The 56,427-nt window shown below is 70.4% G+C and carries 55 protein-coding genes (1 of these 55 only partly in view); 32 read left to right on the top strand and 23 right to left on the bottom strand.

The genetic code is table 11. From position 1 onward, the window contains the following. The 6 genes from ACWGJB_RS30570 to ACWGJB_RS30545 all read right to left on the bottom strand — a co-directional run. Positions 1 to 425 carry the 5' portion of a sulfurtransferase gene (locus ACWGJB_RS30570; RefSeq protein WP_453383283.1) on the bottom strand. The gene continues 415 nt to the left of window position 1, outside the view, so only the first 425 of its 840 coding nucleotides appear in the window; its start codon is at positions 423 to 425; its stop codon lies off the left edge, out of view. 121 nt (positions 426 to 546) lie between these two features. Beyond that, positions 547 to 627 carry an Ms5788A family Cys-rich leader peptide gene (locus tag ACWGJB_RS30565; RefSeq protein ID WP_350751515.1) on the bottom strand — a complete coding sequence of 27 codons (81 nt, stop codon included), beginning with the start codon at positions 625 to 627 and terminating at the stop codon, positions 547 to 549. A gap of 213 nt (positions 628 to 840) precedes the next feature. Next, complete coding sequence (locus ACWGJB_RS30560; protein ID WP_453383282.1) at positions 841 to 1,578, bottom strand: LmeA family phospholipid-binding protein; 738 nt, start codon at positions 1,576 to 1,578, stop codon at positions 841 to 843. 178 nt (positions 1,579 to 1,756) lie between these two features. Next, positions 1,757 to 2,950, bottom strand: a complete 1,194-nt coding sequence (locus ACWGJB_RS30555; protein ID WP_453383281.1) for a hypothetical protein — start codon at positions 2,948 to 2,950, stop codon at positions 1,757 to 1,759. Between the two features lie 9 nt (positions 2,951 to 2,959). Further along, a complete protein-coding gene (locus ACWGJB_RS30550; protein ID WP_450762109.1) occupies positions 2,960 to 3,214 on the bottom strand; it encodes a MoaD/ThiS family protein in 255 nt (84 codons plus the stop codon). A gap of 84 nt (positions 3,215 to 3,298) precedes the next feature. After that, the gene (locus tag ACWGJB_RS30545) at positions 3,299 to 4,135 is read right to left on the bottom strand and encodes an alpha/beta hydrolase (RefSeq protein ID WP_453383280.1); all 837 of its coding nucleotides are present in this window, start codon (positions 4,133 to 4,135) and stop codon (positions 3,299 to 3,301) included. 179 nt (positions 4,136 to 4,314) lie between these two features. Between ACWGJB_RS30545 and ACWGJB_RS30540 the strand changes: the two genes are divergently transcribed. From ACWGJB_RS30540 to ACWGJB_RS30505, 8 genes are all read left to right on the top strand, one after another. Continuing rightward, positions 4,315 to 5,103 (top strand): response regulator transcription factor, encoded by a 789-nt coding sequence (locus tag ACWGJB_RS30540; protein ID WP_362561617.1) that lies wholly within the window; start codon positions 4,315 to 4,317, stop codon positions 5,101 to 5,103. Positions 5,104 to 5,210: 107 nt separating this feature from the next. After that, positions 5,211 to 6,233: a LacI family DNA-binding transcriptional regulator gene (locus ACWGJB_RS30535; protein ID WP_453383279.1), complete on the top strand. Its 1,023-nt coding sequence runs from the start codon at positions 5,211 to 5,213 to the stop codon at positions 6,231 to 6,233. A 225-nt stretch (positions 6,234 to 6,458) separates the two neighbouring features. Beyond that, the gene (locus ACWGJB_RS30530; protein ID WP_453383278.1) at positions 6,459 to 7,622 is read left to right on the top strand and encodes a S1C family serine protease; all 1,164 of its coding nucleotides are present in this window, start codon (positions 6,459 to 6,461) and stop codon (positions 7,620 to 7,622) included. 41 nt (positions 7,623 to 7,663) lie between these two features. Then, on the top strand, positions 7,664 to 7,891 hold the full coding sequence (locus ACWGJB_RS30525) for a hypothetical protein (protein WP_453383277.1): 228 nt from the start codon (positions 7,664 to 7,666) through the stop codon (positions 7,889 to 7,891). 117 nt (positions 7,892 to 8,008) lie between these two features. Then, positions 8,009 to 8,743 (top strand): response regulator transcription factor, encoded by a 735-nt coding sequence (locus tag ACWGJB_RS30520; RefSeq protein ID WP_453383276.1) that lies wholly within the window; start codon positions 8,009 to 8,011, stop codon positions 8,741 to 8,743. Then, entirely contained in the window at positions 8,740 to 10,188 is a 1,449-nt protein-coding gene (locus tag ACWGJB_RS30515) for a sensor histidine kinase (protein ID WP_453383275.1), read from the top strand. The genes ACWGJB_RS30520 and ACWGJB_RS30515 overlap by 4 nt, the downstream gene beginning before the upstream one ends. A gap of 109 nt (positions 10,189 to 10,297) precedes the next feature. Further along, a complete protein-coding gene (locus tag ACWGJB_RS30510) occupies positions 10,298 to 11,035 on the top strand; it encodes a PH domain-containing protein (RefSeq protein ID WP_453383274.1) in 738 nt (245 codons plus the stop codon). Between the two features lie 72 nt (positions 11,036 to 11,107). Then, positions 11,108 to 11,710, top strand: coding sequence for a PH domain-containing protein (locus tag ACWGJB_RS30505; RefSeq protein WP_453383273.1), 603 nt, complete (start codon positions 11,108 to 11,110; stop codon positions 11,708 to 11,710). A 14-nt stretch (positions 11,711 to 11,724) separates the two neighbouring features. Here ACWGJB_RS30505 and ACWGJB_RS30500 read toward each other — a convergent pair whose 3' ends face one another. Both ACWGJB_RS30500 and ACWGJB_RS30495 read right to left on the bottom strand, forming a co-directional pair. After that, positions 11,725 to 13,512, bottom strand: a complete 1,788-nt coding sequence (locus tag ACWGJB_RS30500) for an ABC transporter ATP-binding protein (protein ID WP_453383272.1) — start codon at positions 13,510 to 13,512, stop codon at positions 11,725 to 11,727. A gap of 688 nt (positions 13,513 to 14,200) precedes the next feature. Further along, entirely contained in the window at positions 14,201 to 15,997 is a 1,797-nt protein-coding gene (locus ACWGJB_RS30495; RefSeq protein WP_453383271.1) for a bifunctional metallophosphatase/5'-nucleotidase, read from the bottom strand. Positions 15,998 to 16,165: 168 nt separating this feature from the next. On the opposite strand from ACWGJB_RS30495, the gene mshD reads away from it, so the two are divergent. Next, positions 16,166 to 17,095: a mycothiol synthase gene (gene mshD / locus ACWGJB_RS30490; protein ID WP_453383270.1), complete on the top strand. Its 930-nt coding sequence runs from the start codon at positions 16,166 to 16,168 to the stop codon at positions 17,093 to 17,095. A 6-nt stretch (positions 17,096 to 17,101) separates the two neighbouring features. On the opposite strand, the gene ACWGJB_RS30485 is transcribed toward mshD, so the two are convergent. The 4 genes from ACWGJB_RS30485 to ACWGJB_RS30470 all read right to left on the bottom strand — a co-directional run bounded on the left by ACWGJB_RS30485 (position 17,102) and on the right by ACWGJB_RS30470 (position 20,924). Next, positions 17,102 to 18,637: an ABC transporter permease gene (locus ACWGJB_RS30485; protein WP_453383269.1), complete on the bottom strand. Its 1,536-nt coding sequence runs from the start codon at positions 18,635 to 18,637 to the stop codon at positions 17,102 to 17,104. Continuing rightward, positions 18,634 to 19,497 carry an ABC transporter ATP-binding protein gene (locus ACWGJB_RS30480; protein WP_453383268.1) on the bottom strand — a complete coding sequence of 288 codons (864 nt, stop codon included), beginning with the start codon at positions 19,495 to 19,497 and terminating at the stop codon, positions 18,634 to 18,636. Before ACWGJB_RS30480 ends, ACWGJB_RS30485 begins: the two co-directional genes overlap by 4 nt. Before the next feature lie 78 nt (positions 19,498 to 19,575). After that, complete coding sequence (locus tag ACWGJB_RS30475; RefSeq protein ID WP_453383267.1) at positions 19,576 to 20,385, bottom strand: zf-HC2 domain-containing protein; 810 nt, start codon at positions 20,383 to 20,385, stop codon at positions 19,576 to 19,578. Then, the gene (locus tag ACWGJB_RS30470) at positions 20,382 to 20,924 is read right to left on the bottom strand and encodes an RNA polymerase sigma factor (protein WP_453383266.1); all 543 of its coding nucleotides are present in this window, start codon (positions 20,922 to 20,924) and stop codon (positions 20,382 to 20,384) included. Before ACWGJB_RS30470 ends, ACWGJB_RS30475 begins: the two co-directional genes overlap by 4 nt. Positions 20,925 to 21,058: 134 nt before the next feature. On the opposite strand from ACWGJB_RS30470, the gene ACWGJB_RS30465 reads away from it, so the two are divergent. The 9 genes from ACWGJB_RS30465 (at position 21,059) to ACWGJB_RS30425 (ending at position 28,983) form a co-directional block, all read left to right on the top strand. Continuing rightward, positions 21,059 to 21,487, top strand: a complete 429-nt coding sequence (locus ACWGJB_RS30465) for a GntR family transcriptional regulator (protein ID WP_453383265.1) — start codon at positions 21,059 to 21,061, stop codon at positions 21,485 to 21,487. Continuing rightward, positions 21,484 to 22,362 carry an ABC transporter ATP-binding protein gene (locus ACWGJB_RS30460; RefSeq protein ID WP_453383264.1) on the top strand — a complete coding sequence of 293 codons (879 nt, stop codon included), beginning with the start codon at positions 21,484 to 21,486 and terminating at the stop codon, positions 22,360 to 22,362. Before ACWGJB_RS30465 ends, ACWGJB_RS30460 begins: the two co-directional genes overlap by 4 nt. Continuing rightward, positions 22,359 to 23,264, top strand: coding sequence for an ABC transporter permease (locus ACWGJB_RS30455; RefSeq protein WP_453383263.1), 906 nt, complete (start codon positions 22,359 to 22,361; stop codon positions 23,262 to 23,264). Before ACWGJB_RS30460 ends, ACWGJB_RS30455 begins: the two co-directional genes overlap by 4 nt. Positions 23,265 to 23,350: 86 nt before the next feature. After that, complete coding sequence (locus ACWGJB_RS30450; protein ID WP_453383262.1) at positions 23,351 to 23,494, top strand: hypothetical protein; 144 nt, start codon at positions 23,351 to 23,353, stop codon at positions 23,492 to 23,494. A gap of 197 nt (positions 23,495 to 23,691) precedes the next feature. Next, on the top strand, positions 23,692 to 26,049 hold the full coding sequence (locus ACWGJB_RS30445) for an RNA degradosome polyphosphate kinase (RefSeq protein WP_453383261.1): 2,358 nt from the start codon (positions 23,692 to 23,694) through the stop codon (positions 26,047 to 26,049). After that, positions 26,030 to 27,052, top strand: a complete 1,023-nt coding sequence (locus ACWGJB_RS30440; RefSeq protein WP_453383260.1) for a CHAD domain-containing protein — start codon at positions 26,030 to 26,032, stop codon at positions 27,050 to 27,052. Before ACWGJB_RS30445 ends, ACWGJB_RS30440 begins: the two co-directional genes overlap by 20 nt. Next, positions 27,049 to 27,465 carry an NUDIX hydrolase gene (locus ACWGJB_RS30435; protein WP_453383259.1) on the top strand — a complete coding sequence of 139 codons (417 nt, stop codon included), beginning with the start codon at positions 27,049 to 27,051 and terminating at the stop codon, positions 27,463 to 27,465. The genes ACWGJB_RS30440 and ACWGJB_RS30435 overlap by 4 nt, the downstream gene beginning before the upstream one ends. A gap of 391 nt (positions 27,466 to 27,856) precedes the next feature. Next, positions 27,857 to 28,711: a hypothetical protein gene (locus ACWGJB_RS30430; RefSeq protein ID WP_453383258.1), complete on the top strand. Its 855-nt coding sequence runs from the start codon at positions 27,857 to 27,859 to the stop codon at positions 28,709 to 28,711. Positions 28,712 to 28,815: 104 nt separating this feature from the next. Continuing rightward, entirely contained in the window at positions 28,816 to 28,983 is a 168-nt protein-coding gene (locus ACWGJB_RS30425; protein ID WP_351747093.1) for a hypothetical protein, read from the top strand. Between the two features lie 73 nt (positions 28,984 to 29,056). Here ACWGJB_RS30425 and ACWGJB_RS30420 read toward each other — a convergent pair whose 3' ends face one another. After that, positions 29,057 to 29,395: a metal-sensitive transcriptional regulator gene (locus ACWGJB_RS30420; RefSeq protein ID WP_351747096.1), complete on the bottom strand. Its 339-nt coding sequence runs from the start codon at positions 29,393 to 29,395 to the stop codon at positions 29,057 to 29,059. A gap of 197 nt (positions 29,396 to 29,592) precedes the next feature. On the opposite strand from ACWGJB_RS30420, the gene ACWGJB_RS30415 reads away from it, so the two are divergent. The 3 genes from ACWGJB_RS30415 to ACWGJB_RS30405 all read left to right on the top strand — a co-directional run bounded on the left by ACWGJB_RS30415 (position 29,593) and on the right by ACWGJB_RS30405 (position 32,262). Next, positions 29,593 to 30,213, top strand: a complete 621-nt coding sequence (locus ACWGJB_RS30415) for a DUF47 domain-containing protein (RefSeq protein WP_450762058.1) — start codon at positions 29,593 to 29,595, stop codon at positions 30,211 to 30,213. Between the two features lie 7 nt (positions 30,214 to 30,220). Next, positions 30,221 to 31,219, top strand: coding sequence for an anion permease (locus tag ACWGJB_RS30410; protein ID WP_453383257.1), 999 nt, complete (start codon positions 30,221 to 30,223; stop codon positions 31,217 to 31,219). Between the two features lie 143 nt (positions 31,220 to 31,362). Further along, positions 31,363 to 32,262 carry a hypothetical protein gene (locus tag ACWGJB_RS30405; RefSeq protein WP_453383256.1) on the top strand — a complete coding sequence of 300 codons (900 nt, stop codon included), beginning with the start codon at positions 31,363 to 31,365 and terminating at the stop codon, positions 32,260 to 32,262. 114 nt (positions 32,263 to 32,376) lie between these two features. Here ACWGJB_RS30405 and pstB read toward each other — a convergent pair whose 3' ends face one another. From pstB to pstS, 4 genes are all read right to left on the bottom strand, one after another. Beyond that, the gene (pstB, locus tag ACWGJB_RS30400; RefSeq protein ID WP_351708834.1) at positions 32,377 to 33,153 is read right to left on the bottom strand and encodes a phosphate ABC transporter ATP-binding protein PstB; all 777 of its coding nucleotides are present in this window, start codon (positions 33,151 to 33,153) and stop codon (positions 32,377 to 32,379) included. A gap of 39 nt (positions 33,154 to 33,192) precedes the next feature. Then, entirely contained in the window at positions 33,193 to 34,248 is a 1,056-nt protein-coding gene (gene pstA, locus ACWGJB_RS30395; protein ID WP_453383255.1) for a phosphate ABC transporter permease PstA, read from the bottom strand. Beyond that, positions 34,245 to 35,252 (bottom strand): phosphate ABC transporter permease subunit PstC, encoded by a 1,008-nt coding sequence (pstC, locus tag ACWGJB_RS30390; RefSeq protein WP_453383254.1) that lies wholly within the window; start codon positions 35,250 to 35,252, stop codon positions 34,245 to 34,247. Before pstC ends, pstA begins: the two co-directional genes overlap by 4 nt. A gap of 143 nt (positions 35,253 to 35,395) precedes the next feature. Next, positions 35,396 to 36,526, bottom strand: coding sequence for a phosphate ABC transporter substrate-binding protein PstS (gene pstS / locus ACWGJB_RS30385; RefSeq protein WP_453383253.1), 1,131 nt, complete (start codon positions 36,524 to 36,526; stop codon positions 35,396 to 35,398). A 365-nt stretch (positions 36,527 to 36,891) separates the two neighbouring features. Here pstS and ACWGJB_RS30380 point away from each other — a divergent pair, with 365 nt between their 5' ends. Beyond that, a complete protein-coding gene (locus tag ACWGJB_RS30380; RefSeq protein ID WP_453383252.1) occupies positions 36,892 to 38,454 on the top strand; it encodes an FAD-binding oxidoreductase in 1,563 nt (520 codons plus the stop codon). A 254-nt stretch (positions 38,455 to 38,708) separates the two neighbouring features. Here the strand turns inward: ACWGJB_RS30380 and ACWGJB_RS30375 are convergent, their stop codons facing one another. The 5 genes from ACWGJB_RS30375 to ACWGJB_RS30355 all read right to left on the bottom strand — a co-directional run bounded on the left by ACWGJB_RS30375 (position 38,709) and on the right by ACWGJB_RS30355 (position 43,436). After that, entirely contained in the window at positions 38,709 to 39,401 is a 693-nt protein-coding gene (locus ACWGJB_RS30375; RefSeq protein ID WP_453383251.1) for a phosphatase PAP2 family protein, read from the bottom strand. A gap of 193 nt (positions 39,402 to 39,594) precedes the next feature. After that, on the bottom strand, positions 39,595 to 40,614 hold the full coding sequence (locus ACWGJB_RS30370; RefSeq protein ID WP_453383451.1) for a C40 family peptidase: 1,020 nt from the start codon (positions 40,612 to 40,614) through the stop codon (positions 39,595 to 39,597). A 73-nt stretch (positions 40,615 to 40,687) separates the two neighbouring features. Then, a complete protein-coding gene (locus tag ACWGJB_RS30365) occupies positions 40,688 to 41,458 on the bottom strand; it encodes a trypsin-like serine peptidase (protein WP_453383250.1) in 771 nt (256 codons plus the stop codon). A 186-nt stretch (positions 41,459 to 41,644) separates the two neighbouring features. Beyond that, the gene (locus tag ACWGJB_RS30360; RefSeq protein ID WP_453383249.1) at positions 41,645 to 42,406 is read right to left on the bottom strand and encodes an SDR family oxidoreductase; all 762 of its coding nucleotides are present in this window, start codon (positions 42,404 to 42,406) and stop codon (positions 41,645 to 41,647) included. A gap of 121 nt (positions 42,407 to 42,527) precedes the next feature. After that, complete coding sequence (locus ACWGJB_RS30355) at positions 42,528 to 43,436, bottom strand: oxidoreductase (protein WP_453383248.1); 909 nt, start codon at positions 43,434 to 43,436, stop codon at positions 42,528 to 42,530. Between the two features lie 109 nt (positions 43,437 to 43,545). On the opposite strand from ACWGJB_RS30355, the gene ACWGJB_RS30350 reads away from it, so the two are divergent. From ACWGJB_RS30350 to ACWGJB_RS30310, 9 genes are all read left to right on the top strand, one after another. Continuing rightward, positions 43,546 to 44,148, top strand: a complete 603-nt coding sequence (locus ACWGJB_RS30350; protein WP_453383247.1) for a TetR/AcrR family transcriptional regulator — start codon at positions 43,546 to 43,548, stop codon at positions 44,146 to 44,148. 318 nt (positions 44,149 to 44,466) lie between these two features. Next, positions 44,467 to 45,834, top strand: coding sequence for a S53 family peptidase (locus ACWGJB_RS30345; RefSeq protein WP_453383246.1), 1,368 nt, complete (start codon positions 44,467 to 44,469; stop codon positions 45,832 to 45,834). A gap of 449 nt (positions 45,835 to 46,283) precedes the next feature. After that, entirely contained in the window at positions 46,284 to 47,594 is a 1,311-nt protein-coding gene (locus tag ACWGJB_RS30340; RefSeq protein ID WP_453383245.1) for a S53 family peptidase, read from the top strand. Positions 47,595 to 47,943: 349 nt separating this feature from the next. Continuing rightward, complete coding sequence (locus tag ACWGJB_RS30335; RefSeq protein WP_351328461.1) at positions 47,944 to 48,252, top strand: hypothetical protein; 309 nt, start codon at positions 47,944 to 47,946, stop codon at positions 48,250 to 48,252. A 141-nt stretch (positions 48,253 to 48,393) separates the two neighbouring features. Beyond that, positions 48,394 to 49,233, top strand: a complete 840-nt coding sequence (locus tag ACWGJB_RS30330; protein ID WP_453383244.1) for a hypothetical protein — start codon at positions 48,394 to 48,396, stop codon at positions 49,231 to 49,233. Next, entirely contained in the window at positions 49,223 to 50,572 is a 1,350-nt protein-coding gene (locus ACWGJB_RS30325; protein WP_453383243.1) for a hypothetical protein, read from the top strand. Before ACWGJB_RS30330 ends, ACWGJB_RS30325 begins: the two co-directional genes overlap by 11 nt. Next, positions 50,569 to 52,128 carry an SCO6880 family protein gene (locus ACWGJB_RS30320; RefSeq protein ID WP_351328465.1) on the top strand — a complete coding sequence of 520 codons (1,560 nt, stop codon included), beginning with the start codon at positions 50,569 to 50,571 and terminating at the stop codon, positions 52,126 to 52,128. Before ACWGJB_RS30325 ends, ACWGJB_RS30320 begins: the two co-directional genes overlap by 4 nt. A 14-nt stretch (positions 52,129 to 52,142) precedes the next feature. Then, positions 52,143 to 53,561, top strand: a complete 1,419-nt coding sequence (locus ACWGJB_RS30315; protein WP_453383242.1) for an ATP-binding protein — start codon at positions 52,143 to 52,145, stop codon at positions 53,559 to 53,561. Between the two features lie 13 nt (positions 53,562 to 53,574). After that, positions 53,575 to 55,110 carry a type VI secretion protein gene (locus tag ACWGJB_RS30310; RefSeq protein ID WP_453383241.1) on the top strand — a complete coding sequence of 512 codons (1,536 nt, stop codon included), beginning with the start codon at positions 53,575 to 53,577 and terminating at the stop codon, positions 55,108 to 55,110. Here the strand turns inward: ACWGJB_RS30310 and ACWGJB_RS30305 are convergent. Beyond that, positions 55,107 to 55,664 (bottom strand): GNAT family N-acetyltransferase, encoded by a 558-nt coding sequence (locus ACWGJB_RS30305; RefSeq protein WP_453383450.1) that lies wholly within the window; start codon positions 55,662 to 55,664, stop codon positions 55,107 to 55,109. The genes ACWGJB_RS30310 and ACWGJB_RS30305 overlap by 4 nt on opposite strands. A gap of 103 nt (positions 55,665 to 55,767) precedes the next feature. Here ACWGJB_RS30305 and ACWGJB_RS30300 point away from each other — a divergent pair, with 103 nt between their 5' ends. Then, positions 55,768 to 56,319 carry an isochorismatase family protein gene (locus tag ACWGJB_RS30300; RefSeq protein ID WP_453383240.1) on the top strand — a complete coding sequence of 184 codons (552 nt, stop codon included), beginning with the start codon at positions 55,768 to 55,770 and terminating at the stop codon, positions 56,317 to 56,319. Positions 56,320 to 56,427: the final 108 nt, after the last annotated feature.

The following is a 56,427-nucleotide window of genomic DNA, read 5'->3' as shown; positions in this document are numbered from 1 at the left end:
GTGTTCTGCGGCTTGGCCGTGTAGGTGGTCTCGGTACGGTCCGGGACCTCCTCGACCAGCTCGCGGGCGTCCAGCTCCCACTTCTTGCGGCCGCCGTCGAGGAGCTTGACGTTGTCGTGGCCGTAGAGCTTGAAGTACCAGTAGGCGTAGGACGCGAACCAGTTGTTGTTGCCGCCGTACAGGATCACCAGCGTGTCGTTGGCGATGCCCTTCGCCGACAGGAGCTTCTCGAAGCCCTCCTGGTCGATGAAGTCGCGGCGGACCGGGTCCTGAAGGTCCTTGGTCCAGTCGATGCGGATCGCGCCTCGGATGTGGTTCTTCTCGTAGGCGGACGTGTCCTCGTCCACCTCCACGATCGCGATGTCGGCGTTGTCCAGGTTGTCCTGGACCCAGTCGGCGTCGACCAGGACGTCGCTGCGGCTCATGCTCTTTCTCCTCCGGGGCAGATGCGGCGGGGCGTGCGAGTGCGGGTGGGTGCGCGCAGGCGCGCACGGATGCCCTCGGCATGGGAGGGCAGGGGGGATGCGGAGGCAGCGGCCTCCACCGTCAGAAGGGGCGACAGAGCATGGCGGCGACGCGGCACAGGTCGACTGCCCGCCGCTTCGTGAGATCCGCCTGACGCTTCATGGGCTCGATCGTAGGGACGGATGGCCGGGCATGTCACCGGCATGTCGCATGATGAGACGCGATCGTCCGGATTATGGGACGGGGTGGCGGTCCGGGGCGTGATCGAGCAGCCGCCGCCCCGCCGCGTCCGTCGCCCCATCTACGGTACGGACACCGCCGTCTCGACAGATGGACGCGTTCGGTCTGCCGTGTCGGCCGCCGCCGTGGCGCCTTCTACCCGGCCAGCCGGACGTTCGAACCCTTCACCCCGATCTCCACACCGTCCGCCGCCGCTTCCACCTTGTCCAGCTGGATGCCGCCGGGGAGCTGACTGATCGCCTGCTGGAAGTCGGAGGCCTGCCGGAACCGGTCCTCGACGAGGCTGACCCCGGCGAGCTTGGGCAGGTTGTCGGCGTGCACCTGCACGTTGTTGTTCTTGACGGTGACCGTGCTGAGGACGGTCAGCTTCTGGTGGGCGTCCACACCGGGGACCGTGACGTCGAGGGTGACCTTGATCTTGCCGTTGCCGCCGTCGGCGAGACCGACGACCTTGCCGGTGAAACCGAGGCCGAGGTCGGTGGGCTGCGCGTCCGCGTTCTTCAGCAGCTCGCTGTAGGGGACGAGCGCGGTGCCGGTGGCGGTCCGCGCGGTGGCGGAGCTGTAGTCGCCGGAGAAGGTGACGCCCTTCATGTCGGCCTTCAGGTCCTCGATGCGGATCGACTTGCCGGCGGTGCCGGTGGCGGCGTCGTAGTCCTTGATGCCGACCTCCACGTCGTCCAGCGTGCCGCCGGCGACCTGGGTGAGGAACGGGAAACCCTTGATGGAGACGTCGGGGGTGCTCGCGAGATCCTCCGTCGTCTTCAGCTTGCCGGCGGCCTCGCCCTCGGCGAAGTGCACGGCGACGCGGTCGACGACCACGAACAGCACGCCGAGGATGACGACGACGATCAGGAAGATACGCAGGGCTCGCATGGTGGTGGGGTCCCCCGGGTCGGCGTTCGATAACGGCGAGTTCACGCTAACCCTGCCGGGGACGGCAACCGGGAGATTGTCGAACACCTGTGACAGGTTTCAACACCGACGACAGCCCCGCGCCCTTCAGGGGCGCGGGGAACTGCGCGAGCACCCACAACGCACCCGCAGCCGAGAACTACCGCCCCAGGATCCACACCGCAGGAGCCGCCGCGGCCAGCGGCAGCGCCACGCCCGCCGTGAAGTGGACGAACTTCGACGGGTAGTCGTAGCTCGCCGCACGGTGACCGGCCAGCGCGCACACCGCGGCCCCCGCGCCGATCAGCGCGCCCTTGGTGCCCACCCCGGTCATGCCGCCCACCGCGATGCCCGCCCCGGCCGCCGCCAGCACCGACACCACCACCGACGCCACCGTCGGCAGCGGCAGCGCCCGCGCCACCACCGCCACGGCGACCGCCGCCGCGCCCACCGACGCCGCGTCCGGGTCCGCGCCCAGGAAGCCCGTCGCGATGATCGCCAGCGCGGAGGCGGCGACCGTGGCCATCAGTCCGTACATACGGGTGTCCGGGTCCGCGTGCGAGCGGAGCTGGAGGACCAGGGAGAGCAGGACCCAGATGCCCAGCGGGCCGAGGATCGCCGCCGGAGCCTGGTCGCGGCCCGCCACCAGCACCGCGGCGTCCGCCGCCACTGCGCCGAGGAACGCGAGGGCGATGCCCTGCCGGGCCGGCCACATGCCGTTCAGCCGGAACCAGCCCGCCGCCGTCACCGCCTGGAGGATCACCAGGGGGACCACCAGGGCGTAGGCGGAGACCGGGGCCGCCACCGCCAGCAGCAGACCCAGCAGGCCCGTCAGCAGGGCCGGCTGCATCCCCGGCTCGATGATCGGCGAACGACCCTCCAGGCGGGCCCGCTGCGCGTCGGTGATGCGCGCGTTGCCGGCCAGGGTCGCGGGGCCGTAGCCGGTGCCGGGCTCAGCGGGGCCGGAGCCGGGGGCCGGGGGCGGTGTGTGCGTCGGCTGTTGCGTCGGCTGCGGCTGCTGTGCCTGCTGCGGCTGCTGCATGTAGGCCGGTTGCTGCTGAGCCTGGGCCTGCTGCTGAGCCTGGGCCTGCTGCTGAGCCTGCTGCTGGGCCGGTGTATAGGTCTGCTGGGGCATGTACGCCGTCTCCGCGGCCGGGGCCTGCGGCTGTGCCGCCTGTACCGGCGCGTGCGTCTGCGTCTCCCAGGTCTGCCCCTGCCACTGCTGGGTGGCGTACTGCTGCTCCTCGTACCCCCACTGGGGCTGGGCGGGGGGCTGCTGGGACTGTTGGGGTTGCTGCTGAGGCTGCTGGTACTGCTGATACGGGTCGTAGCCCTCGTGCGGCTGGTTGGTCATCGGTCTCGCTCACCCTCCTGCGAACGGCGGGAGCACCTCGACCGTGCCGCCCTCGGCCAGCCGTACCGTCTCATGCTCGCGCGTCCCCACGGGGTCACCGTCGATGAGGAAGGAACATCGCCGCAGGACGCGCGCGAGTTCCCCGGGGTGTCGCGTCCGTACCGCGGTCAGCGCCTCGGCGAGGGTGTCCGCGTCGTACGGCTCCTCGGCGATGCCGGCCGCGGCCTTCGCGGCGGCCCAGTAGCGCACCGTGACCTTGGGCATCAGCTTCCTCAAGAGACTCAGTAAGAACCAGTGAGAACCAGTAAGAACAATCAGTCGGCTGTGTAGCAGTTTTACAGGCTCAGGCTAGCCCGCCCGGGAGGTCGCCCAGTCGCCGATCCTGGCCAGCAGCCGGTCGTCCGCGGCGTGCTCGGCATGGCCCATGCCGGGCTCCAGCCACAGCTCGGCGGCGCCACCGGCCGCGTCCGCGAGCATCCGGGGGTGGTCGACCGGGAAGTAGCCGTCGCTGTCGCCGTGCACGATCAGCAGCGGGGTGGGGGCGATCCTGGGCACCGCCTCCACCGGGGACAGCGGCACCGGGTCCCAGTCGCGGTGGTGGATACGGGTGCGGAAGCCGTAGCGGCCGACCAGACGGCCCTCCGGTCTGGTGACCAGCCAGTGGACGCGGCGCATGGGGGCGGTGCCCCGGTAGTACCAGCGGGCCGGGGACGACACCGAGACCACGGCGTCCACCCCGGCGTTCAGCGCCGCGTGCCGCAGCACCACCGAGCCGCCCATCGAGAAGCCGACGGTCACCACCCGGGCGTGCCCGAAGTGACGCGCCCAGCGCACCGCCGCCGCCAGGTCGAGGACCTCGCGGTCACCGACCGTGGTGCGGCCGCCGGAGCGGCCGTGGCCCCGGAAGGAGAAGCTGACCACCGGGGCGTAATCCGTCAGGGCGGCCACCACCCGTCGTACGTGTGGCCGGTCCACGTCGCCGGTGAAACCATGGGCCAGGACGAACACCAGGTCACGGGAGCGTGGCTGGGAGCCGTCGTATACGACGGAGGCGGGATCGTATACGGAATCGACGGAAACCCCGTCGTCCGTGCGCAGAAACGTCCGGATAGGGGTGCTTCTGCTTGTCTCACAGTTCGGACGAATGGCGGAACGTGCCACATGACCTGCCGGACCGTTGCTCATGTGGGCTATTCTGCTGTGCAGAGGACTCGGGCAGCGCCGCCACCGGGTCCTTTTGTGCTTTCGGAAGCTCTGTATACGAAGCGGGAAACTCCACGTGACCGCGGGTGTACGGAGGCTCGGGAGCGCAGCGCAGTGTCATTGCACACAGTCCTCGCAGGGACCGAGGAGGAACCAGACGTATGAGTTCTCTGCTGCTCCTGACCAACGCCCTCCAGCCGTCGACGGAGGTGTTGCCGGCCCTCGGGCTGCTCCTGCACAACGTGCGGGTCGCTCCGGCCGAAGGCCCCGCCCTCGTCGACACCCCGGGCGCCGACGTCATCCTCATCGATGGCCGCCGCGACCTCCCCCAGGTGCGCAGCCTCTGCCAGCTGCTGCGCTCCACCGGCCCCGGCTGTCCACTCATCCTGGTCGTCACCGAAGGCGGACTCGCCGCCGTCACCGCCGACTGGGGCATCGACGACGTACTCCTCGACACCGCCGGCCCGGCCGAGGTCGAGGCCCGGCTGCGCCTCGCCATGGGCCGCCAGCAGATCGTCAACGACGACTCCCCCATGGAGATCCGAAACGGCGACCTCTCGGTGGACGAGGCGACGTACAGCGCCAAACTCAAGGGACGGGTCCTCGACCTCACCTTCAAGGAGTTCGAGCTCCTCAAGTACCTGGCCCAGCACCCCGGCCGGGTGTTCACTCGTGCACAGCTGCTCCAGGAGGTCTGGGGCTACGACTACTTCGGCGGCACCCGGACCGTGGACGTACACGTACGGCGGCTGCGCGCCAAGCTCGGTGTGGAACACGAGTCCTTGATCGGGACCGTCCGGAACGTCGGTTATCGATTCGTTACCCCGGAGAAGGGCGAGCGGGGCGAACGGGTCAGCGACGAGGCCAGGGCACGGGCGGAGGGTCCAAAGCCGGAGGATGCGGACGCTTCGGCGGCCCCGGAAGCGGTCGAGGTACCGGCGGAGGCGTAGTGGTGGTCCGGGCGAGGCATGGCCGTCGCCCGGACAGGGCATTGCTTCCGCAAGCGAAGCTTCGAAACGCCCTGCCCAGAGCGGGTCCATCCGCGTAGACTCCGCGCGTGGCCAAGGTGACTCGGGATGATGTGGCGCGGCTGGCGGGGACTTCGACCGCCGTTGTCAGTTATGTCATCAACAACGGACCCCGGCCGGTCGCACCGGCAACGCGCGAGCGTGTCCTCGCCGCGATCAAGGAACTGGGGTACCGGCCCGACCGGGTCGCCCAGGCGATGGCATCCCGGCGTACGGACCTCATAGGACTGATCATCCCGGACGCCCGTCAGCCCTTCTTCGGCGAGATGGCGCACGCGGTGGAGCAGGCCGCGTCCGAGCGCGGAAAAATGGTGCTGGTCGGCAACACCGACTACGTCGGGGAGCGCGAGGTCCACTATCTGCGCGCGTTCCTGGGGATGCGGGTCTCGGGCCTCATCCTCGTCTCCCACGCGCTGAACGATCTGGCCGCCGCCGAGATCGACGCCTGGGACGCCCGGGTGGTGCTGCTGCACGAGCGGCCGGAGGCGATCGACGACGTGGCAGTGGTGACGGACGACCTGGGTGGCGCCCAGCTGGCCGTCCGGCACCTGCTGGAGCACGGCTACGAGTACGTGGCCTGTATGGGCGGTACGGCGGACACCCCGGCCGTCGGCGACCCGGTCTCCGACCACGTCGAGGGCTGGAAGCGGGCCATGGACGAGGCGGGCCTGACCACGGAGGGCCGGCTGTACGAGGCGCCGTACAACCGGTACGACGCGTACCGGGTGGCTCTGGAGGTGCTGGCCGGCCCCGACCGGCCGCCGGCGTTCTTCTGCTCCACCGACGACCAGGCGATCGGCCTGCTACGGGCGGCCCGCGAGCTGCGCATCGACGTGCCGGGCGAGCTGGCGGTGGCCGGCTTCGACGACATCAAGGAAGCGGCGCTGGCGGATCCGCCGCTGACGACGATCGCATCGGACCGCCCGGCGATGGCACGGGCGGCGGTGGATCTGGTCCTGGACGACGGGCTGCGGGTGGCGGGGTCGCGGAGGGAGCGTCTGAAGACGTTCCCTTCGAGGCTGGTGGTGCGTGGGTCCTGCGGGTGCATGTAGTTCTTCGGCTGCGGCTGAGTGGGGGCTGCTCGCACAGTTCCCCGCGCCCCTGAAGGGGCGCTCACCGCAGCGCCCTACCGGACCTACAGGAAACGCTTCATGAACGGTTTCTGAGAACCTCGCCCGACCTGCGAGAAGGTTCCTTATATCGGGCAAACGCGCTTCTCGCGGCGTTCTCAGCGGGCCCTCAGGAAGCTCTCATGGTCACGGGACAAGCTATTTGTCATGACCGAGAGCCTCCGCCGCAGCGGCGAGTACGAGAACCCCCAGGGTCCCCAGGGTGACGCCTACCAGGGCGCGTACCCCCAGCAGCAGCACGCCTCCACCTCCGTGAACCCGGAGTGGCCGCCCCCGCCGGCCCACCAGCCGACGCAGCAGCCGCTGCAGCAGCAGGCCGTCCCGCAGGTCACCGCGGAGCCGCAGACCGCGCAGCTGCCGGAGTACACGGCGGTGCCGCCGCTGCACACGGCGGAGCACCCGGAGCACTCGGCCCACGCGAAGCAGAAGCGCACCCGGGGCCCGATAGCCCTGCTCGCCGCGGTCGCGATCGTCGCGGCGGCCGTCGGCGGCGGCACCGCGTACGCCTTCCAGGAGCTGACCGGCAAGAACGACGTCGTCTCCAGCAGCACCACCACCAGCGTGGTGCCCTCCAGCAAGAAGGGCGACGTCGCCACGATCGCCGCCGCCGTCAGCCCGAGCGTCGTGGAGATAACCGCCACCCTCAGCAACGGCACCTCCACCGGCTCCGGCGTCGTCATCAGCAGCAACGGCGAGATCATCACCAACAACCACGTGATCTCCGGCGCCCAGTCGATCAAGGCCACCACCAGCACCGGCAAGTCCTACACCGCCCAGGTCGTCGGTACCGACAGCGCCAAGGACCTCGCCCTCGTCAAGCTCCAGGGCGCGTCCGGCCTCAAGACCGCCACCCTCGGCAACTCCGACGGCGTCCAGGTCGGCGACACGGTCGTCGCGATCGGCTCCCCCGAGGGCCTCAGCGGCACCGTCACCAGCGGCATCGTCTCCGCGCTCGACCGGGACGTCACCGTCTCCACCGACGAGGGCCAGGACCAGCAGAGCCAGGGCGGCGGCGGCAACGGCCAGTGGCCGTTCTCCTTCGGCGGCCAGCAGTTCAACGGCGACACGGGCTCGTCCACGACGACCTACAAGGCGCTCCAGACCGACGCCTCGCTCAACCCCGGCAACTCCGGCGGCGCGCTGATCGACGCCGGCGGCAACATCATCGGCATCAACTCGGCGATGTACTCGGCCAGTTCGGACTCCTCGTCGTCCTCCTCGGACGCGGGCAGCGTCGGCCTCGGCTTCGCCATCCCGATCAACACCGTCAAGTCCGACCTGGCCAAGCTGCGGGCGGGCTCCACCAGCTGAAGCACGGCACCACGAGCACACCGAGCGCAAGGGAGTACGTCATGATCAAGCAGGTTATGCACCACACGACCAGTGACAGCCCGGCCGGCTTCGACCTCGCCCTCGAGGTGGCATACGAACTCAACGCACCGACCGAGGCGACGGTGGCCCCGGCCCCGCGCGCCCCGGAGATCGTGCCGGCCCCGGAGCTGATGGGGCTGCGCATGACCGCGGCCCGGCCGCACCAGCGCAAGGTGCCGCTGAGCCGTATGACCCTGGTACGCGGCTAGGGGACGTTCCGCCCCACCGGCGTGCATACCCGGCAGCCCGGAAACATGCGAGGCTGAGAGGCGTCCCACCGCGAACCACCGCACCCCGATCCATCACACCCCGAGGAACCGCGAGCGATGAGCCCCGCCGAAGGCGACCGTGACCCCCAGCGCATTCTGATCGTCGACGACGAGCCGGCCGTACGCGAAGCCCTCCAGCGCAGCCTGGCCTTCGAGGGGTACGAGACCGAGGTCGCGGTCGACGGGGCGGACGCGCTGGAGAAGGCCACGGCCTACCAGCCGGACCTGATCGTCCTCGACATCCAGATGCCGCGGATGGACGGCATGACCGCGGCCCGCCGGATCCGCGGGGCGGGCGACACGACCCCGATCCTGATGCTGACGGCCCGCGACACGGTCGGCGACCGCGTCACCGGCCTCGACGCCGGGGCGGACGACTACCTGGTCAAGCCCTTCGAACTCGACGAACTGTTCGCCCGTATCCGTGCCCTCCTGCGCCGCAGCTCCTACGCGGGCTCGTTGGCCGACGGGGGCCAGGAGGACGAGGCGCTCACCTTCGCCGACCTGCGCATGGACCTGGCGACCCGCGAGGTCACCCGGGCCGGCCGGCAGGTGGAGCTGACCCGCACCGAGTTCACGCTCCTGGAGATGTTCATGGCCCACCCACGCCAGGTCCTCACCCGCGAGCAGATCCTCAAGGCCGTCTGGGGCTTCGACTTCGAGCCCTCCTCCAACTCCCTCGACGTCTACGTCATGTACCTCCGCCGCAAGACCGAGGCCGGCGGCGAGCCCCGCCTCGTCCACACCGTGCGCGGCGTCGGGTACGTCCTGCGCCAGGGCGGCGCGGAGTGAACAGGCTCGCCCGCCGCTTCCGCACCCTCCCGATCCGCGCCCGCCTGTCGATGCTGGTCGCGGCGGCGGTGGCGTTCGCGGTGGCGGCGGTCTCGGTGACGTGCTGGTTCATCGTGCAGGGAAAGCTGTACGAGCAGCTGGACAATGACCTGGGCAAGGGACTGCTGCACGGGCCCGGTCAGGGCGTGCAGATCGGCAACGCGCTCGCCGACTGCACGGACACCGTGACCAACGCCGAGGGCTTCCGGACGAGCTACGGCCAAGCGGTCACGCAGGACGGCAAGACCTGTCTGCTCATGGACTCCACAGGAAAGGTCGAGGTCACCCAGGCCGACAAGGACGTCATCAAGTCCGGGGACCTTCGTCAGCTCCACTTCCGCAACGGCACCGACGAGGACGGCCACGCGCTGCGCGTGATGACCCTGGTGCTGGTCACTCAGACCCGCGCCGGGGAGCAGGGCCCCAACGTCGGACTGATCGTCGCCGTGCCCTTGCAGAGCACCCAGGACACCCTCAAAGACCTCGCCCTGATCCTCCTCCTCGTCTCCGGTATCGGAGTTCTCGGCGCCGGAGCCGCCGGCCTGGCAGTCGCCCGTGCCGGTCTGCGTCCCGTCGACGAGCTCACCGAAGCCGTCGAACACGTCGCCCGTACCGAGGACCTGAGTATCCGCATCCCGGTGGAGGAGGCGTCGGACGACGAGATCGCCCGTTTGTCCCGCTCGTTCAACTCGATGACGACGTCACTCGCGAGCTCCCGCGAACTCCAGCAGCAGCTCATCGCCGACGCCGGCCACGAACTCCGCACCCCCCTCACCTCCCTCCGTACCAACATCGAACTCCTCACCCGCAGCGAGGAGACGGGCCGCCCGATCCCCCCGGCGGACCGGAGGGCGCTGCTCGCCTCGGTGAAGGCGCAGATGACGGAGCTGGCGTCGCTGATCGGCGACCTCCAGGAGCTGTCCCGGTCGGAGGGCCAGCGCGGCGAGCGCGTCCAGGTGGTGGCGTTGCAGGACACGGTCGAGGCGGCCCTGGGTCGCGCCCGGCTGCGCGGCCCGGAGCTGAAGATCACGGCGGACGTACGGCCGTGGTTCGTACGCGCCGAGCCCTCCGCCCTGGAGCGGGCGATCGTCAACATCCTGGACAACGCCGTGAAGTTCAGCCCCGAGGGCGGCACGATCGACGTCGCCCTGGACCGCGGCGTCCTCACGGTCCGCGACCACGGTCCCGGCATCCCGGAGAACGAACTCCCCCACGTCTTCGACCGCTTCTGGCGCTCGCCTTCAGCACGGGCGCTGCCGGGCTCCGGCCTCGGCCTGTCCATCGTGGCCCGCACGGTCCAGCAGGCGGGCGGCGAGGTCACCCTGGCCCGCGCGAACGGCGGCGGCACGGTGGCGACGGTACGGCTGCCGGGGGCACCCACGGCTCTGCCGGAGGCAGGCCAATAGGTTCGGCTTCCCGGCCGCCTCTTGATCTGCCTGAAGGCTCCACAACCAGGCCGCTTATCCTCTCCCCAGTCGCGCACCCGTTCGGTGCGTCTGGGGAGGGGTTCGGGACGTGGCCGAGGGTGGAGTGGAGCGGGAGTACCGGAAGAGGCGAAGGCCGCCCGGGTCGTACCTCGTCCTGCTGGTGGTGGTGCTGTTCAACTCCCTCCTCCAGACCGGTCGTCTCCACGACGAGGGCGACGGCGGGGACTGGTGGGGGCCGCCCGTCTTCGGGCTGCTGATCGTCGTGGTGCTCACGCGGGTCGCGCTGCAGCAGTACCGGGCGTACACCAGGGTCACGAGCGCCGGGATCACCGCGCGGGGACCGCTGCGGACCCGTACCTGGGTCTGGTCCGAGGTGTACGACATCCGGGTCGAGCCGCTCCCGCGCGGTTCCGGCGGGAACGGTCCCCGGTGGCTCACCCACCTGTACGACTTCGACGGCCGCCGCTTCCTGCTCCCGCACCTCGACGACTGGCAGCTGGCCGACCCCTACGCCGAGGTCTCGGAGCTGTGCCTGGCCGCCGCCCCGCAGCGCAGCCTCGGCTGGGAGCGGCGCCCGGACGTCGAGGAGCGGATCCTGCGGGGGGCCGTGCGGCGCAAGGCGCGGTTGTGGGGCGGGTACGGAGCCGTCGCCGTGATGGTGGTGATGTTCGTGGTCTCCCTGGCGCTGGTGTTCGCGGACCGGGCGGACCATCCGTTCCTGCTGATGGTGTGCGTGCCGGTGGCCTCGGGCTTCGTGCTGAGCGCCGTACTCCAGTGGTACTGGAGCGCCCGGCCGCCGCGTTCGCTGACCCGGCAGCCCGACTGACGTCACAGCGGGCGGTCTTATCCTCTTCTCGGTCGCGCACCAGTTCGGTGCGGGCCGAGGAGGGGGGCCTCGATGGGGGAGGCGACAGGCGTGGAGCGCGTGTACCGGAGACGGCGCAGGCTGCCGGGGCGGTACTTCCTGGTGGCGGGCGCGACCATCGGGGGAGCGTACCTACGGCTCTACACGGATGACAGCGGGCTGCGCAGATGGGGCTCACTCGGGTTCGGGCTGCTGTTCCTGATGATCCTGGTCATGGTCCCGCTGAACCAGTACCGGGCACACACCCGGGTCACGGCCCAGGGCGTCACCGCGCAGTGGGCCCTGCACGCACGGACCTGGGCGTGGCGGGAGGTGTACGGCATCCGGGTCGAGCGCGTCCCGGGCGGCGGCTCCGGGGTGACGTATCCGGACTGGATCGTCTACCTGTACGACTTCGACGGACGCCGGTTCCCGCTGCCGCAGCTCAACAACTGGCAGCTGGACGACCCGTACGCCGAGATCACCGACATCTGCCTGACCGCCGTCCCGTACCGCGGCTTCGACTGGGAGCTGCGCCCGGCCGTCGAGGAGCAGATCGTACGGCGGATCGCGCGGCGCAAGACGTGGTCGGTGGTGGTGGGTCTGGCGCTGGCGGCGGCGATCGTGGCGGCCGTCTTCGCCCTGGCCTTCGCCTGAACCACCGTGCGCCGCTACCACCTGAGGATCATCGTCTCGTCCGGCACCGGCGCCGGTTGCGCCGCGATCGCCTCCGGGAGGGGGTGGGCGAGGCCGGCGTACGCGCCGTTGCGGGCGACGAGTTCGGCGTGTGTGCCCGCCTCCACCAGACGGCCGTGGTCGACGACCAGGATGCGGTCGGCGTCGGGGGCGAGGGTGAGGTCGTGCGTGATCATGATGGTCGTACGGCCTGCCATCAGCCTGCGCAGCGGGGTCACCACCTGGCGGGCGGCGATCGCGTCCAGACCCGCGGTGGGCTCGTCGAGGACGAGGACCGGGGCGGCGCGCAGCATCGCGCGGGCGATGGCGATCCGCTGGAGCTGGCCGCCGGAGAGGGCGGCCGTGCCGGGCGCGATGTGGGTGTCGTAGCCCTCGGGGAGCGCGGCGACGAAGTCGTGGGCGGCGGCGTCCCGGGCCGCCTGTTCGATCTCGGTGTCCGTCGCCCCGGGCCGGCCGCACCCGATGTTCTCGCGGACCGTGCCGTTGAGGATCAGCGTCTGCTGCGGGAGCAGGGCCACGTTCTCCCGGAGGAACTCAAGGGGTACGTCCGTGAGCGGGACGCCGTCCAGGCAGATCACGCCGGCCGAGGGGTCGTAGAAGCGGGTGAGGAGCTTGGAGAGAGTGGACTTGCCGGCGCCGCTCCTGCCGGTGACCAGGACCAGTTCGCCAGGGCCGGCCGCGAAGTCGACGTCCCGGAGGGAGGCGCGGAGGGACTCCGGGTAGCGGAAGGAGACGTTGTGGAAGCTGACCCAGCCGCGCACCGGCCAGGGGCCGACCGGCCGGGCGGGGTCGGTGACGGCGGGCTCGGCGTCCAGGATCTCGTTGATGCGTTCCGCGCCCGCGGTGGCCGCGGTGAGGGTGAGGCCGAGCTGGCCGAGGTTGCGGATCGGCGGGTAGAGATAGCCGAGGAAGGCGGCGAAGGCGAGCAGCTGGCCGAGGGTCATGCGGTCGGCGGAGATCTCCCAGACGCCCAGGCCGATCACGGCGAGCACGCAGAGGGTCTCGACGACCTCGACGAACTGCGCGTACATCTCGCTGAGCCGCGCGCCGCGCACGCTCGCCCGCATCCAGGCGCGGGCCTCGACGTCGAGGCGCTTCTCCTCGTCCCGGCGCCGGTTGTACGCCTGGGTGAGGACGACGTTGCCGAGGGACTCCTCGACCACGGAGGTGATCGCGCCGTCCGCGACCCGCTCGTCCTGGGAGGCCGACCTGATCCGGCCGGAGAAGCGGCGGGCGGCGACCAGGAACAGGGGCGCGAGGACGAAGGTGGCCAGGGCCAGGTCCCAGCGCAGCCAGAAGGCGGCGGCCGCGTAGAAGACGGCGGAGAAGGCGGCGGCGACGGTGCCGACGACACCCGAGACGACCATCTGCTCGATGGCCTCGACGTCACCGGTGAGGCGCTCCACCAGGTCGCCCTGGCGGTGCCGCTGGAAGAAGTGCGGGGGCAGGTCCTGGACATGCCGGAAGACCTTGGCGCGCAGCCGAAGCACGAATCGCTCGGCGGTCCAGGTGGCCAGTGAGTTGCCGCAGTAGCCGACGAACGCGCCGAGCGCGGCGACGCCCAGCCAGGCGCCGGCCGGGCCCCAGAAGGCGGACAGCGAACCGGCCGCCAGGGCGTTGTCGGTGAGGTCGGCGAAGAGCAGGATCGCCGCGGTCTCGGCGAGCGCGGACACCACCACGCAGGCGATGATCGCGCCGAGCCACCTGCGGTCGCCGCGGGTCAGCGGCCAGAAGCGGCGGAAGGCCACCCGGGCTTCTCTCATGGTCGACAACTCCCTTCTTGTCTCTGTGCGCACAGGAGTGCGCATGGCCGAGGCGGGGCCACCGGTGCGACCACACTCAACCGGTGACCCCGCCTCGCTGCGTGCCTCAGCCCTGGTCGACGGGGCGGCGCTTCGGGGCCGGCTTCTTCGGCGCGGGCTTCTTGGGGGCCGGGGCGGGCTTGTGGTGCTTCTTGACGGGGACGATCTTGTGGAAGCTCATGGTGCTGTTCCTCTCTGTCGTGGCCTCTGCCGGGGCCTCTGTCGTGGTTCTGCAACAGTTCCTCTACCGCCCTGCTGCAATGACTTGTGAATTGATTTGAATTACGTCTGTAAATTCTTTGTCAGCGCTGGTCGCCGACCGGGCGGCGCTTCGGAGCCGGCTTCTTCGGCGCGGGCTTCTTCGGGGCCGGGGCGGGCTTGTGGTGCTTCTTGACCGGGGCGATCTTGTGGAAGCTCATGATGTTCTCCTTCGTCCTGTCGTCTGCGCCGTTCGCTTTCGACATGGAAAACATTACGTGGTCCGCGAGCCGAAGAAAGCCATTTTCAATTAGACCTCGATGAATTACGGCTGAGATGAATTTTCAGGAGCAACGCGGAACCGGACACCGCCTCACACAGGTTTTATAAAACAGAACGGGCCCGGTGCACGCGGGTGCGCGCACCGGGCCCGAGGGCTGGTGTGGGGTGACTACTGCACGATCGTGATCCGGTCGGTGGCCGGAGGCGCGATCGGGGTCGTGGCCGAGGAGTTGGCCGTCAGGTAGTCCGCCAGGGCGGACAGGTCGTCGGTGCCGACGACGTCGCCGGTGCCCTGGCCGAGCGTGGTGAAGCCGTCGCCGCCGCCCGCGAGGAAGGAGTTGGTGGCGACGCGGTAGGTGGCCGCCGGGTCGATGGCGGTGCCGTTCAGCTTCACGGAGTCGGTGACGACACGGTCCGCGCCCGTCTTCGTCAGGTCCAGGGTGTAGGTGAGGCCCTTGGAGGGCTGGAGGATCTTCGGGGCGGCGGCGTTGCCCCCGCTCACCTGCTCCTTGAGCGCCTGGATGACCTGGGCCCCGGTGAAGTCCTGGAGGTTGACGGTGTTGGCGAACGGCTGGACCGTGAAGCCCTCGGCGTAGGTCACCACGCCGTCGCCCTCGCTCCCCTTGGCCGCGTACGTCAGCCCGGCCCGCACCCCGCCCGGGTTCATCAGCGCCAGGTCGGTCTCCGGGTCCAGCTTCTTGCCGTACGCCAGTTGCGCGTCGGCGATCAGGTCGCCCATCGGGGACTCGGTGCCGGTGCTGTTGACGTCGGCGGAGACGTAGCCGATGGCGCGGTTTCCGATCGGGGCGGCGAGGGTGTTCCACCTGCCGATCAGCGCGGTCATGTCGGGCGCCTTGGCGACGTCCCGGGTGACCACGTGGTTGGCCGACTGTACGGCCGTACGCACGATGTCGCCGGTGCGGCGGTCGTAGGTGAGGGTGGTGTCCGTGTACAGGCGGCCGAAGGAGGCCGCCGAGGTGACCATGCGGGGCCGGCCGGACGGGTCGTCGATCGTGCAGACGTACGCGGTGTGGGTGTGGCCGGTGACGAGCGCGTCCACGGCCGGGGTGACGTTCTTCGCGATGTCGACGATCGGCCCGGAGATGCCGCTGCCGGCGCCCGAGGAGTCGCAGTCGTAGTTGTAGTTGGCGGAGGCCGGGAAGCCGCCCTCGTGCACCAGCGCCACGATCGACTGGACGCCCTGGCGCTGGAGCACCTTGGCGTACTTGTTGATCGTCTCGACCTCGTCCTTGAAGGTCAGCCCCTTGACGCCGTCGGCGGAGACGATGCCCGGGGTGCCCTCCAGGGTGACGCCGATGAAGCCGATCTTGACGTCCTTCTTCTTCCAGACCCAGTACGGCATCAGGATCGGCTTGCCGGTCTTCTCGTCGAGGACGTTGGCGGCCAGGTAGGGGAAGTCGGCGCCCTTGAACCTCTTGTCGGTGTAGCAGCCGTCGGTGGGGTGGCAGCCGCCGTTCTGCAGGCGCGCGAGTTCCCTGGCACCCTCGTCGAACTCGTGGTTGCCGACCGTCGTCACGTCCAGGTCGAGCTTGTTGAGCGCCTCGATGGTGGGCTCGTCGTGGAAGAGCCCGGAGATCAGCGGGGAGGCGCCGACCATGTCACCGCCGGCGGCCGTGACGGAGTACGGGTTGCCCTTGCGGGCCTGGCGCAGGTGCGTGGCGAGGTACTCCACACCGCCGGCGTCGATCGTCTTCGTCGTCCCGTCGGCCTGCGCCTCGGTCACCCGGCCCGACGAGCCCGCCGGCGGTTCGAGGTTGCCGTGCAGGTCGTTGAAGGAGAGGAGCTGGACGTCCTGGTAGCGGCTGGGGCCGTGGTGCCCGTGCCCCTTGCCGGAGTGGGCGTCGGCGGGCAGCGCGCTCGCCAGGGCTGCGACGGTGGCGAGCCCGGCGGCCGACGCGAGCAGCGCGTACGTACGCCGTCTGGACGGTCTGGACTTCGCTTGCATGGAACCCCCCTGTGGGTCTGCTGAGAAGTGGCCCGGTCCGGCGCAGCCTAGGGTCAACGCGCGTAGCGCAACAGGGGATTCATGGTTACATCTTGGTTGCCGGTTGCCCCGCCCTTTACCTTCCCCGGTGTCCCCACTTTGCCGGTCCGGCCCCGTACCCTCGTACGCATGACCAGCGACGACACCGCACGGCCGCCTATGTACTCCCGCTCCATCGACACCTACTCCGCGCTCGCCCCGGACCAGGCCGGGGCCGTGCTGGGGCTGCTGGCGGAGGCGGCCCGTTCCGACGGCCAGCAGCCGGTGTCCGAGCAGGGCCGGATCCAGATCCGCGGCGGCGCCCGCGAGGGCGTCTCCCATCTGCTGCTCACCGTCGGCGACGAACTCGTGGGCTACGCCCAGCTGGAGGACACCGACCCGGTGGAGGCACCGGCCGCGGAACTCGTCGTCCACCCCGCCCACCGGGGCCACGGCCACGGCCGCGCGCTCGGCTCCGCCCTCCTCGCGGCCTCCGGCAAGCGACTGCGTGTCTGGGCCCACGGCGGCCACTCGGCGGCCCGCCATCTCGCCCAGGTCCTCGGCCTCACCCTGTTCCGCGAACTGCGCCAGATGCGCCGCCCGTTGACGAACCTGGACCTGCCCGACCCGAAGCTCCCCGAGGGCGTGACGGTCCGCGCCTTCGTGCCCGGCCAGGACGACACGGCCTGGCTCGCCCTGAACGCGGCCGCCTTCGCCCACCACCCCGAACAGGGCTCGCTCACCCAGCGCGACCTGGACGACCGCAAGTCCCAGCCCTGGTTCGACCCGGCCGGCTTCTTCCTCGCCGAGCGCGCGGGCGAACTCGTCGGCTTCCACTGGACGAAGGTCCACGACCAGGAAGGCCTCGGCGAGGTCTACGTGCTCGGCGTCTCCCCCACCGCCCAGGGCGGCGGCCTCGGCAAGTCCCTCACCACCATCGGCCTGCGCCACCTGTCCGACCGGGGCCTGCCGACGGCGATGCTCTACGTCGACGCCGACAACACGGCGGCGGTGGCGGTGTACGAACGCCTCGGCTTCACGACCCACGAGACGGACCTGATGTACCGCACGGAGACGTGAGAACGGTCAGCCCTCCCCGCAGTCGTCCGGGCCCTTCGGTACGTTCACGCCGAGCAGGCGGGCCGCCTGCGCCGCTGTCGTACGGGACGATGTCAGCTCTGACCAGTGGGCCTTCACCCGGGCCGTGATCGTGTCGTGCGGGGCGCCGAGCAGTTCTCGTACGACCTCGGTGGCCTGGGCCGAGACGCTCATGCTGCCGCCGTCCGGGGTGAGGACCGCGGCCGGGCCGGTGAGGCTGTCGTCGATGCGGAGCCGGCGGAAGGTGTCCGTCGGGGTGGGGTCGGTGGCGAGGGCCAGCCACATGGTCGTGACCGCCCGGGCGTCGCACATGTCGATGGTCGCCATCTCGTTGCCCGCCACCAGGACCCTGGCGACGCCGACCGCGAACTCGGGGACCCGGTTGCCGCCCCACTGGGTGCCGACCGTGACCGTGCCCCGGGTCGAACTGGTCGGCAGGGTGGCGTCCGTGGTCAGGTCGGTTATCTCCTGGATGCGCTGGCGGACGGTGAGACGGGGGTTCGCCGCGTCGCCGCCCGCCTCGGCCCGCACCCGGCGCACCACACCCGCCCAGTCGGCCGCCCAGCCCGTCCAGTCCGGGTAGGCGCAGTACCGGGATCCGTCACGCTCCACGCACGTCTGGAACTTCCCCGGGCGGTCCGCCTCCGCCTTCCGGGTGGCCTGGAGCGAGGCCGACGTGCCCGGGGTCTGGCCGTTCACGCCGACGACCGTCGCGGCCAGGGCCACGGCCGTCACCACCTGGAGCGCCCGGGTCCGGCCGCCCGCCACCAGTACCGCGACGCTCGCCGCCAGCACCGTCAGCCCCGCCAGGTACAGCGCGTGCCAGCCCGCCGGGCGGCCCAGCAGCTCGCCCGGGACCGGGGTGCCGCCGTTCTCCTGCACCATCGGCCAGAGCCACTGGACACCGTGCGCGCCGCCCGTGACACCGCCGAGGAGCGTGACGACGACCGCCAGGGCGATCACGAACAGCACCGGGGCCGCCGCATACGGCAGCACACGGGCCAGCAGGACGCCGACCGCCCCGGAGAGCAGGACCGTCAGCGGGGCGACGGCGAGTTCGGCGAGCGAGCCGTGGCCGACCGCGCCCGGCCGCAGCGCCGCCCACCCGAACTGGACGCCCACCACCAGGCCCACGCCGACGGCGAACGGCACCACCGACAGGGCGTGCGCCAGCGTGCGCCGCGGCGGCGACATGACCAGCACCGAGAGCTGCTCCTCCAGCCCGCGCCGCCGGTTCAGCAGGGCGGCCCGGTGCACGCACGCCAGCAGGGCGACGCAGAGCAGCATCGGACCGCCCTGGGTGGCCCGGTCGGCGTCGTGCAGGACCGGGTACGCGTCCATGCCCTCGTCCCGGCCGAACAACTGGTAGCCGACGTAGACGAGATAGACCAGGGTGAGCACCACCACCGGTATCTGCAGGGCGAGTTGGCGGGCCTCGAAGGCCGCGAGGGTCAGCACGGACGCCGTACGACGGCCGGGATCGCCCGCCACCGGCACGGCCGGCTTCACCAGGGTCGTCGTCATGCCGCCGCCACCTCCGTGGTCTCGTCGTCGAGGACCAGCAGGTAGCCGTCCTCCAGGGTCGGTTCGAGCAGGTCGGCGCCGGCCGGCGGGTCGCCCACGTTGCGGTAGGCGCCGCTGCCGGTGCGCCAGCCCGCCCGGGCGCCCTGGGCGCGTTCCGTACTGCTCCACACCCGGCCCGCCGCCCGTGCCGTCAGCTCGACGGGGGTGCCGTCGAAGCGGACCCGGCCGCCCGCCAGGACGATCACGTGGTGGCAGAGCATCGCCACGTCCTCGGTCTGGTGGGTGGAGAGCAGCACCGTGCGGCCCTCCCCCGCCTCCGCAACCAACTCCCTGAACCGCATCCGCTGTTCGGGGTCGAGGTGGACGGTCGGCTCGTCCAGGACCAGGAAGCCGGGGTCGCCGACGAGGGCCGCGGCCAGCGCGACCCGCTGGCGCATGCCGCCGGACAGCCGCCGGATGCGCGTGCCGCGTACCTCGGCGAGCCCGACCTGGCCCAGGACGCGCCGCACCTCGCGGTGGCGCTCGGCCCGGCCGGTCAGCTCCTTGAGGACGGCCACGTAGTCGACGAACTCGAAGGCCGTGAAGTCCGGGTGGAAACCGGGGGTCTGCGGGAGGTAGCCGAGCGTGCGGCGGACGGCCAGGCGGCCGGCCGGGGTCGACGGGTCCTCGCCGCGGACCGTGAAGCCGCCGCTGTCCGGCGGTACGGCCGTGGCCAGGACCTTCAGCAGGGTCGTCTTTCCGGCGCCGTTCGGGCCCAGCAGGCCCGTCACGCCGTCCGTCAGACGCAGCGAGACGCCGTCCAGGGCCCGGGTGCCGCCATAGCGCACGGTGAGGCCTGCGGCGGAGACAGTGGTGTTCACGTAGGGGCTCCAGCGATCAGGATCAGCAGGTCGGGAAGGCAGAAGGGCAGAAAGGAAGAAAGGCAGAAGGCCGACAGGTCAGTAGGGCCTGGCGTCGAAGCGGTCGCGCGCCTGGTGCAGCAGGAAGATCGCCAGTGCGGCCAGCGCCGCGGCCACCGACTGGCCCGCCGCCGTGAACGCGGCAGGCGTGTCCGCGGGGTGCCGCGCGGCCACCACCATCAGCAGCGTCCAGGCGCCGCCGACCAGGCCGGGGCCGAGCAGCGGGCCCAGCCGCGCGGAGAGCGCAAGGCCGGCCGCGGTGAGCGCGAGGGCGGGCAGCAGCCAGCCGAAGGCGAGCAGGCCGTACCCCGGAAGGGCCAGCGCGGCAAGGCAGTTGAGGCCGAGCGAGGCGGCCAGTGCGGCCACCGTGCGGATCATCAGCAGCCGGAAGCCGTGCGTCGGGGCGACCGCGGCGATCTCGTACGTCGGGTCGAGTGCCGGTCCGTACGACAGCGCCACCGCGGCCAGCGGAAGGAGCGGGGCCAGCGCCAGGAACAGGGCCGGTGCGTCCACCAGGCGCACCACGGTGACCGTCGCCGCCAGCACGAACGCGACCGACGCCAGCCAGGAGCGGCGCAGCACCGGGGTCGCGGTGAGCAGCCGTGCGGTGTGCTCGCCGACGCCCAGCCGCATCAGCAGCCGTTCGCCCCATACCGGCCGGGGCGCGTCCAGTTCGGCGTCCAGGCGGTCCCAGCCGGCATCCAGCGCGACCGGGTCGGAGACCGCCGCGAGCACCGAACGGCACTGGGCGCAGGAGCCGACGTGGGTGTCGGCCGACCACAGCAGCGGCGCCGCCAACTCGCCGCGCGCGTAGGCCCGCAGCTCTTCCTCAGACACATGCCAGGTCATGCCAACTCCTCCCGCAACTGCTTGCGCGCCCGCATCGCCCGTGTCTTGACCGTCCCCGGCGGAATGCCGAGCAGGACCGCCGCCTCCCGGGTGGTCAGCCCGTCGATCACCGTCGCCTGGAGCACCGCCCGCAGCTCCGGCGAGAGCCGGACCAGGGCCCCGGCGAGGTCCCCGTGCTCCACCCCCGCGAGCACGCGTTCCTCCGCCGAGGCCTCGTCCCGGTGCCGCAGCCGCGCCAGCGCCTGCCGCAGCCGGCCCCGGGCCCCGTCCCCGCGCACCACGTCGACCAGCCGCCGCGACCCGATCCGCCACAGCCACCCGGCGGCGTCACCCTCCTCGTGGTAGCGGGCCGTGCCGCGCCACACCGCGAGGAACGTCTCCTGTACGACGTCGTCGACGACCGCCGGATCGGCGCACCGGCCGCGCAGCCGCGCGGTCAGCCACGGCGCGTACCGCCGGTACAGCTCCTCGAAGGCGCGCCGGTCCGAGTCCGCCGCGATCGCCCGCAGCAGCTCCCCGTCGCTTCTCGTTCCGCTCACGTCTCCTCATCGCACGAGCCCGGCCGATCGGTTCACGGACTCCGGGGCCGTTCCGGAAATCTTCCGGGATTGACTTTCGGCCCACCCTTGCACCACCCTTTCACTACTCAATTAGTGAAAGGGTGGTTGTACGAGTGGTCGAGTACCGCATCGACCGGCGCTCCGGCGTCGCCACCTACGTCCAGATCGTCCAGCAGACCAAGCAGGCACTCCGGCTCGGCCACCTGCGCCCGGGAGACAAGCTGCCCACCGCGCGCGAGGTGGTCGAGGCCACGGCCATCAACCCCAACACAGTCCTCAAGGCCTACCGGGAGCTGGAGCGGGAGGGCCTGGTCGAGGCCCGGCGCGGCCTGGGCACGTTCGTGAAACGCGCCCTGGGCACCGCCCCGACCGAGTCCCCGCTGCACGGGGAGCTGGACGACTGGGCCGTCCGGGCCAGGGAGTCCGGCCTGGACCGGGACGACGTGGCCGCACTCTTCACCGCCGTACTGGAGAAGCACTTCCCCGTACCGGAGAAGCACTTCACCGTGCACGAGAAGCACTTCCAAGGAGAGAGTTCATGACCGACACCGCGATAGCGGCCACCGCGCTCGGCAAGCGGTTCGGCCGGCGCGGGGGCTGGGCGCTGCGCGACTGCGGCTTCCGGCTGCCGGCCGGCCGCGTGTGTGCCGTCGTAGGCCCCAACGGGGCGGGCAAGTCCACGCTTCTCGCCCTCGCCGCCAGTCTGCTGGGCCCGACCGAGGGCGAGCTGACCGTCCTCGGCACCACCCCGGCCGAGGCGCGCAGCCGGGTCGGTTACGTCGCCCAGGACAAGCCGCTGTATCCGCAGCTCACGGTCGGCGAGACGCTCCAAATGGGCGCCGACCTCAACCCGGAGCGCTGGGACGCGGCCGCCGCCGAGCACGTCGTGGCCGGCGGCGACCTGGACCCGAAGTCCCGGGTCCGCGCCCTCTCCGGCGGCCAGCGCACCCGGGTCGCGCTCGCCCTCGCACTCGGCAAGCGGCCCGAACTGCTGCTCCTGGACGAGCCGATGGCCGACCTCGACCCGCTGGCCCGGCACGAACTGATGGGCCTGCTCATGGTGGAGGCCGCCCAGCACGGCACCACCATCGCGATGTCCTCGCACGTGGTCGCCGAACTGGAGGACTCCTGCGACCATCTGCTGCTGATCGGCGGCGGCCAGGTCCGGCTGGCCGGCGAGATCGACGACCTGCTGGCCGCCCACACCCGGGTCGACGCCACCGCCGACGCCGACCTCGCCCCGCACACCGTGGTGGAGTCCCGGACCACCGGCCGCCAGCTCAGCGCCGTGATCCGCCCGGCGGGCCCGCTGCCCGCCGACTGGCGCACCGGCTCCCCGTCCCTGGAGGAGCTGGTCCTCGCCCATCTCCGCAACCCCGAGGCCCCGGCCCTGACCGCAGTGGAGGCGGCCGTATGACCACCCTGACCGCACCCGCGCCGGCCACCCGGCCCCACCTCACCCGCTGGCTGCTGCGCCTGCACCGCCCCGCGCTGTACGTCTGGACGGGCCTGGTGCTCGCCGCCGCCGTCCTGCTCCTCCTCCTGCACGGCCCCATGACCGACGCCGCGGCCGACGCCTGGCGCCAGTACAAGGGCTGCCCGGAGTGGCCGAAGCGGTGCTCGTACGACCAGAACGCGATCCTGCGCTACAAGGACTGGTACAACTACGCCACCCTGGCCCTGGCCGCGGTGCCCCTCCTGGCGGCCGCCTGGGCGGGCGGCGCGTTCGGCAAGGAACTGGAGTCCGGCACCGCCCGGCTGGCCTGGACCCAGTCCAGCACCCCCGTACGCTGGCTGACCGTCCGGCTCGCGGTACCGGCCGCCGCGGTCGCCGCCGGGACCGGACTGCTGGTCTGGCTGCACCATCTGGCGTGGGCCGCGGGCAACGGCCGTATCGACACCGCCAAGCAGTGGTACGACGTCTGGACCTTCCACACCAACGGCCCCACCCTCGTCGCCCTGGCCCTGTGCGGCCTGGCGGCGGGCGCGCTGACGGGCCTGCTGTCCCGCCGCACCCTGCCCGCCCTGGGCCTCGGCCTGCTCCTCACCGGTGCGATCTGGACCGTCGCCCAGCTGGTCATGCCCCGCCTGTGGCCGACGAGGACCAGCTCCGGAGAGGCCTTCTTCGCCCTCCCCAACAGCTCCTGGACCGTGTGGGAGAGCAAGAACGGCGCAGTGCCCTCCGGCGACTACCACCCGGCCTCGCACTACTGGCCGCTCCAGCTGACCACCACCGCCCTGCTCCTCGCCGTGACGGCGCTGCTGACCCTGGGCTGCTTCCTGGCGCTACGCCGCCTGACCGGAAAGACGACCGCCTGACGACCGCCCTGGCGGGCGCCGCGCCGGCCGGGATCGCCCTGCGCCGCACCCTGCCCGGGCCGGTCTCGGCCGCCGCCGTGACCCTGGTGACCAGGCTGTATCCGCGCGCGGCCCGGCGGCCGCTGCGCGGCTTCCGGGCCGTCCACCTCACGGCCACCGCCATGGTGCTCGCCGTTGCCGCGGCGGCCGTCGTCGGCGCGTTCTGCCTCTTGCGCCACCGGGCCCGCTGAGGGACCGTCGGACCCGTGCGTCCCCCCGGTCGGCGGAGGGGCGTACGGGATCCGTGGGAAGGTCGTACAGGAACGTCGCTTTCGTGATCCCGGAGGGCGCCGCAACCTGATCTTCGACGTCCGCGAGCCTCCCGCAGCTATCCCATACGCCATGTCTTCGTAACCATTGGTTCAGGCTGGCTTGCGACGCTCAACCAATGCAGCCCGCCGCGCCAGAGCCTTCGCCGCCCCCGCAGGGGTTCGCGGGAAACGGGGTCGTTCGGCTCCCACCCGCACGCTCCGACGCGCCTGTCACGCCCCGGGCGCGGAAGAATGGGGTCATGAGTCAGCAGAACGCCCAGGCAGCCGAGGTTCAGCACGCCCAGCCCTCCGTGGGCTCCATCGCCGCGCACCGCCCGCACACCGTGGCCGCCGCGGTCTCCGACCTCGAACCCGACATCGATGCCGACCTCGACGCGTACGAGGAGTCACCGTACGACGGGCCCCAACTGCCCCAGGGCCGCTTCCTCGACCGGGAGCGCAGCTGGCTCGCGTTCAACGAGCGGGTGCTCGAACTCGCCGAGGACCCGAACACGCCGCTGCTGGAGCGGGCGAACTTCCTGGCGATCTTCGCGAGCAACCTGGACGAGTTCTTCATGGTCCGGGTGGCAGGGCTGAAGCGCCGGATAGCGACGGGCGTGGCCACCCGGTCCGCCTCCGGGCTGCAGCCCCGCGAGGTGCTGGAGATGATCTGGGCCCGCTCCCGTGAGCTGATGGCCCGGCACGCCGCCTGCTACCACGAGGACATCGCCCCCGGGCTCGCGGAGGAGGGCATCCACCTGGTCCGCTGGGCCGAGCTGACCGAGAAGGAGCAGGCGCGGCTCTTCACGCTCTTCCGGCACCAGATCTTCCCGGTCCTGACCCCGCTGGCGGTCGACCCGGCGCACCCCTTCCCGTACATCTCCGGCCTCTCCCTGAACCTGGCCGTGGTGGTACGCAACCCGGTCAGCGGCCACAAGCACTTCGCCCGGGTCAAGGTGCCGCCGTCGCTGTCCCGCTTCCTGGAGAGCAGCCCGGGCCGGTACGTCCCCATCGAGGACGTCATCGGCGCCCACCTGGAGGAGCTGTTCCCGGGCATGGAGGTCGTGGAGCACCACGCCTTCCGCCTCACCCGGAACGAGGACCTGGAGGTCGAGGAGGACGACGCCGAGAACCTTCTCCAGGCCCTGGAGAAGGAACTCATGCGGCGCCGCTTCGGGCCGCCGGTGCGCCTGGAGGTCGAGGAGTCCATCGACCGCGAGGTCCTCGACCTGCTGGTCCGCGAGCTGAAGGTCTCCGAGGCCGAGGTCTACCCGCTGCCCGGCCCGCTCGACCTGACCGGCCTGTTCCGCATCCACGGTCTGGACCGGCCGGAACTGAAGTACCGCAAGTTCATCGCGGGCACCCACCGCGATCTCGCCGAGGTCGAGTCGGCGTCCGCGCCCGACATTTTCGCGGCCCTGCGCGAGCGGGACGTCCTGCTGCACCACCCGTACGACAGCTTCTCCACCTCCGTGCAGGCCTTCATCGAGCAGGCCGCCGAGGACCCGGACGTCCTCGCCATCAAGCAGACCCTGTACCGGACCTCCGGCGACTCCCCGATCGTCAACGCGCTCGTCGACGCCGCCGAGGCGGGCAAGCAGGTCCTCGTCCTGGTCGAGATCAAGGCCCGCTTCGACGAGCACGCCAACATCAAGTGGGCCAAGCGCCTGGAAGAGGCCGGCTGCCACGTCGTCTACGGCCTGGTGGGCCTGAAGACGCACTGCAAGCTGTCCCTGGTGGTCCGCCAGGAGGGCGAGACGCTCCGCCGCTACAGCCATGTCGGCACCGGCAACTACCACCCGAAGACGGCACGGCTCTACGAGGACCTCGGCCTGCTCACCGCCGACACCCAGGTCGGCGCGGACCTGTCCGACCTGTTCAACCGGCTCTCCGGCTACTCGCGCCGGGAGACCTACCGCCGCCTGCTGGTGGCGCCCAAGTCACTGCGCGACGGACTGATCGCGCGGATCAACAAGGAAGTACAGCACCACCGGGCCGGCCGTCCCGCGTTCATCCGCATCAAGGTCAACTCGATGGTCGACGAGGCGATCATCGACGCCCTGTACCGCGCGTCCATGGCGGGCGTACCGGTCGACATCTGGGTCCGCGGCATCTGCGCGATCCGGCCGGGCGTCACGGGCCTGTCGGAGAACGTCCGGGTCCGCTCGATCCTCGGCCGCTTCCTGGAACACTCCCGGGTCTTCGCCTTCGGTAACGGCGGCGAGCCCGAGGTGTGGATAGGCAGCGCCGACATGATGCACCGCAACCTCGACCGCCGGATAGAGGCCTTGGTCCGGGTCACCGACCCGGCCCACCGGGCCGCGCTCACCCGGCTCTTCGAAACCGGTATGTCCGACTCCACCTCCTCCTGGCACCTGAGTGCGGACGGCGAGTGGACCCGGCACGCGACCGACGCGGACGGACAGCCCCTGCGCAACATCCAGGAGATGCTCATAGACGCCCGGAGGCGCCGGCGTGGCACAGCAACACCTTGAACCGACGGACCCGACGGCCCGGGTGGTGACCGGGGACGCCCTCGCGGGCTACCTGCGCGCCCAGGCCACCGAGTTCCTCCGCGCGCTGCGCCTGCACCGGGAGACCGGGACGGCGAGCGCGGCGGAGGGGTCCGTCGACGCCGCCCGCGCGCTGCGCCGCTCGGCCCGGCGCATCAGCGGCAGCCTGCACACCTTCCGGCCCCTGCTCGAGGCCGACTGGTCGGAGGAGATCCGCCCCGAACTCGCCTGGCTGTCGGGCACGTTGGGACTTGAGCACGCCTACGAGGCACGACTGGAGCGCCTGTTGCTGGCACTCCACCGGCTCTCCGGCTCGACGACCCTGCCGAGCCAGGCCACTTCGGAGACCGCGGTCGAGCGCGGCAACCTCACCGTCGGCGCCGCCAAGGCGGGCGCCCTGCTCGACCGCCAGCTCACCCTCGCCCGCACCAGGGCCCACTCCACGGCCCTCCAGGCGCTCGGCTCCTCCCGCTTCCACGCGGTCGCCGACAAGGTCGCGGTACTGGCTAGCGAGGTCCCGCTCACCCCCGCGGCGCCCTCGGCCGACCTGCGCCCGCTCGCCTCGGCGGCCGAGGAACGCCTCACCGACGCCATCGCGGCCCTCCCGCTGGTCACCGCCGGCCACCCCTACAACGCGGAGGCCCTGGTCCACGGCCTGTCCCCGGACCCGGCCCCGCACCCCCAGGACGGCCCCTGGCACCAGGTCCGCCTCCTCCTGCGCCTGCACCGCTACGCCCGCGAGGTGCTGTGCGGCGAGGGCGCACCCGTGGACGTACGGCTGTTCTCGGCGGGCCAGGCCCTGAACCGGCACCGCGACGCCTCCGAAGCGGCCGCGGCCGCCGCGGCCGCGGCCCGCACCCCGCGCATCGCGCCGGCGACCGCCTACGCCCTCGGCGTCCTCCACGCCGACCAGCGGCACGAGGTGGAGGCGGCCCGGTTCGCGTTCCAGCAGGCGTGGCAGAAGCAGCGGCTGGAGGCGGTGTGAACGACACCCCGGTCCTGGCGGCCGGCTGCGTCCTGTGGCGCCGCTCACCGGTGGACGGCGACCTGGAGGTCTGCCTCGTCCACCGCCCCAAGTACGACGACTGGTCCCACCCGAAGGGCAAGCTCAAGCGCGGCGAGGACGCGGTCACGGGCGCCCTGCGCGAGGTCGCGGAGGAGACCGGCTACACAGCACACGTCGGCAGCGAACTCTCCACGGCCCTCTACTACGCCAACGACCGCCCCAAGCAGGTCCGTTACTGGGCGGGAGAAGCAGGAGAGGGCCACTTCACCCCGAACCACGAGGTGGACAGGATCCTGTGGCTCCGCCCACCGGAGGCCCGGCAACGGCTCACACAGCCAAGAGACGCCGAGCTGGTGGACGAACTGCTGGCCTCGCTTCACAACGCCCCGTAGGGCAAAAAACCTAGGGGCGCGGGGCTGTACTCGACATGCGGCTACCGCCGCGCGGGCGCGACCAGCCCCCACTGGCCGGCGGCCGCCGCACCACCTCAGCAACCCCCAGCCACATGCCCCGCCCCATCCGTACGCGCAAGGCTCCGAGCCCTGCGCGCCGGCCCTCGCCACCCACACGTACACCGCGCGTAACAGAACGGCCCGTGCTCGACCAGCCTCGTATGGTGCTCCTGCCCGTACACACCGCACCCGGAACCGTCTTTCTGCGCCACCCTGACAACGTTACCCACGCTCGGTAAACGGCCGGTATGCGTGACGGCCCCACCCACCCCTCGTTAAGCGGAACGACAGGGGGCCCGTGACGGACGTACCGGCTGGGGGTAGGCAGGCGATGGATCGGCGGCAGCACAGGCGCGCTGGAAAGACGGCCGTCACCGTAGGGCTCGTGGTCGGCCTCGGCGCGTGCGCAACCGGCTGCGGCGGGGCCGCCGCCGAAGGGGCCGGCGGCGGCCCCGGCGACACCACGGTCGCCGTCCTGAAGCATGCGGCGGACACGCTGCGCGCCGCCGCCACCTCCAGGGCGACGACGTCGATGGAGATGGCGACCGGCGGCACCCGGGTCACCATCCGTGGCAAGGGCCGCTACGACTACCGCAACCAGCTCGGTGAACTCACGGTCGTGCTCCCGCAGGACCCCGCCGGCACCCCCGAGCACCGTCCGATCACCGAACTCCTCGCCCCGGGCGCGCTGTTCATGAAGAACAGGGGCGCCGGGGTGCCCGCCGACAAATGGGTCCGCGTGGAGACCGCGAGCCTCTCCGACGGCAACCTGGTCACCGGCGGCGCGACCGACCCGTTCGCCGCGGCCGAGCTGCTCCTCGGCACCCGCACCGCGACCTACCTGGGAAAGACCGAGGTCGCCGGGGTCGAGGTCCGGCACTACCGGGGCACCGCCGACCTCGCGGCCGCCGCCCGCGCCGCCTCCGCCGGCAACCGGCCTGCCCTCGCCGCCGCGGCGAAAGGGTTCGCCACGGCCGAGGTTCCGTTCGACGCGTACCTCGACGACCAGGGCCGTATCCGCAAACTGCGGCAGCGGTTCAGCTTCGTCAACGACAGCAGCAAGGGCACGGTCGCGGTCGCCTCGACGACCCTGCTGTACGACTTCGGCACTCCGGTGGACGTAAAGTTGCCGCGTTCCCGGGACATCTACGCGGGCCGGATCGCCGAAAACCAGCCAGCGCACTAGTCCGGGATCGGCTCTGTACAACCTGTGAACTAGCCCGTCCGTGCCATGCGCGTTGTGTAGACCGCTCCCTACTCTAGGAAGTCGGTGACGGCAGAGAAGAGGTGATGCACGTGGCTCCGGTCGGCGGTACGGCAGTTCAGGACCACGTGGCCCTCGCCGAGATCGAGCTGTGCGGAGAACTGATCATCGCGGCGTCGGCCGCCGAGGAACGACTCAGCCTGGAGAGCATCGACGAGGTGCTGCGCGTGGCCGAGGAGCGCGAGGACGGCTGACTTCGGCCAGGTCCGCAGGTCAGACCCGCGGATCAGGCCGGCGGATCGGGCCGGCGGGTTCGGGTCCGCCCGTTCAGGTCCGCAGCAGCCGGGCGATGGCCTGGGTGGCCTCTTCCACCTTCGCGTCGATCTCCGCACCACCCTTGACCGCAGCGTCGGCGACGCAGTGCCGCAGGTGTTCCTCAAGGAGTTGCAGGGCGAACGACTGCAGGGCCTTGGTGGAGGCGGAGACCTGGGTGAGTATGTCGATGCAGTAGGTGTCCTCGTCGACCATGCGCTGCAGGCCACGGATCTGGCCCTCGATCCGGCGCAGCCGTTTGAGGTGTTCGTCCTTCTGCTTGTGGTAACCGTGCGTGGTCGCCGGAGCCCCGTTCCCGGAGGGCTTGGTGGCGCCGGCCTCGGTGGTCGTCATCGCGTCCTCCGCATTGCCGATACATATACCCCTGGTGGGTATATGGTAACGAACTTTGCTGGGTATAGGGCCCTCGGGACGCCCCCGTACTGATCACCTTGCCCGATGGGCGACACTGGAGGACGGCCCATTAGCCGTGGCCGGATGATGCGCCTAGCATCAGCCTGACCGAAACCCATGCATACCGAGGACCCCAAGTGCGCTTTCGTCTGACCCCCAGGGAGACGAGCTTCTATGACATGTTCGCCGCGTCCGCGGACAACATCGTCACGGGCTCGAAACTCCTGATGGAACTGCTCGGGGCGGACGCGTCTGCCCGGGCCGAGATCGCGGAGCGTATGCGGGCAGCGGAACACGCGGGTGACGACGCCACGCACGCGATCTTCCACCAGCTGAACTCCTCGTTCATCACGCCCTTCGACCGCGAGGACATCTACAACCTCGCGTCCTCCCTCGACGACATCATGGACTTCATGGAGGAAGCCGTCGACCTGGTCGTCCTCTACAACGTCGAGGAGCTGCCGAAGGGCGTCGAGCAGCAGATCGAGGTGCTGGCGCGGGCCGCCGACCTGACCGCCGAGGCAATGCCCAACCTGCGCACGATGGAGAACCTCACCGAGTACTGGATCGAGGTCAACCGCCTGGAGAACCAGGCCGACCAGATCCACCGCAAGCTTCTCGCCCACCTCTTCAACGGCAAGTACGACGCGATCGAGGTGCTGAAGCTCAAGCAGATCGTGGACGTCCTGGAAGAGGCTGCGGACGCGTTCGAGCACGTGGCGAACACGGTGGAGACCATCGCCGTCAAGGAGTCCTGAGGCGTCGATGGACACCTTTGCGCTCGTCGTGACCATCCTGGTCGCGCTCTTCTTCACGTACACGAACGGCTTCCACGACTCGGCGAACGCGATCGCGACGTCCGTGTCGACGCGTGCGCTCACCCCGCGGGCGGCTCTCGCCATGGCCGCGGTGATGAACATGGCCGGCGCGTTCTTCGGCACCGGGGTCGCCAAGACCGTCAGCGAGGGCCTGATCGAGACGCCCGAGGGCTCCAGGGGCATGGGCATCCTCTTCGCCGCGCTGGTCGGCGCGATCGTCTGGAACCTCGTCACCTGGTACTTCGGCCTGCCCTCTTCCTCCTCCCACGCTCTGTTCGGCGGTCTGGTGGGCGCCGCCCTGGCGGGCGGCACGGAGGTCCTCTGGAACGGCGTCGTCGACAAGGTCATCATCCCGATGTTCCTGTCGCCGGTCGTCGGCCTGATCCTCGGCTACCTGGTCATGACGGCCATCATGTGGATCTTCCGCCGCGCCAACCCGCACAAGGCCAAGCGCGGCTTCCGTATCGCCCAGACCGTCTCCGCGGCCGGTATGGCCCTCGGCCACGGTCTCCAGGACGCCCAGAAGACGATGGGCGTCGTCGTCATGGCACTGGTGATTTCCGGCCATGAGACGTACGGCGACGCGATCCCGGTCTGGGTCAAGATCGCCTGCGCCGCCATGCTCTCCCTCGGCACCTACGCCGGCGGCTGGCGCATCATGCGCACGCTGGGCCGCAAGATCATCGAGCTGGACCCCCCGCAGGGCTTCGCGGCCGAGGCGACGGGGGCCTCGATCATGTTCACCACGGCGTACCTCTTCAAGGCGCCGGTCTCCACGACCCACGTCATCACCTCGGCGATCATGGGCGTCGGCGCGACGAAGCGCGTGAACGCGGTCCGCTGGGGCGTGGCCAAGAACATCGTCCTGGGCTGGTTCATCACGATGCCGGCTGCGGCCCTGGTGGCAGCGGCGGCGTTCGGCCTCGTGGACCTGGCATTCCTCTAGCGGCCGCGCCCACCACCACCGTCTTCACCCTCCGTCCTCGTCATTCGGTGTGATCATGCCGACGGGAAGTCGTACGTCCTGTGCGGCTCCGGAACGGGACCGGTGAGGCTTCGGTGGGTCTGAGGACAGGGACGATTCATGTCATGGCCGGCAACGGCCTCGGGGACTTCGTGGCGGCGGCGATGGCGCGGCGGCCGGACGCGGCAAAGCGGGTGTCGACCGTCGTGCTCGTCGGCGACGAGGGCCGGGCCGTGCGCGAGCCGGCCGGCGGCGCGGAGGGTGTCGTACGCCTCACCCCCGCTCTGCTCGGCGCGCTCCCGCAGGACCTGGACTGGGTCCGGGCGGCGTACGCGGCGCCCGTCGAGCTGGTGCTGGTGGATCAGGAGCTGCCGACCTCGGCCGTCCTCGACGTGCTGGCCGTGCTCCGGCGGGAGCTCGGCGACCCCGTCGTCGAGGTGGTGTCCGTCGGCGGACCGTTCCGGTGTTCCTGCGGGTCGGGGGTGCGGTTGCTGCCGCCCGGCCCCGCCGGGGACGCCGTACAGGCGCTGCTCGCGCCGCTGGGGCACTTCACCGTCTGTCTGGTGGGGTCCGGGTCGGCCGACGACCACTGGGCGTTCGTGTCCGCGCTGACCTCGGCCGAGGGGACGAAGGTCGGCGCGGACGTGGCCCGGGAGTTCGCCACGAGTGTCGTGCACGACTGCTCGGACGCCCTGGCACTGGTCTGCGCGGGGGCGCTGGGCTTCGAGGGGGACGTGGCGACCTTTCCCGACGGGGAGATCACGCGGGTGGACCGGAGCACGGCCTCGGTGGTCCGGTTCGCGGCCGCGGACGATCCCCTCGCCCTGGTGCCGCACGACTGCGTCGAACGGCCGGCGCCCGGGCGGCCGTACCCGGGCGACCCCGGCGGCCGGCCGGACGCGGTGACCTGGCGGCGGCTGGCGCAGACCATGGGGCTGACCGGCCCGCGGGCGGTCGAACAGGCTGTGGACAAGCTGCGGGAGTCGGGAGCGGAACCGGTCGCCTTCCCCGTCCACAGGGTGTGAACACAAACCCGCCGCCCCACACGCAGACGGGCCCGCCCCTGGGAACCAGGGGCGGGCCCTTTTGCATCCTCGCGGTGGCACCGCCATGCAGCACCGCGAGGGGTCGGTTCCGGCCTAGCCGAAGCGGCCGGAGATGTAGTCCTCGGTCGCCTGGACCGACGGGTTGGAGAAGATGCGCTCCGTGTCGTCGATCTCGATCAGCCGGCCGGGCTGGCCGACGGCGGCCAGGTTGAAGAAGGCGGTGCGGTCGGAGACACGCGCGGCCTGCTGCATGTTGTGCGTCACGATGACGATCGTGAAGCGCTCCTTGAGCTCACCGATCAGGTCCTCGATGGCGAGGGTGGAGATCGGGTCGAGGGCGGAGCAGGGCTCGTCCATGAGCAGCACCTTCGGCTCGACCGCGATCGCGCGGGCGATGCACAGACGCTGCTGCTGACCACCGGAGAGGCCGGAGCCCGGCTTGTTCAGGCGGTCCTTGACCTCGTTCCAGAGGTTCGCGCCCTTGAGCGACTTCTCGACGATGTCGTTGAGCTGGCTCTTCTTGTAGTTGCCGTTCAGCTTCAGACCCGCGGCCACGTTGTCGAAGATCGACATCGTGGGGAAGGGGTTCGGACGCTGGAACACCATGCCGATCTCACGGCGCACCGACACGGGGTCGATACCGGCGCCGTAGAGGTTCTCGTCGTCGAGGAGGACCTTGCCCTCGACGCGGCCGCCGGGGGTGACCTCGTGCATGCGGTTGAGCGTGCGCAGGAACGTCGACTTGCCGCAGCCGGAGGGGCCGATGAACGCCGTGACGGTGCGCGGCTCGATGTTCATCGAGATGTCTTCGATGGCCTTGTGGGAGCCGTAGTAGGCGGTGAGCCCGCTTACGTCGATTCGCTTGGACATTACTTCTTCACTTCCAGGGAGTCGGTCGCTGCAGGCCGGTCAGCGACCGGTCTTCGGGGCCTTCCAGCGGGCGATGCCGCGAGCCACCAGGTTCAGGATCATCACAAAGGCGATCAGCGTGAGCGAGGCCGCCCAGGCACGGTCGTAGCCTGCGCTGGCACCGGCACTGTTCGCGTACTGCTGGTAGATGAACAGCGGCAGCGACGACTGCGCACCCTCGAAGGGGTTGTTGTTGATGAACGGGTTGCCGAACACCAGCAGCAGCACCGGCGCCGTCTCACCCGCGATACGGGCGATGGCCAGCATGACACCGGTGGTGATACCGCCGATGGAGGTCGGCAGGACCACCTTCAGGATCGTGCGCCACTTCGGCACGCCCAGGGCCAGCGAGGCCTCGCGCAGCTCGTTGGGGACGAGCTTGAGCATCTCCTCGGTGGAGCGGACCACGACCGGCATCATCAGGATGGCCAGGGCGAGCGATCCGGCGAAGCCGAAGGGCTGCATGTCGAAGATCAGCATGAGGCTGAGGATGAACAGACCCGCGACGATCGACGGGATACCCGTCATCACGTCCACGAAGAAGGTGACCGCCTTGGCGAGCCGGCCGCGGCCGTACTCGACGAGGTAGACCGCGGTGAGGATGCCGATCGGAGCGCCGATCAGGGTGGCGAGGCCGACCTGCTCCAGGGAGCCGATGATGGCCGCGTAGGCACCACCGCCGGGCTGGGCGTCGGCGACCACACCCATGGAGTGGCTGAGGAAGTAGAAGTCCAGGACCTTCACACCGCGCGAGATGGTCACCCAGATCAGGGAGACCAGCGGGACGACGGCGACGATGAAGGCGACCCAGACCAGCGAGGTCGCGACCCGGTCCTTCGCCTGGCGGCGGCCCTCGACCCGGGCGGCGATGCCGTAGGTGCCGAAGACGTAGAGGAGGGCGGCGATCAGGCCCCACTGGATCTTGCTGTCCAGGCCGCCGACGAGGCCGATGACCACGCCGAGGACGATGGACCCGCCGACGATGGCGTAGGGGGACCACTTGGGGAGGGTGGCGCCTTGCAGGGTGCTGGGGCGCTTGACTGCTGCGGTGCTCATGCGTTGGCCCCCGAGTACTCCGCGCGGCGCTGGATGATCACGCGGGCCGCGCCGTTGACCAGCAGGGTGATGACGAACAGGACCAGACCCGACGCGATCAGCGCGTCACGGCCGTCCGCGGTCGCCTCGCTGAACTTGCTGGCGATGTTCTGGGCGAAGGTGCCGCCGCCCGGGTTGAGCAGGCTGGCGTGGATCGAGAAGTCCGGGGAGAGCACGGTGGCGACGGCCATCGTCTCGCCGAGCGCACGGCCGAGGCCGAGCATCGAGGCGGAGATCACGCCGGAGCGGCCGAAGGGCAGCACCGACATGCGGATGACCTCCCAGCGCGTGGCGCCGAGAGCGAGTGCCGCTTCTTCGTGCATCTGCGGGACCTGGCGGAAGACCTCGCGGCTCACGTTGGTGATGATCGGCAGGATCATGATCGCGAGCAGGACGCCGACGGTCAGCATCGAGCGGGGGGCACCGCCGTCCCAGGAGAAGATCCCGGTCCAGCCGAAGTACTTGTCGAGCCAGCCGAACAGGCCGGTCATGTGCGGCACCAGGACCAGCGCGCCCCACAGGCCGTACACGATGGACGGCACCGCGGCGAGCAGGTCGATCACAAAGCCTATGGTGCCGCCGAGCCTGCGCGGCGAGTAGTGCGTGATGAACAGCGCGATCGCGACGGCGATCGGGACGGCGATGGCCATGGCGATGATCGAGGAGACGACCGTGCCGAAGGCCAGGACCGCGATGCCGAAGGTCGGCGGGATGAGGTTGGTGTTCCACTCGAAAGTGGTGAGGAAGTTACCGTGGTCGCGGTTGATCGCGAGGGCGGCACGGTAGGTGAGGAAGACCGCGATCGCGGCCATGATCACCAGCAGCAGGATGCCGGATCCACGGGAGAGACCGAGGAAGACCCGGTCACCCACCCGGGTGGCACCGCGGGCGTTGCGCTTCTGCTCGGCCGTGCCGGGCTGTGGGGTGGGGGGAGATGCGTCTGTCGTCTGCGTAGATATGTCCATCGGGTTCTCCGGTCTGCGGAGCCGTCCTGAGGGGCGGCTCGGAGGAGCCGCACACCCCGGCTTGTGGGCGTACGGCTCCGGGCGGCGGTGCACCGGACGGTGCGGCCGGGCTCCTCACGGAACTCGGCCGCACTCGCGGATCTTTAGCTCAGGCCCTCGATGGTGGTGCGGACCTTGGCGATGATCTCGTCGGGGACGGGGGCGTAGTCGATCGTGGAGAGGACCTTCTGGCCGTCCTCGGAGGCGATGTAGCGCAGGAACGCCTTGGTCGCCGGGAGGGTGTCGGCCTTGTTGCCCTTGTCGCAGACGATCTCGTACGTGACCAGGGTCATCGGGTACGCACCCTCGGCCTTGGTCTTGTAGTCCAGCTGCAGCGCCAGGTCCTTGCCGGTGCCGACGACCTTGGCGGCCGCGATGTCGGCGGTGGCGGACTCGGTGGACGGGGCGACCGGCTTGCTGGCACCCGTGTCGATGGAGACGGCCTTGACGCCGTCCGAGACGTAGGAGAGCTCGAAGTAGCCGATGGCGCCGGAGGTCTGCTTGACCTGCTGGGCGACACCCGCGGACTGCGGAGCGGACTGGCCGCCCTTGGCCTGCCAGGCCTTACCGCCCGAGTACTTCCAGTTGGACGGGGTGGCGGCGATCAGGTACTTGGTGAAGTTGTCCGTCGTGCCCGACTCGTCCGAGCGGTGGAACGCCTGGATCTTGAGGTCGGGGAGCTTCGCGTCGGGGTTCAGCTTCTTGATCGCGGCGTCGTTCCACTTGGTGATCTTGCTGTCGAAGATCTTGGCGATCGTCGGCGCGTCCAGGACCAGGTTGTCGACACCCGGGACGTTGTAACCGAGGGCGATCGGGCCGCCGACCATCGGGAGGTCGATGCCCTGGCCGCCGGAGCAGATCTTCTTGGAGGCGGTGACCTCTTCCGGCTTCAGCGCGGAGTCGGAACCGGCGAAGGCGACCTGGCCCTGCGTGAAGGCGGTCACACCGGCGCCGGAGCCGGAGCCCTTGTAGTTGATCTGCACGCCACAGGCCTGGGAGAAGGCCTTCACCCAGGCGTCGATCGCGTTCTTCTGCGCGGAGGAGCCGTCGGCGAGCAGCTGGCCCTTGGCGTCGTCGCACTTGATGGAGCTGGCGTTCGCGGAGGCCGAGGAGGTGCTCGAACCGCTGCCGCCACCGTTGTCGTCCGAGCCGCACGCCGTCAGGGCCAGGGCGCCGGAGACAGCGACAGCACCGAGAGACAGGGCGCGCAGCCGGTTCTTGCGCTGAAGCTTCACTTTCAGGGGTTCCTTCCAGGGGCGCCACCTTCGGCGGCGTGCGAAGTAGTCGTGATGGGGTGAGGGCCTCCTGACTGGTCATTTAGGACCGCTCACCGCATCGGGTACGGCCGAAATTAGGCAGAACAGGTGAAGGCGCCGATGGCCATAGGTAAACGGAGGGTGAACCCCTGCCGTCGACCCGGTTAGGTCACGGAACGCTCACGGTGAGGGCACGCCCCGGTTCCGACCGCCGGGTTGCGCGAACATTTATTCGCCGTTCGCCATCACAGCCGTTACGACGTCACAGCGTTCGTTACACCGCACGGGAACCCGTGTGCGACGGACGCCGTCTCGTCCCACGAAAGCCGACGAAAGGCACGGGCATGGAACGGCGTACCTTCATATCGGGCGGGGCGGCCGCCCTCGCGGCGTCCGCACTGACGGGGTGCAGCTCCGGCGGCGCCACCGCATCCCACACGACCGGCGCGCCACTCGCGTCCACATCCTCTCGTACGGCACTGAAGACCACCAGCGCAGCGGCCGCGGCCAACTGGACCGCCCTGGCCCACGCCCTGGACGGCACCCTGATCCGCCCCGGCGACGCGAGCTGGACCACGGCGCACCAGCTCTACAACACCCGCTTCGACGGACTGAAGCCGTCCGCGGTGGCCTACGTGGCCCACGCGGACGACATCCGCACCACGCTGTCGTACGCCCAGGCCCACGGGCTGAAGATCTCGATCCGCAACGGCGGCCACTCCTACGCGGGCTACTCCTCGGGCGACGGCCGCCTGGTCCTCGACGTCTCCAAGCTCAACCGCATCCGGGTCAGCGGCGGCACGGCGGTCGTCGGAGCCGGCTCCAAGCTGATCGACGTCTACCGCGGCCTCGCGGCCAAGGGCGTGACCATCCCGGCGGGCTCCTGCCCCACCGTGGGTGTTTCCGGCCTGGTCCTTGGCGGCGGCCACGGGGTCGCGTCCCGCGCGTACGGCCTGACCTGCGACAGCCTCACCCAGGCGACGCTGATCACGGCGGACGGCACGCAGGTGGTCGCCAACGCGAGCACCAACAAGGACCTCTTCTGGGCGCTGCGGGGGGCCGGTAACGGCAACTTCGGCGTCGTGACCGAGCTGCAGTTCAGGACCCACCCCACCCCGCAGGCCGTGACCGCGTACCTGACCTGGCCCTGGTCCAAGGCGGCGCAGGTCCTCAAGGCCTGGCAGGAGTGGGGCCCCTCCCAGCCGGACGAGATCTGGTCCTCCCTGCACCTGGAGAACTCGGGCAGCGGCCCGCGCGTCTCCGTCGCCTGCTTCTCGATGGGCACGTACGGCGAACTACAGAACGCGGTGGACGCCCTCGCCCACAAGGCGGGCGCCAACGCCTCCTCCGTCTCGCTGCGCCGCCACGGCTACGAGGAGGCGATGGAGAGCTACGCCGGCTGCTCCTCCTTCGCCACCGAGCCCCAGTGCCACCTGCCCGGCTCCACGCCGGGCCGCTCCACGGCGGGCAAACTGGGCCGGGAGACCTACGCGGCCCGCTCCGACTTCTTCGACCGCTCGCTCTCGGCGGCCGGCATCCAGACGGCCCTGCGGCAGATCGGCGCGGTGCGCGGCGGCGCCGGGAGCATCGCCTTCACGGCGCTCGGCGGCGCGGTGAACCGGGTCTCCCCGACGGCGACGGCGTTCGTGCACCGGCGGTCGCGGATGCTGGCGCAGTACATAGTGTCGTGGGGGGCGGGGGCCTCCGGCGGTTCGGGCCAGACGTGGCTGAACGGGGCGCACACGGCGATGAAGCCGTACGCCTCCGGCGCGGCGTACCAGAACTACACGGACCCGACGCTGACCGACTGGAAGAAGGCGTACTACGGGGACGCCTTGACCCGCCTCGGCAAGGTGAAGAAGCAGTACGACCCGGAGCGGTTCTTCTCTTACGCGCAGGGGTTGTAGGGAGGGGTGCCTCGGCTCGGTGAGCACCTGCGGGCCGGTGGGGGCCGGTCGCGCCCGCGCGGCGGAGCCGCACATCGACACAGCCCCGCGCCCCTTACGGGGCGCCGTAGTCGCGTCAGCTACATAGCTGCGGGCAATCGTGCCTCCCCCAGTGCCTCAAGGGCCTGGGAGGTGCCGCCAGGCGGCACGGGTGGGCGCAGCGGCACCTGCCCAGCGCCGGTAAGCGAAACCCCCCGCCCCAGCGCCCACCCCGGCTACGCCGCCAGGTCGCGTTCCTCTGACTCCACCGGCGGACGGGCCCCCGGTACCAACCCCACCGTCGCTGATCGGCGCCGCACCAGCCGGCCCACCCTCGGCGACGACTCCACCGCCTTCATCACCGGCGTCAGCACGGCCGTGGCCAGCGGAGACAGCAGGAGCACGACCGCCGTGCCGAGAGCGAACCCCCCGACCACGTCCGTCGGGTAGTGCACCCCCATGTACACCCGGCAGAACCCCTCCACCAGCGCCAGCCCTATCCCCGCCAGCCCGAACCTGCGGTTCGCGATGAACAGCCCGACGCCCATGGCCATGGTGATCGTCGCGTGGTCGCTCACGAACGAGTAGTCGGTCTTGCCCGAGACCAGGACGTCGAGCCCCTGGTGGGTGAGGAACGGCCGGGGCCGCTCGACGAAACCGCGGATGGGGACGTTCACGAGGACGGCGATCGCGGCGGCGAGCGGCGTCCACACCAGCGCGGCCATCGTGCCCGCGGTGTCCTCGTCCCCCCGGCGCCGCACGGACCACCAGCACCACACCACCAGCAGCACCATCGCGACCAGCAGCCCGTACTCCCCGACGAACTCCATGGCCCGGTCGAACCAGTGCGGTGCGTCCTTGGCCAGGCCGTTGATGTCGTAGAGCAGGTCGACGTCGGGGTTGGATCCGGATTCGGCGAGTACAGCCATCGTGCCTGCGGCCCCTTCGTCGTCGTCCCGGACGCACCTCGTGTGCGTCGCTCGCTGCCACCCCCGTGGTCGGCTACGTCAACAGGAACGCACGGTCCCCATCACTACGTTCCACGTTCCACCGAATGATCACGCAGACGTTATCGAAGAGAGATACAAAGCCCCAGCTCAGGGGGTGGGTTATACGCTCCGTTCACACCGTGGTGGGCAGCGCTTTCGCGCCATCCTCGGTGACCCGGGTGGCCCCGAAGTAGTCGGCGCCGTCGATGGGGTCGAACCGGATGACCGCCCCGGTGTACGGCGCGTCGATCATGTACCCGCCGCCGACATAGATCCCCACGTGGTGAATGGCGCGGGAGTTGGAGAGGTCGGTGGAGAAGAAGACCAGGTCCCCCGGGAGCAGTTCCTTGCGCGAGGGGTGCGGACCGGCGTTGTACTGATCGTTGGCGACGCGTGGCAGTGTGATCCCCACACTCGCGTACGCCGCCTTGGTCAGACCCGAGCAGTCGAACCGGCCGCCTTCCTGAGCTGTGCCGTTGCCGCCCCAGAGGTAGGGGGTGCCGAGCTTGTTCTGGGCGTACTCGATGGCGCCGGCGGCCTGCCTGGTCGGGGAGAGCCGGCTGACGGGCGCGGCGAAGCTGTCCTCGAGCGTGGTGATCGTCTTGACGTAGTTCTGGGTCTCCTTGTACGGCGGCACACCCTTGTACTTGATGACCGCGTACGCCCCTGCGTTGTAGGCGGCGAGCATGTTCTCGGAGATGTCGCCGGGGACGTCCTTGACGTACGAGGCGAGCTGGCAGTCGTAGGAGGCGGCCGACGGAATCGCGTCATTCGGGTCCCAGACGTCGCGGTCCCCGTCGCCGTCGCCGTCGATGCCGTGGGTGGCCCAGGTCCCCGGGATGAACTGAGCTATCCCCTGCGCGGCCGCCGCGCTCTGCGCCTTCGGGTTGAACCCGCTCTCCTGGTAGAGCTGCGCGGCGAGCAGGGCGGGATTGATCGCGGAGCACAGATTGCCCCACTTCTGCACGAGCGTGGAGTAGGCGGCCGGTACGGCTCCCTTGGCCAGTGCCTTGCCGGCACCGCCGGCGCCGCCCAGCAGGTTTCCGGCGACGACGTACACCCCGACGACGAGCAGCATGACGAAGCTCAGCCCGACGCCGACCGCCGCGCCACCGATCACCCATACTTTCCGCACGCCCCAACCCTCCCCCATGTCAGGGCTGTTCAACGCCATTTCGGCGGAGAGTGGCGCTATTTCACAGCAGGACGGCGCACATGACGTCGTATCACCCGGCCACGGCGTCCTTGTACAGCTCGCCGGCCTCGCTCCCGAGCACGACACTGTAGGACGTGTCGGCGGTCGAACCACCCTGCTCGTGGCCGCCCAGTACCCCGACCACCTCATGGTCCCCGTTCACCCAGGGACTCCCGCTGGTGCCCCCGGTGAACTCGGGACAGTCGATCCGCTGCTGGGTGGCGCTGCGGGCGACGGGCTTGTTGGTGCAACTGATGGGCACCTCACGGGAGTCGGGATACCCGGTGACGGTCACGGCGGTGGCTCCGGTGGCCATGCCGCTGACGAACCGGTTGGCCCCGGTCACCTCCTCGACCCTCTTACCACCCAGCTCGTCCACGGCGGCGAAGGCCACATCGCTGTCCTCGTCCTGCCCCTTCGCCCACCCGTCGGGCAGGTACCGCTTCCCCACCTTCCACACCCCGTACGGCGCCTGACCGTCCCGGTAGCCCGGCACGAAGACAAGCCCGGTGGTGTCGTCACCGTCGACGCAGTGCGCGGCGCTGACGATCAGGTCCCGCTGCGGGCTGTGCACGACGGAGGCGGTGCAGAAGTGGTTGCCGGCCAGGCTCCCGGCCTTGTCGGCGCCGAACAGGGCCCCGACCCGCGCGCTCTCCGCGGTCGGCCCTACCACCGCGGTGACCTCGAACGGCCCGGGCCCGTCGTCGGCGGCCGCCACGGAGGCCGAGGTGGCGGCGAGCACGACCGCCACGCCGAGCGCGAGACGGCGCGAGACGGAAGAGATGCGTGAGGTGCGCTTCATCAGCGCCCACTGTCTCCCACAAAGGTGAGAAACGGTTCCCTGCTTCACTGAGATTTTTCTGTGAACCGCGCGACGGGGGAATGACCGCCTGATGCGCCGCGGATCCCTTTCACGCGGGCGGGCCGACAGCCACGCCCCCCGCACGGTCGGACCTCGGACGGAATGCCGGGGGGCTCGCACCTCCGCTCAGAACGTCGTGGTCATCCCGCCGTCCACCGCGATCGTCTGCCCCGTGATGAAGGACGCCGCGTCGCTCGCCAGGAAGACGACGATGCCGGCGATCTCGGCGGGGCGGCCCCAGCGGCCCAGTGCCGTGCGCGTGCGCAGCCACCGCGCCCACTCCGGGTCCTCCGCCAGCTCCGCGTTGACGTCCGTTGCGAAGGTGCCCGGGGCCACCGAGTTCACCGTCGTGCCGCTGGGTCCGAGGTCAGCCGCCAGCGCCCGGGTCAGGCCGTCGAGGCCCGCCTTCGCCGTGGCGTAGGCGACGTCGCCGATGCGGCCGAGCTGGCCGACCACGGACGAGACGTTGATGATGCGGCCCGGGGTGCCTCGGGCGGCGAGCCCCCGGGCCACCGTCTGGCTCAGTGCGTACGCCGAGGTCAGGTGGACGTCGAGGAGTGCGGACAGCTCGTCAGGGGCCATCTCGTGGACTCCGCGCCGGTCGCGGTGGCCCACGTTGTTGACCAGGATGTCGATCGCGCCGAGGGCGGTCACCGTCTCCTCGGCGGCCTCACGGTCGGTGACGTCGAACGCCGCGCCCACCGCGTCGAGACCGTCGTCGCGGAGCCGCCCGGCCACCGCCTCCAGCGTCGCCGCGTCACGGCCGTTGAGGATCACCCGCGCGCCGGCGCCCGCCAGTCCCCGGGCCATCTCCAGGCCCAGTCCGCGCACGGAGCCGGTCACCAGGGCCGTACGCCCGTCGAGCGCGAAGTCCACGCCACCGCTCATCCGGCCACCTCCCGGAGAACCGTCGTATCCGCCGTATCCGTCGTATCGGCTCACCGTATCCGGCGGGTGCGGACGGACCGACGGGCGTCCGGGTACTGGGCGGCGGGGTACCTGGCCGCGGTCACACGGCCTCGACCCCGAGCGGCCACGTCACCCCCGTCATCTCCTCCGACAGCGTCCACAGCCTGCGGGCCGCCACCGGGTCGCTCGCCGCCGGGCTGCGGCCGGCCAGGGCCGGCGCGCCCCGCATCCCGCCCATGCCGTCCGGGCCGACGTAGCTGGCGCCCGGCAGGTCCTGGGTCGCCGCGTACAGCGTGGGGAGCGCGCCGGCTCGGTCGTCCTGGGCGACGAGGAGGTTGCCGAGGCGCATCCCGAGCCGGGCCAGCGGGCTGGCGGTGTGGCTCTGGAGGTTGGTGGCCGCGTAGCCGGGGTGGGCGGCCAGCGCGCGGACCGGGGAGCCGGCCTCCGTCAGCCGGCGCTGGAGCTCCAGGGTGAACAGGAGGTTCGCCAGCTTGGACTGGGCGTAGGCGCGGCTCGGGTTGTAGGTGCCACGCAGATTGACGTCGGCGAAGTGGATCACGCCGTCGCCCCCGCGGTGCAGCCCGGAGGAGAGCGTCACCACCCGGTCCGTGAGGTAGGGCAGCAGCAGGTTCGTCAGCGCGAAGTGGCCCAGGTGGTTCGTGCCGAACTGCATCTCGAAGCCGTCCCTGGTGGACTGCTCCGGGAGCATCATCACGCCCGCGTTGTTGATCAGAAGGTCCAGCGGGCGGTCCCAGCCCGCCGCGAACTCCCGTACCGAGGCCAGGTCCGCCAGATCCAGGCGGCGCACCTCCGTACTGCCGTTCACCCGCGCGGCGGCCGCGCGCCCGCGCTCCGGGTCCCGTACCGCGAACACCACCTGCGCACCGGCCCGGGCCAGCGCGTCCGCGGCAGTGAAGCCGATGCCGCTGTTGGCACCGGTGACCATGGCCGTACGGCCGGAGAGGTCGGGGAGGTCGGATGCGTTCCATGTGCCAGTCTTCTTCGCCATGCCCGTCAATGTAGGCGTCGACAACAATGCTGTCAATGACAACAAAGATGGCAACGCCAACAAAGCTGACGGTGCCAACAAAGCTGGCACCGCCAACATCCGGGTTACGATGACCTTCATGCCGCAAAGCCGCCCCTACCACCACGGAGACCTGCGCGCCGCCCTGCTCGCCAGCGCCGAACGCACCCTGCGCGAGAAGGGCGCCACCGCGCTGTCCCTGCGCGAACTGGCCCGCGACATCGGCGTCAGCCACGCCGCACCCGGCCGGCACTTCAAAGACAAGCAGGCCCTGCTGGACGCGCTCGCGCTCAGCGGGTACGACCGCCTGCAGCGCGCCCTGGACGCGGCCGACGACCCGGCCGCCCCCCTCGAACCGCGGGTCAGCGCACTGGCCCGGGCCTATCTCACCTTCGCGGTGGACCACCCCGAGCTGCTGGAGCTGATGTTCGCGCGCAAGCACGACCCGGAGAGCTCCGTACAGACCGCCGAGGTGATCGACGCGTCCCTGGGGTCCTTCACCCGGCTGGTCGCCGACGCGCAGGCCCGGGGCGAGATCGTCGAGGGCGACCCGGAACGGCTCACCCTCGTCGCGGCCGCGAGCATCCACGGCCTCGCCGCCCTCATCGCCGGTTGCGCCCTGCCGGCCCAGGAGGCCCTGGCCGGACTCGACGAACACGTCCACCTCGTACTGCACGGCCTGAAGCCCCGATAGGCCCGACAGGCCCGCAACGGTCGGAAACGGCACGGCAAATGCCCGTCTGACACGTCCTCAATGCACCGTCAACGCGCATTGAGCCCCTGCCGCGCGCACCCCCCAGGTCAATCGGACCCCAACTTCCGGCCATCCGCGGCCCAATGATCAGTAAGCCCCGGCCGTCCTTCAGTAACGCGGAAGTCAGGATTCCGAAACCCACCTTGTTGTCGCGTACTGAACAACGCGATGGTCGTCGCGGGCCGCCGCCCCCACCGGCAACCACACCGGTGGCCCCCACCCGCAGGCCTCTGTCCCCCTCTTCCAGGAGGCTGTACGTTGCGTACGACCACCCCCAACACCCCCCACATACGCGGCAGATGGCGCCGCGTCGGCTCGGCAGCCGCGGCCACCGCCGCCCTCCTCGTCGCCGGGCTCGGCACCGCGGCGCACGCCACCGCGGCCACCCCCACCACGACCCACAAGGTCAGCGCCAAGGCCATCGCCGCCCAGGTCGCCAAGGCCCATGTGCAGTACGAGAAGGCCGGCTGCGGTGCCACCCCGAAGAAGGGCTTTGCCGCGTGCAACGCCCTGCGGGTCACCGGCGGCACCACCGCCTTCATGGAGAAGCAGGCCGCGCTCAAGGGCGTGACGCCGAAGACCGTCAAGCCGAACGCCGCCTCCGACTCCCCCACCGGATACGGCCCTTCGGATCTCCAGTCGGCCTACGGCCTGGTCTCCGCCGCCGCCTCCAACGGCTCGGGCGAGACCGTCGCGATCGTCGACGCGTACGACGACCCGAACGCCGAGGAAGACCTCGCGACCTACCGGTCGTACTACGGCCTGTCGGACTGCACCACCGACAACGGCTGCTTCAAGAAGGTCTCCCAGACCGGCTCGACGACCTCCCTCCCCTCCGCCGACAGCGGCTGGGCCGGCGAGGAGTCCCTCGACCTCGACATGGTCAGCGCGACCTGCCCGAACTGCAACATCCTGCTCGTCGAGGCCAAGTCGGCCTCCGACGCCAACCTGGGCACCGCGGTGAACGAGGCCGTCAAGCTGGGCGCCAAGTTCGTCTCCAACAGCTACGGCGGCAGCGAGTCCTCGTCGGACACGACGTACGACACCTCGTACTACAAGCACGCGGGCGTGGCCATCACCGCGAGCGCCGGTGACGAGGGCTACGGCGCCGAGTACCCGGCCGGCTCCCGCTATGTGACCGCCGTCGGCGGCACCGCCCTGAAGACCTCCTCCACCAGCCGCGGCTGGACCGAGAGCGTCTGGAAGACGTCCAGCACCGAGGGCACCGGCTCAGGCTGCTCGGCCTACGACGCCAAGCCGACCTGGCAGACCGACACCAGCTGCTCCAAGCGCATGATCGCCGACGTGTCGGCGGTCGCCGACCCTGCCACCGGCGTCTCCGTCTACGACTCCTACGGCGCCGACGGCACCGGCTGGAACACCTACGGCGGCACCAGCGCCTCCTCGCCGATCATCGCCTCGGTCTACGCCCTGGCCGGCACCCCGGGCAGCAGCGACTACCCGGCCGAGTACCCCTACGCGGCGGCCGGCACCTCCGCCCTGAACGACGTGACGAGCGGCAACAACGGCTCGTGCTCCACGTCGTACTACTGCACCGCCAGGTCGGGCTACGACGGCCCGACCGGCTGGGGCACCCCGGAAGGGACCGACGCCTTCACCGGCTGAGCCCCGACCGCAGGACCTCCCCGTCGGGTCACGGGGAGCCGCCACCGTGAGGGGGACGTGGGGTCCCCTCGGCGGCACGCAAAGGGAAACGGGTCACGGCAGCCGGCCGTGACCCGTTTTTCCGCGTTCCTGGCCACCTTGGTAACTCCCTTGAACTGCCTGTGAGTTGAGTCAAGTGCCTGTCACCCGCAAGACAACGGGCGGCCATCGACGAGTCACGCGAACGCCTCGTTCGGCAATGCGGAAGTCATGATTCCTGAAGCCTCTTGTTGTCGCGTACTCAACAAAGGATTCTCTTCGCGGGCCGCCGCCCGACCGCCGGGGAACCCGCACCGACGGTCTTTCGCACCGCAACGCAAGAGATCGCACCACAACGCAAGAGGTCTCACCAGATCGCACCCGCACCGCCCCTGTTCCCACCCCGTACCGGAACTCAGGAGGCTGCACGCATGCGTTCCACTCCCCCCAACAGACCGTCCATACGCGGTAGCTGGCGCCGCATCGGCACAGCGGCGGCGGCCACGGCCGCGCTGCTGCTCACCGGATTCGGCACCGCCGTCCAGGCCGACGCGGCATCTTCCGTCTCCTCCACCAAGGTGACCTACACCGCGACCCCCTGTGCCACCCCCAAGCACACGGGCGAACTCGCCTGCAACTCCTACCGCGTCACCGGCGGCCTCACCGCCTACCAGAAGCAGCAGGCCGCGAAGACCGGCGTCACCCCCAAGGCCGCCGACGCCGCCACCCCCTCCGGCTACAGCCCGACCAACCTCCGGGCCGCCTACGGCCTGACCTCCGCCGCCGCCTCCAACGGCTCGGGCGAGACCATCGCGATCGTCGACGCGTACAACGACCCCAACGCCGAGTCCGACCTCGCGACCTACCGCTCGTACTACGGCCTCTCCGCCTGCACCACGGCCAACGGCTGCTTCAAGAAGGTCAGCCAGACCGGCTCCACGACCTCGCTGCCCTCGTCCGACGCCGGCTGGTCCGAGGAGATCTCCCTCGACCTCGACATGGCCTCCGCGATCTGCCCGAACTGCAACATCCTGCTCGTCGAGGCGACCAGCGCCACCATGGCCAACCTGGGCACCGCGGTGAACGAGGCGGTCACCCTGGGCGCGAAGTTCGTCTCCAACAGCTACGGCGGCAGCGAGTCCTCGTCCGACACCTCGTACGACTCCTCGTACTTCAACCACACCGGTGTCGCCATCACCGTCTCCGCCGGTGACGAGGGCTACGGCGCCGAGTACCCGGCCGCGTCGAAGTACGTGACCTCGGTGGGCGGCACCAAGCTCTCCACCTCCTCCACCACCCGCGGCTGGACCGAGACCGTCTGGAAGACGTCCAGCACCGAGGGCACCGGTTCCGGCTGCTCCGCCTACGACGCCAAGCCCACCTGGCAGACCGACACCAGCTGCACCAAGCGCATGATCTCGGACGTCTCCGCGGTGGCCGACCCGGCGACCGGCGTCTCCGTCTACGACTCCTACGGCGTCACCGCCGGCTGGTACACCTTCGGCGGCACCAGCGTCTCCGCCCCCATCATCGCGGGCGTCTACGCCCTGGCCGGCACCCCGTCCAGCGGCTCCTACCCGGCCAAGTTCCCCTACAGCTACGCCGGCACCTCATACCTCAACGACGTGACCAGCGGCAACAACGGGACCTGCACCACCTCGTACTACTGCACCGCCACGACCGGCTACGACGGTCCGACCGGCTGGGGCACCCCGGAGGGCGTCACGGCCTTCGCGGGCTGAGCACCCGTCACCGACCCAGTGGACCCTGGCATCGGCCGGGGTCCACTGGCCTTTTCCCCGTGACTACCGTGAGAACATCGTCTCGACCCCTCACCCGACCGGCCCCCATCAAACGTGCCAGGTCATAAAGGGGGTCAACGACGGAACCACACGACAGGTTCCGCTCAGGCCTCATTGCCCGGCGTGACCTGCCGTGATACACAGAGTGACCGTACGAGCCTTTCGTACGAAACCCGCCAATCGATGACGTCAAGTCGACATACTCCGGCGACGTTTTCGGCGAGAATGATGCGTGACCTCTGCACCCGGCAGGGGCGAACGGAACTACCCACCAGGGGCGGTGACTTACGTGTTCTATGCGGCCGACAAGGGAGACATCAACACCATCATCGGCGGGATCGCTCCGGACTGGGGCCCCTTCGGCAGCCTGGGCAACGAGGCGAAGACGATGATCCAGGTGGTCATGGCCGTCGCCATCCTGCTCTGCCTCGGCATCGCCGTCTGGGGCGCCGCCAAACAGCGCATCGGCGCCACGGCCCTCCGTGACACCTTCAGTGCCGAACAGGGCAAGGGCCTCATCATCGCCGGACTGACCGGAGTCTTCATCATCGGCTCACTCGGCACCCTGTTCACGATCGTGTACGGCATGGCCGTCTAGCCAATCTGCACCTCCCTTTCCCCCGCTCCGAGGTTGCGTTTCCCTGATGTCGAGTCACCACACCGCGCCCGCGCGGGAACCAGCACGGCTACCGTCGTACTGCTACGCGTTCCGGTACGACGTGGAGGGGGAGTACGCGGCATGAGCCTCGGAGACGAGCCCGGCTACCCGGAGACGGGCCACACCCGCACCCGCCTGCCCGAGAGCGACCCGTACGGCGGCGCGTCCCGCCGCGGCGGCCGCTCCTCCTCCAGAAGCCTGGTCACGGTCGTCGGCGTGGTCGTCCTCCTCATCGCGGCGATCGCCTTCGCGAACAGGGGCGGGGGCGACGACTCGTCATCGGCGACGGGCACCGGAGGCGGCACCGGCAACGGGGGCCGGCCGACGACTTCGTCAACGGCAGCGAGCGGCACGAAGCCGGTGGAGACAAAGAACACCGAAGGCATCCCGACGGGGTTCGCGCACAGTGCGCAGGGGGCGCAGAGCGCGGCGGCGAACTACGCGACGGTGCTCGGCTCCGACAGCATGTTCAACACGGCCGAACGGCATGCGATCGTGCAGACCATCGCCGATCCCGCCACGATGAACAGCCTTCAGACCGGCTTCGACGCCGACTACTCGGCCGATTTCCTGAAGAAGGTCGGCCTCAACACCGACGGCTCCGCTCCCTCGGGCACCACGTTCGTCGACCGCACCCTGCCGGTCGGCACCAAGGTGACGTCGTACAGCGACAGCGCGGCCACCGTCGAGGTCTGGTGCAACGGTCTGTTCGGCATCGCGGGCAACACCTCGACCACCCCCGTGACCAACAACTGGTTCACCGTCACCATGAAACTCGGCTGGAACGGTGGTGACTGGAAGGTCCTGGAGTCCAGCCAGAAGACCGGCCCGACTCCAGTCACCGGCGACAACCCCGCGTCCGGGTCCGACGAGATCAGCAAGGCGGTCCAGGAGTTCGGAGGGTTCACCTATGCTCGCTAGCCAGCAGCACCGTGCGCTCAAACTGACCGGCCTGGTGGCCTCAGCGCAGGCCTCCCTCATCCTCCTGGCCGGCCAGGCCTTCGCGGCCCCCGTCCCCTCCACGAGTCCCTCGCCCACGACCAGCAGCGACTCCTGCGGACTGATCGCCGGCCCCGCCAAGAAGTACTGCGAGAACGACAGCGGCACCAGCGGAAGTGGTGGGACCACCGACCCCCTAACCTCCACCCTCGACCCCCTCTCCTCGCTTGCTCAGGGGTGTGCCAAGGCTGCCTCCTGGACCGTCGACAAGCTCAGCGACGCCGTGAAGGAGACCGCGAACGTCGACTTCACGAACGAGAAGTTCCTCCAGCAGTACGCCGTCGTCTTCGCCGCGTCGACGATCCTCACGCTCCTGCTCTGGCTCCTGGCCGTCGCCAAGCGCGCGGTGCGAGGCGTCCCCCTCAGCACCGCCATCTCCGAAGCCGTCGGCTTCCTCTGGCTGACAGTGCTGGCGTCCGCCTTCACACCCCTCATCCTCTACACCGTCGTATCGGCCACCGACGGCGTCACCGACGTCCTCGCCAAGACCACCGGCAACCAGACGGACACGTTCTTCGGCACCTTCTCCGGCGCCCTCAGCAAGGGCGACGACATCGGCGGCGGCCCGATCATGCTGATCGTCGTCTCCCTGGTCAGCATCCTCGCCGCCGGAGTGCTGTGGCTGGAGCTCGTCATCCGGGCCGCCCTGCTCTACGTCGGCGCCCTCCTCGGCACCGTCGTCTACGCCGGCCTCGTCGACAAGAACCTGTGGGGCCACGTCCGCCGCTGGGCCGGCATCATGATCGCCGTCATCCTCGTGAAGCCGGTCATCGTGATAGTGCTCGGCCTCGCCGGCGCCCTGTCCTCCGACGGCGGCCCCGACGCCTTCTCCGCCGTCGTCTCCGGCCTCGCCATAATCCTGCTCGCCATCTTCGCCAGCGCGATGATCTACCGCTTCGTCCCCGGCTTCGGCGACGAGATCGCGGCCGGCCGCAGCAACCGCATCATGCAGGGCGCCGAGGGCAAGGCCGCCGCCGTCATCAGCAGCCCCGCCAACCTGGTCGCCCAGGGCATCAGGACGCACAGCGCCCGCGCCGACAACAACGGCGGGGGAGGAGGAGGCCAGGCCCCCGGCTCCTCCGGTGCCCGCCCGTCCAACCCGGCCTCGGGCGGCGTCGCCGCGCACAGCACGCGCACCCCGAACGGTGGTGGCGGCGGATCTGTCCCCTCCGCCGCACCCGCACCCCGCGCGCCCAGCCCGATGAACAGCCCGCACGCAGGCAACACCCGCAACAACAGCTCGGGAGGTGAAGGGCGTTGACGACCGAGTCCCATCTGTCCCATCCGGTCACGCCCCGCCGTACGTATCTGATCGGCCGCGCCCGGCCGAACGCGATCGTCGGCCGGAACCGTGAATCCGGCGAGATCGTGCTGATCATCGCGGGCGCGTTCCTCGGCATGATGTGCGGGCTCCTCGTCCCGGTCCTCTCCCTGCGGATCGTGCTGCTCATGGGCTTCCCGCTGCTCGCGCTGGCCGCGGTCTACGTGCCGTACAAGCGCCGTACGTTCTACAAGTGGTTCGAGATCAACCGCAGTTTCAAGCGGACGCTCCGCCAGGGCACGGTCTACCGTTCCACGGCCGCCGAGGCCGGCACCCGGATCGACGGCCGTGAGGTCGAGATCGGTCCCCCTCCCGGTATCGGCCGGATCAGCTGGCTCGCCGCCCCGTTCGGCCCGGACGAGATCGCCGTCCTGCTGCACGCCGACCGCAAGACGGTCACCGCCGCCATCGAGATCGAGGGACCCGGCGTCGGCCTGCGCGACTCCGAGGACCAGGAAGCCCTCGTCGACCGCTTCGGCACCCTCCTCAAGCACGTGGCCAACGGCGACGGCTTCGTCACCCGCCTCCAGATGCTCGCCCGCACCCTCCCCGCCGACCCCGACGCCCACGCCAAGGACGTCGCCCAGCGCGGTGACGAGAAGGCCCCGGGCTGGCTTTCGCAGTCGTACGACCAGCTGCAGTCCATGGTGTCCACCAGCAGCGAGCAGCACCGCGCCTACCTCGTCGCCTGCATGCACTACTCCCGCGAACTGGCCGCCGAGGCCCAGGCGATGGCCCGCGCGGCCCGCCCGCAGTCCGGCCGCAAGCTGGACCGCGACGCCGGTCTCGCGGTCGTCATGGCCCGCGAGCTCACCGACATCTGCTCCCGCCTCCAGGAGGCGGACATCCGCGTCCGCCAGCCCCTCGGCCAGGGCCGGCTCGCCTCCCTCATCCACTCCATGTACGACCCGGACCACCCCATCGACCACATCCAGGCGATGACCCAGCGCAACGCCTGGCCGGCCGAACTGGACGCCATGGAGCCGACGTTCCTCCAGGCGAAGACCCGCGAGTCCAGCACCCGCGCGCCCTGGTGCCACGCCACGGCCTGGGTGAAGGAGTGGCCGATGACCCCCGTCGGCGTCAACTTCCTTGCGCCCCTCCTCGTCCACACCCCCGACGTCATCCGCACGGTGGCCGTGACGATGGACCTCGAACCCACCGAGGTGGCCATCGAGCGCATGCTGACCGAGAAGACCAACGACGAGGCGGAGGCGTCCCGCGCCGCCAAGATGAACCGGACCGTCGACCCCCGCGACATCGCCGCCCACAACCGCCTCGACCAGCGCGGCGAGGACCTGGCCAGCGGCGCGGCCGGCGTCAACCTGGTCGGCTACATCACGGTCTCCTCCCGTACCCCGGAGGCCCTCAACCGCGACAAACGCACGATAAGGGCGTCCGCCGGAAAGTCGTACCTGAAACTGGAGTGGTGCGACCGTGAGCACCACCGCGCCTTCGTGAACACACTTCCCTTCGCCACCGGAATCCGAAGGTAGAGGCTGATGCGCTGATGAGGGACCCGCTGTCCGTCCTCACCGAAGCCTTCACGTCCTTCCTGTTCGGGAAGGTCGAGACGACCCGCTCCCCGGTCCGCACCTCCACCGGCCAGGCCCAGGCGGTCTACCTCCCCACCGCCGCCCCCGGCCTGGGCGACTCGGGCGTGATCATCGGCCGTGAGGTGTACTCCGGCAAGGGCTACATCTACGACCCGTTCCAGCTCTACGGCCAGCAGCTCCCGGCCCCGCACTGGCTGGTCCTCGGCGAGTCCGGCAACGGCAAGTCGGCCCTGGAGAAGACCTACGTCCTACGGCAACTGCGCTTCCGGGACCGCCAGGTCGTCGTCCTGGACGCCCAGGGCGAGGACGGCGTCGGCGAGTGGAACCTCATCGCGGAAGAGCTGGGGATAACACCCATCCGGCTCGACCCGACGGCGGCGCTGAACCACGGCATCCGCCTGAACCCGCTGGACCCGTCGATCACCACCACCGGCCAGCTGGCGCTGCTGCGCACCATCATCGAGGTGGCGATGGGCCACGGCCTCGACGAACGCTCGGGCTTCGCCCTCAAGGTCGCGCACTCGTACGTCAACGAGACGATCCTGGACCGCCAGCCGGTCCTGATGGACATCGTCGAGCAGCTACGGCACCCCGAGCCGGAGTCCGCGGAGGCGATGAACGTCGCCATAGACGACGTACGGGCCTGGGGCCTGGACGTCGCCCTGGTCCTGGACCGCCTGGTCGACGGTGACCTGCGCGGCATGTTCGACGGCCCGACCACGGTCGGCATCGACCTCGACGCGCCCCTCATCGTCTTCGACCTCTCCCACATCGACCGCAACTCCATCGCCATGCCCATCCTGATGGCGATCGTCGGCGTGTGGCTGGAGCACACCTGGATCCGCCCCGACCGGAAGAAGCGCATCTTCCTGGTCGAGGAGGCCTGGCACATCATCAACAGCCCCTTCGTGGCCCAGCTCTTCCAGCGCCTGCTGAAGTTCGGCCGACGGCTCGGCCTCTCCTTCGTCGCGGTCGTCCACCACCTCTCCGACGTCGTCGACGGCGCGGCGGCGAAGGAGGCGGCGGCGATCCTGAAGATGGCGTCGACACGGACGATCTACGCCCAGAAGGCGGACGAGGCGCGCGCCACCGGCCGGGTACTGGGCCTCCCGCGCTGGGCGGTGGAAATCATCCCCACCCTCACCCCCGGCATCGCCGTCTGGGACGTCAACGGCAATGTCCAGGTGGTCAAACACCTGATCACCGAGACAGAGCGCCCGCTCGTCTTCACCGACCGCGCGATGACCGAGTCGTCCGCCGACCATCTCGCCGCCGCCGACGACGCCCTGCGCGCCGCCGAACTGGAGGCGGAGGAGCGGGCGGCGGCCTTCGTCGAACAGCACCTCGGCGACTCGGAATCGACGGTGGCGTAGGGAGGACCCGATCGTGAGACCGGACCCCCGGCAGGAGCGCGAACAGCAGAGCGGCGGCGGCATCCCCGACGGCCTGCTGATCGGCATACTCGCGTTCCTGCTCGGCATCACGGTAATGGTGTGGACGGCGACCGGCCTGGCGGCCTGGTTCTCCCACGGCGCCTGGCCGTCGACCGTCGACCTCTCCCACACCCCCCTCGCGATGCGCCACCTCGTCGGCGAACCGCACGACATCACGGGCGCCTGGCCGGACACACCGCCGGCCCAGCTGTCGGGATGGGGCCTGTTCTGGGGCCTGTTCATCGGCCAGCTGATGATCCTGCTGGTCCTGACGATCTTCGTGATGGGCACGGTGGCGAGATGGCGTGCGGGGAGAAGAAGACGGACGGCGGAGAAGCTCGGGGATACGACAACGCCGGTCCCGGAACCCCGCACAGAACCGGAACCCCGCACAGAACCGGAACCGCGGCAGACGCCGACCGCCCCCGAGACGATCGTCCTGGAGTCAACGGTCCCGGAATCCGGAGTCGAACACGCAGCTGGAGTGCACACCGGCGCGACCCCCGACGGCTTCTACGCTCACCCCTCTGCCAACGGTGAACGAGTGGGTGGGTGGGCGAAAATCCACATCGCACCCAAGGACACCCGCCGCACCACCGCAACCCAGGCCGTCCGCGACGCGGACGGCCCCACCCTCGTCGTCACCTCGAACCCCGCCCTCTGGTCCGACACCAAGGACGCCCGGGCCAAGCTCGGCCCGGTCCTCCTCTACGACCCCAACCACCTCTGCGACACCCCGGCCCGCTTCCACTGGTCCCCCACGGCCAACTGCGAGGACAAGCAGACCGCGGTCCTGCGCGCCCAGGCACTCCTCACCCCCGTGAAACCCACCGCCAAGATCGACCAGGCGGTCACCGACACGGCCGAGACCCTCCTGCGCAGCTACCTCCACGCCGCCGCCCTGGAGAACCGCACGGTCCGCCACGTCCACCGCTGGGCACAGGGCAGCGGCGTCCAGGACGCCGTACGAACCCTCCGCACCCACCCGAAGGCGGCCCCCGGGGCGGCCGGCGAACTCGAAGCCGCACTCACCTCCCACCCCGAACGCCGGGACATCGCACAGGAGTTGACGGCCCGGGCGCTCGCCGCCCTCTTCACGGTCAACATCCGCGAAGCCTGCACACCCAACCGATCCGATGCCCTCGCCCTGGATTCCTTCGTGGCCGAAGGGGGCACGCTTTATGTGGTCGGTGAATCCATCGAGGACCCCAGGACCAACCCCGGCGCGATGCCCCTCCTGACGGCCCTCGTCTCCAGCGTGGTCGAGCGCGGCCGGCGCATGGCCGAACGGTCATCCTCCGGTCGGCTCGACCCACCACTGACCCTGGTCCTGGACGACGTCGCGGCCGTGGCCCCGCTCCCCCAGCTCCCCGATCTGCTCGCCACCGGCGTCGACCAGGGCCTGCCCACCCTCGCGCTGCTCCGCTCCCACGAACAGGCCCGCTCCCGCTGGCCCCACCGGGAACTGCCGGTCCAGCCGACTGCCTAGGACGGCCACTCCAGAACGAACTCCACCTCGTTCTCCGTCTCGTCCTTGACGAACGGCAGGAGTACACCGCTCGGCACGAACCCCGCCTTGCGGTAGGCCCCTTGGGCCCGCGCGTTCTCCTGGTGCACCAGCAACCGTACCCGCTCGGCACCCCGTTCCCGCGCCCATGCCACACCAGCGTCGAACAGCGCCTTGATCAGCCCGCTCCCACGGTGCTCGGGCCGCACGAACACCCCGACCACATGCCCTTGCCGCCGCTCGACCCGGGCTCCGGCCCAGTCCGTGGACCCGGCCTCCTCGACGAGGACGGTCACACTCCCGGCCCATTCCCCGTCCGCCGCCTGGGCGATGAACTGCCGCGCACCGCTCGGTTCCTCGGCCGACCGCGCGGCCCGCTCCTGGTAGAAGGAGTCCGGCCGGCCCACGGCGTCCTCGTAGGTCTCCAGGAACGCGATACGCGCCACCGGGTCCCGCAACGCGACCAGCCGCAGCCGCTTCACGTCCTCCCACTCCTCGGCCCGTATCGCTCGAACAACGTAATCACCGCTGGTCATCGCACTCATGTGGCCACGGTAGCCGCCACCGCCCACCTCGCTCACCTCGTTTACGACGCTCACACAGGGCCCGCTGTCAGTGCCCCCGCCTACTGTGGACGCCATGACGACTCTGCCGAACCGACCGAACACCGCCCTGCTGATCGTGGATGTGCAGAACGGGGTGGTGGACAGCTCCCACAACCGCGACGAGGTCATCGCCAACATCAACACCCTGATCACCAAGGCCCGTTCCGAGGCGGTCCCGGTGATCTGGATCCAGCACTCCAGCGACGAACTGAAGCCGGACAGCGCCCCCTGGCAGTACGTGCCGGAGCTGACCCGTGAGGAAGCCACCGAGCCCCTCATCCACAAGCGCTACGGTGACTCCTTCGAGGACACCGAGCTGGAGTCCGCCCTGGCCGAACACGGCGTGGGCCGCGTGGTCGTCACCGGCGCCCAGACCGACGCCTGCGTCCGCTCCACCCTGCACGGCGCGATGGTCCGCGGTTACGACGCGACCCTGGTCGGCGACGCCCACACCACGGAGGACCTCACCGCGTACGGTGCGCCGGCGCCGCAGCAGGTCATCTCGCACACGAACCTCTACTGGCAGTGGCAGGAAGCCCCCGGCCGAAAGGGCGGCACGGTCGACACGGCGGACGTGACGTTCTAGCCGGACCATGCCCGTAAACGCAGAAAGGCCCACGCCATAACGGCGTGGGCCTTTCTCAAAATTTGTTCGGCGGTGTCCTACTCTCCCACAGGGTCCCCCCTGCAGTAC

Source organism: Streptomyces sp. NPDC054813, assembly GCF_053611365.1.
This window is presented reverse-complemented; position numbering and strand designations above follow the sequence as displayed.

Coding starts and splice junctions, on each gene's coding strand:
- pstC (WP_453383254.1), bottom strand. CDS start 35,252: ATGGACATATCTACGCAGACGACAGACGCATCTCCCCCCACCCCACAG.
- ACWGJB_RS30340 (WP_453383245.1), top strand. CDS start 46,284: ATGCGTTCCACTCCCCCCAACAGACCGTCCATACGCGGTAGCTGGCGC.
- pstB (WP_351708834.1), bottom strand. CDS start 33,153: ATGTCCAAGCGAATCGACGTAAGCGGGCTCACCGCCTACTACGGCTCC.
- ACWGJB_RS30370 (WP_453383451.1), bottom strand. CDS start 40,614: ATGGGGGAGGGTTGGGGCGTGCGGAAAGTATGGGTGATCGGTGGCGCG.
- ACWGJB_RS30540 (WP_362561617.1), top strand. CDS start 4,315: ATGAGTTCTCTGCTGCTCCTGACCAACGCCCTCCAGCCGTCGACGGAG.
- ACWGJB_RS30305 (WP_453383450.1), bottom strand. CDS start 55,664: ATGACCAGCGGTGATTACGTTGTTCGAGCGATACGGGCCGAGGAGTGG.
- ACWGJB_RS30360 (WP_453383249.1), bottom strand. CDS start 42,406: ATGAGCGGTGGCGTGGACTTCGCGCTCGACGGGCGTACGGCCCTGGTG.
- ACWGJB_RS30550 (WP_450762109.1), bottom strand. CDS start 3,214: ATGCCCAAGGTCACGGTGCGCTACTGGGCCGCCGCGAAGGCCGCGGCC.
- ACWGJB_RS30460 (WP_453383264.1), top strand. CDS start 21,484: ATGACCGACACCGCGATAGCGGCCACCGCGCTCGGCAAGCGGTTCGGC.
- ACWGJB_RS30565 (WP_350751515.1), bottom strand. CDS start 627: ATGAAGCGTCAGGCGGATCTCACGAAGCGGCGGGCAGTCGACCTGTGC.
- ACWGJB_RS30425 (WP_351747093.1), top strand. CDS start 28,816: ATGCACGTGGCTCCGGTCGGCGGTACGGCAGTTCAGGACCACGTGGCC.
- ACWGJB_RS30485 (WP_453383269.1), bottom strand. CDS start 18,637: ATGACGACGACCCTGGTGAAGCCGGCCGTGCCGGTGGCGGGCGATCCC.
- ACWGJB_RS30525 (WP_453383277.1), top strand. CDS start 7,664: ATGATCAAGCAGGTTATGCACCACACGACCAGTGACAGCCCGGCCGGC.
- ACWGJB_RS30315 (WP_453383242.1), top strand. CDS start 52,143: ATGAGGGACCCGCTGTCCGTCCTCACCGAAGCCTTCACGTCCTTCCTG.
- ACWGJB_RS30475 (WP_453383267.1), bottom strand. CDS start 20,385: ATGACCTGGCATGTGTCTGAGGAAGAGCTGCGGGCCTACGCGCGCGGC.
- ACWGJB_RS30375 (WP_453383251.1), bottom strand. CDS start 39,401: ATGGCTGTACTCGCCGAATCCGGATCCAACCCCGACGTCGACCTGCTC.
- mshD (WP_453383270.1), top strand. CDS start 16,166: ATGACCAGCGACGACACCGCACGGCCGCCTATGTACTCCCGCTCCATC.
- ACWGJB_RS30420 (WP_351747096.1), bottom strand. CDS start 29,395: ATGACGACCACCGAGGCCGGCGCCACCAAGCCCTCCGGGAACGGGGCT.
- ACWGJB_RS30495 (WP_453383271.1), bottom strand. CDS start 15,997: ATGCAAGCGAAGTCCAGACCGTCCAGACGGCGTACGTACGCGCTGCTC.
- ACWGJB_RS30325 (WP_453383243.1), top strand. CDS start 49,223: ATGCTCGCTAGCCAGCAGCACCGTGCGCTCAAACTGACCGGCCTGGTG.
- ACWGJB_RS30505 (WP_453383273.1), top strand. CDS start 11,108: ATGGGGGAGGCGACAGGCGTGGAGCGCGTGTACCGGAGACGGCGCAGG.
- ACWGJB_RS30555 (WP_453383281.1), bottom strand. CDS start 2,950: ATGACCAACCAGCCGCACGAGGGCTACGACCCGTATCAGCAGTACCAG.
- ACWGJB_RS30350 (WP_453383247.1), top strand. CDS start 43,546: ATGACCTTCATGCCGCAAAGCCGCCCCTACCACCACGGAGACCTGCGC.
- ACWGJB_RS30445 (WP_453383261.1), top strand. CDS start 23,692: ATGCAGCCCGCCGCGCCAGAGCCTTCGCCGCCCCCGCAGGGGTTCGCG.
- ACWGJB_RS30410 (WP_453383257.1), top strand. CDS start 30,221: ATGGACACCTTTGCGCTCGTCGTGACCATCCTGGTCGCGCTCTTCTTC.
- ACWGJB_RS30365 (WP_453383250.1), bottom strand. CDS start 41,458: ATGAAGCGCACCTCACGCATCTCTTCCGTCTCGCGCCGTCTCGCGCTC.
- ACWGJB_RS30430 (WP_453383258.1), top strand. CDS start 27,857: ATGGATCGGCGGCAGCACAGGCGCGCTGGAAAGACGGCCGTCACCGTA.
- ACWGJB_RS30380 (WP_453383252.1), top strand. CDS start 36,892: ATGGAACGGCGTACCTTCATATCGGGCGGGGCGGCCGCCCTCGCGGCG.
- ACWGJB_RS30560 (WP_453383282.1), bottom strand. CDS start 1,578: ATGCGAGCCCTGCGTATCTTCCTGATCGTCGTCGTCATCCTCGGCGTG.
- ACWGJB_RS30530 (WP_453383278.1), top strand. CDS start 6,459: ATGACCGAGAGCCTCCGCCGCAGCGGCGAGTACGAGAACCCCCAGGGT.
- pstA (WP_453383255.1), bottom strand. CDS start 34,248: ATGAGCACCGCAGCAGTCAAGCGCCCCAGCACCCTGCAAGGCGCCACC.
- ACWGJB_RS30500 (WP_453383272.1), bottom strand. CDS start 13,512: ATGAGAGAAGCCCGGGTGGCCTTCCGCCGCTTCTGGCCGCTGACCCGC.
- ACWGJB_RS30455 (WP_453383263.1), top strand. CDS start 22,359: ATGACCACCCTGACCGCACCCGCGCCGGCCACCCGGCCCCACCTCACC.
- ACWGJB_RS30355 (WP_453383248.1), bottom strand. CDS start 43,436: ATGGCGAAGAAGACTGGCACATGGAACGCATCCGACCTCCCCGACCTC.
- ACWGJB_RS30520 (WP_453383276.1), top strand. CDS start 8,009: ATGAGCCCCGCCGAAGGCGACCGTGACCCCCAGCGCATTCTGATCGTC.
- ACWGJB_RS30330 (WP_453383244.1), top strand. CDS start 48,394: ATGAGCCTCGGAGACGAGCCCGGCTACCCGGAGACGGGCCACACCCGC.
- ACWGJB_RS30300 (WP_453383240.1), top strand. CDS start 55,768: ATGACGACTCTGCCGAACCGACCGAACACCGCCCTGCTGATCGTGGAT.
- ACWGJB_RS30405 (WP_453383256.1), top strand. CDS start 31,363: ATGGCCGGCAACGGCCTCGGGGACTTCGTGGCGGCGGCGATGGCGCGG.
- ACWGJB_RS30545 (WP_453383280.1), bottom strand. CDS start 4,135: ATGAGCAACGGTCCGGCAGGTCATGTGGCACGTTCCGCCATTCGTCCG.